This is a genomic window from Lachnoanaerobaculum sanguinis (genome assembly GCF_033242365.1).
Taxonomy (GTDB): Bacteria; Bacillota; Clostridia; order Lachnospirales; family Lachnospiraceae; genus Lachnoanaerobaculum; species Lachnoanaerobaculum sanguinis.
Window position 1 is genome coordinate 1 of record NZ_BTHK01000002.1, and the last position, 57,671, is coordinate 57,671.

The 57,671-nt window shown below is 36.6% G+C and carries 47 protein-coding genes, 1 tRNA gene and 2 pseudogenes (1 of these 50 running past the window's edge); 42 read left to right on the forward strand and 8 right to left on the reverse strand.

Features of this window, described 5'->3' with window-relative positions:
• The first annotated feature begins 327 nt into the window (after positions 1-327).
• The 3 genes from SBH76_RS01295 to SBH76_RS01305 are packed head-to-tail and all read left to right on the forward strand — an operon-like array spanning position 328 to position 5,149.
• Positions 328-1,011, forward strand: a complete 684-nt coding sequence (locus SBH76_RS01295) for a vitamin B12 dependent-methionine synthase activation domain-containing protein (protein ID WP_317976502.1) — start codon at positions 328-330, stop codon at positions 1,009-1,011.
• A complete protein-coding gene (locus SBH76_RS01300) occupies positions 1,004-3,370 on the forward strand; it encodes a homocysteine S-methyltransferase family protein (protein WP_317976503.1) in 2,367 nt (788 codons plus the stop codon). The genes SBH76_RS01295 and SBH76_RS01300 overlap by 8 nt, the downstream gene beginning before the upstream one ends.
• Positions 3,371-3,376: 6 nt before the next feature.
• On the forward strand, positions 3,377-5,149 hold the full coding sequence (locus SBH76_RS01305; protein ID WP_317976504.1) for a bifunctional homocysteine S-methyltransferase/methylenetetrahydrofolate reductase: 1,773 nt from the start codon (positions 3,377-3,379) through the stop codon (positions 5,147-5,149).
• A gap of 58 nt (positions 5,150-5,207) precedes the next feature.
• On the opposite strand, the gene SBH76_RS01310 is transcribed toward SBH76_RS01305, so the two are convergent.
• Positions 5,208-6,341, reverse strand: a complete 1,134-nt coding sequence (locus tag SBH76_RS01310; RefSeq protein WP_317976505.1) for a cysteine desulfurase family protein — start codon at positions 6,339-6,341, stop codon at positions 5,208-5,210.
• A 204-nt stretch (positions 6,342-6,545) separates the two neighbouring features.
• Here SBH76_RS01310 and SBH76_RS01315 point away from each other — a divergent pair, with 204 nt between their 5' ends.
• The 9 genes from SBH76_RS01315 (at position 6,546) to SBH76_RS01355 (ending at position 18,408) form a co-directional block, all read left to right on the forward strand.
• Entirely contained in the window at positions 6,546-7,580 is a 1,035-nt protein-coding gene (locus SBH76_RS01315; protein WP_317976506.1) for a hypothetical protein, read from the forward strand.
• Positions 7,565-8,044, forward strand: a complete 480-nt coding sequence (locus tag SBH76_RS01320; protein WP_317976507.1) for a hypothetical protein — start codon at positions 7,565-7,567, stop codon at positions 8,042-8,044. The genes SBH76_RS01315 and SBH76_RS01320 overlap by 16 nt, the downstream gene beginning before the upstream one ends.
• Before the next feature lie 69 nt (positions 8,045-8,113).
• A complete protein-coding gene (gene mnmA / locus SBH76_RS01325; RefSeq protein WP_317976508.1) occupies positions 8,114-9,205 on the forward strand; it encodes a tRNA 2-thiouridine(34) synthase MnmA in 1,092 nt (363 codons plus the stop codon).
• Positions 9,206-9,251: 46 nt separating this feature from the next.
• Positions 9,252-10,550: a DUF6688 domain-containing protein gene (locus tag SBH76_RS01330; protein ID WP_432706859.1), complete on the forward strand. Its 1,299-nt coding sequence runs from the start codon at positions 9,252-9,254 to the stop codon at positions 10,548-10,550.
• Positions 10,551-10,733: 183 nt separating this feature from the next.
• Positions 10,734-12,341, forward strand: a complete 1,608-nt coding sequence (locus tag SBH76_RS01335) for a class I SAM-dependent DNA methyltransferase (protein ID WP_317976510.1) — start codon at positions 10,734-10,736, stop codon at positions 12,339-12,341.
• Positions 12,328-13,464 carry a restriction endonuclease subunit S gene (locus SBH76_RS01340; RefSeq protein ID WP_317976511.1) on the forward strand — a complete coding sequence of 379 codons (1,137 nt, stop codon included), beginning with the start codon at positions 12,328-12,330 and terminating at the stop codon, positions 13,462-13,464. Before SBH76_RS01335 ends, SBH76_RS01340 begins: the two co-directional genes overlap by 14 nt.
• 3 nt (positions 13,465-13,467) lie before the next feature.
• On the forward strand, positions 13,468-16,896 hold the full coding sequence (locus tag SBH76_RS01345) for a type I restriction endonuclease subunit R (protein WP_317976512.1): 3,429 nt from the start codon (positions 13,468-13,470) through the stop codon (positions 16,894-16,896).
• 12 nt (positions 16,897-16,908) lie between these two features.
• Positions 16,909-17,838 (forward strand): Kiwa anti-phage protein KwaB-like domain-containing protein, encoded by a 930-nt coding sequence (locus tag SBH76_RS01350; protein ID WP_317976513.1) that lies wholly within the window; start codon positions 16,909-16,911, stop codon positions 17,836-17,838.
• A 12-nt stretch (positions 17,839-17,850) separates the two neighbouring features.
• The gene (locus SBH76_RS01355; RefSeq protein WP_317976514.1) at positions 17,851-18,408 is read left to right on the forward strand and encodes a KwaA family protein; all 558 of its coding nucleotides are present in this window, start codon (positions 17,851-17,853) and stop codon (positions 18,406-18,408) included.
• Positions 18,409-18,571: 163 nt separating this feature from the next.
• Here the strand turns inward: SBH76_RS01355 and SBH76_RS01360 are convergent.
• Positions 18,572-18,661 (reverse strand) — tRNA-Ser (locus SBH76_RS01360).
• A gap of 197 nt (positions 18,662-18,858) precedes the next feature.
• Here SBH76_RS01360 and SBH76_RS01365 point away from each other — a divergent pair.
• The gene (locus tag SBH76_RS01365; RefSeq protein WP_317976515.1) at positions 18,859-20,622 is read left to right on the forward strand and encodes a zinc ribbon domain-containing protein; all 1,764 of its coding nucleotides are present in this window, start codon (positions 18,859-18,861) and stop codon (positions 20,620-20,622) included.
• A gap of 72 nt (positions 20,623-20,694) precedes the next feature.
• Here the strand turns inward: SBH76_RS01365 and SBH76_RS01370 are convergent, their stop codons facing one another.
• Positions 20,695-21,114: a pyridoxamine 5'-phosphate oxidase family protein gene (locus tag SBH76_RS01370; protein ID WP_317976516.1), complete on the reverse strand. Its 420-nt coding sequence runs from the start codon at positions 21,112-21,114 to the stop codon at positions 20,695-20,697.
• A gap of 187 nt (positions 21,115-21,301) precedes the next feature.
• On the opposite strand from SBH76_RS01370, the gene serS reads away from it, so the two are divergent.
• The 8 genes from serS to SBH76_RS13800 all read left to right on the forward strand — a co-directional run bounded on the left by serS (position 21,302) and on the right by SBH76_RS13800 (position 33,763).
• A complete protein-coding gene (gene serS, locus SBH76_RS01375; RefSeq protein ID WP_317976517.1) occupies positions 21,302-22,585 on the forward strand; it encodes a serine--tRNA ligase in 1,284 nt (427 codons plus the stop codon).
• 55 nt (positions 22,586-22,640) lie between these two features.
• Positions 22,641-23,009: a VOC family protein gene (locus SBH76_RS01380; RefSeq protein WP_317976518.1), complete on the forward strand. Its 369-nt coding sequence runs from the start codon at positions 22,641-22,643 to the stop codon at positions 23,007-23,009.
• A gap of 24 nt (positions 23,010-23,033) precedes the next feature.
• Positions 23,034-24,233 (forward strand): NADP-dependent isocitrate dehydrogenase, encoded by a 1,200-nt coding sequence (locus SBH76_RS01385; RefSeq protein WP_317976519.1) that lies wholly within the window; start codon positions 23,034-23,036, stop codon positions 24,231-24,233.
• Positions 24,234-24,313: 80 nt separating this feature from the next.
• On the forward strand, positions 24,314-27,679 hold the full coding sequence (locus SBH76_RS01390) for a PD-(D/E)XK nuclease family protein (RefSeq protein ID WP_317976520.1): 3,366 nt from the start codon (positions 24,314-24,316) through the stop codon (positions 27,677-27,679).
• Positions 27,669-31,115, forward strand: a complete 3,447-nt coding sequence (addA, locus tag SBH76_RS01395) for a helicase-exonuclease AddAB subunit AddA (RefSeq protein ID WP_317976645.1) — start codon at positions 27,669-27,671, stop codon at positions 31,113-31,115. Before SBH76_RS01390 ends, addA begins: the two co-directional genes overlap by 11 nt.
• The gene (locus SBH76_RS01400) at positions 31,112-31,699 is read left to right on the forward strand and encodes a Maf family protein (RefSeq protein WP_317976521.1); all 588 of its coding nucleotides are present in this window, start codon (positions 31,112-31,114) and stop codon (positions 31,697-31,699) included. Before addA ends, SBH76_RS01400 begins: the two co-directional genes overlap by 4 nt.
• A 142-nt stretch (positions 31,700-31,841) precedes the next feature.
• Positions 31,842-33,482 (forward strand): DUF438 domain-containing protein, encoded by a 1,641-nt coding sequence (locus SBH76_RS01405; protein ID WP_317976522.1) that lies wholly within the window; start codon positions 31,842-31,844, stop codon positions 33,480-33,482.
• A complete protein-coding gene (locus tag SBH76_RS13800; protein WP_084761717.1) occupies positions 33,479-33,763 on the forward strand; it encodes a DUF4491 family protein in 285 nt (94 codons plus the stop codon). The genes SBH76_RS01405 and SBH76_RS13800 overlap by 4 nt, the downstream gene beginning before the upstream one ends.
• A 107-nt stretch (positions 33,764-33,870) precedes the next feature.
• On the opposite strand, the pseudogene SBH76_RS01415 reads toward SBH76_RS13800, so the two are convergent.
• A pseudogene (locus tag SBH76_RS01415) lies at positions 33,871-34,611 on the reverse strand (IS1634 family transposase); the annotation flags it as partial.
• A gap of 179 nt (positions 34,612-34,790) precedes the next feature.
• Here SBH76_RS01415 and SBH76_RS01420 point away from each other — a divergent pair.
• From SBH76_RS01420 to SBH76_RS01430, 3 genes are all read left to right on the forward strand, one after another.
• A complete protein-coding gene (locus SBH76_RS01420) occupies positions 34,791-35,369 on the forward strand; it encodes a TetR/AcrR family transcriptional regulator (RefSeq protein ID WP_317976524.1) in 579 nt (192 codons plus the stop codon).
• 328 nt (positions 35,370-35,697) lie between these two features.
• On the forward strand, positions 35,698-36,444 hold the full coding sequence (locus tag SBH76_RS01425; RefSeq protein WP_432706860.1) for an ABC transporter ATP-binding protein: 747 nt from the start codon (positions 35,698-35,700) through the stop codon (positions 36,442-36,444).
• A complete protein-coding gene (locus tag SBH76_RS01430) occupies positions 36,444-38,750 on the forward strand; it encodes an ABC transporter permease (protein WP_317976526.1) in 2,307 nt (768 codons plus the stop codon). The genes SBH76_RS01425 and SBH76_RS01430 overlap by 1 nt, the downstream gene beginning before the upstream one ends.
• Positions 38,751-39,227: 477 nt before the next feature.
• On the opposite strand, the gene SBH76_RS01435 is transcribed toward SBH76_RS01430, so the two are convergent.
• The 4 genes and pseudogenes from SBH76_RS01435 to SBH76_RS01445 all read right to left on the reverse strand — a co-directional run bounded on the left by SBH76_RS01435 (position 39,228) and on the right by SBH76_RS01445 (position 41,450).
• Positions 39,228-39,401, reverse strand: a complete 174-nt coding sequence (locus SBH76_RS01435; protein WP_317976527.1) for a hypothetical protein — start codon at positions 39,399-39,401, stop codon at positions 39,228-39,230.
• 31 nt (positions 39,402-39,432) lie between these two features.
• Positions 39,433-39,630, reverse strand: a pseudogene (locus tag SBH76_RS13885) (IS1634 family transposase); the annotation flags it as partial.
• Positions 39,631-39,712: 82 nt separating this feature from the next.
• Complete coding sequence (locus SBH76_RS01440; RefSeq protein ID WP_317976528.1) at positions 39,713-40,705, reverse strand: N-acetylmuramoyl-L-alanine amidase family protein; 993 nt, start codon at positions 40,703-40,705, stop codon at positions 39,713-39,715.
• A 70-nt stretch (positions 40,706-40,775) separates the two neighbouring features.
• On the reverse strand, positions 40,776-41,450 hold the full coding sequence (locus tag SBH76_RS01445; RefSeq protein ID WP_317976529.1) for an MgtC/SapB family protein: 675 nt from the start codon (positions 41,448-41,450) through the stop codon (positions 40,776-40,778).
• Positions 41,451-41,587: 137 nt separating this feature from the next.
• On the opposite strand from SBH76_RS01445, the gene nusB reads away from it, so the two are divergent.
• The 18 genes in view from nusB to SBH76_RS01535 are tightly spaced (at most 40 nt apart) and all read left to right on the forward strand, a layout consistent with a single transcriptional unit that may run on beyond the window.
• A complete protein-coding gene (gene nusB / locus SBH76_RS01450) occupies positions 41,588-42,025 on the forward strand; it encodes a transcription antitermination factor NusB (RefSeq protein WP_009664112.1) in 438 nt (145 codons plus the stop codon).
• 18 nt (positions 42,026-42,043) lie between these two features.
• Entirely contained in the window at positions 42,044-43,222 is a 1,179-nt protein-coding gene (gene xseA / locus SBH76_RS01455) for an exodeoxyribonuclease VII large subunit (protein WP_317976530.1), read from the forward strand.
• A 13-nt stretch (positions 43,223-43,235) separates the two neighbouring features.
• The gene (gene xseB / locus SBH76_RS01460; RefSeq protein ID WP_007592906.1) at positions 43,236-43,448 is read left to right on the forward strand and encodes an exodeoxyribonuclease VII small subunit; all 213 of its coding nucleotides are present in this window, start codon (positions 43,236-43,238) and stop codon (positions 43,446-43,448) included.
• Positions 43,441-44,331: a polyprenyl synthetase family protein gene (locus SBH76_RS01465; RefSeq protein ID WP_317976532.1), complete on the forward strand. Its 891-nt coding sequence runs from the start codon at positions 43,441-43,443 to the stop codon at positions 44,329-44,331. Before xseB ends, SBH76_RS01465 begins: the two co-directional genes overlap by 8 nt.
• 8 nt (positions 44,332-44,339) lie before the next feature.
• Entirely contained in the window at positions 44,340-46,217 is a 1,878-nt protein-coding gene (dxs, locus tag SBH76_RS01470) for a 1-deoxy-D-xylulose-5-phosphate synthase (RefSeq protein WP_317976533.1), read from the forward strand.
• Entirely contained in the window at positions 46,207-46,998 is a 792-nt protein-coding gene (locus SBH76_RS01475; RefSeq protein WP_315085624.1) for a TlyA family RNA methyltransferase, read from the forward strand. Before dxs ends, SBH76_RS01475 begins: the two co-directional genes overlap by 11 nt.
• A gap of 17 nt (positions 46,999-47,015) precedes the next feature.
• A complete protein-coding gene (locus SBH76_RS01480; RefSeq protein ID WP_317976534.1) occupies positions 47,016-47,840 on the forward strand; it encodes an NAD(+)/NADH kinase in 825 nt (274 codons plus the stop codon).
• A 1-nt stretch (position 47,841) separates the two neighbouring features.
• Positions 47,842-48,297: an arginine repressor gene (gene argR / locus SBH76_RS01485; protein ID WP_007592901.1), complete on the forward strand. Its 456-nt coding sequence runs from the start codon at positions 47,842-47,844 to the stop codon at positions 48,295-48,297.
• Positions 48,298-48,337: 40 nt separating this feature from the next.
• Entirely contained in the window at positions 48,338-49,987 is a 1,650-nt protein-coding gene (gene recN / locus SBH76_RS01490) for a DNA repair protein RecN (RefSeq protein ID WP_317976535.1), read from the forward strand.
• 13 nt (positions 49,988-50,000) lie between these two features.
• Positions 50,001-51,443: a glycogen synthase GlgA gene (gene glgA / locus SBH76_RS01495; protein WP_007592898.1), complete on the forward strand. Its 1,443-nt coding sequence runs from the start codon at positions 50,001-50,003 to the stop codon at positions 51,441-51,443.
• Positions 51,440-51,925: an HD domain-containing protein gene (locus SBH76_RS01500; protein ID WP_007592896.1), complete on the forward strand. Its 486-nt coding sequence runs from the start codon at positions 51,440-51,442 to the stop codon at positions 51,923-51,925. Before glgA ends, SBH76_RS01500 begins: the two co-directional genes overlap by 4 nt.
• A complete protein-coding gene (locus SBH76_RS01505) occupies positions 51,922-52,380 on the forward strand; it encodes a divergent PAP2 family protein (protein ID WP_007592894.1) in 459 nt (152 codons plus the stop codon). The genes SBH76_RS01500 and SBH76_RS01505 overlap by 4 nt, the downstream gene beginning before the upstream one ends.
• Positions 52,380-53,159 (forward strand): HAD family hydrolase, encoded by a 780-nt coding sequence (locus SBH76_RS01510; protein WP_317976536.1) that lies wholly within the window; start codon positions 52,380-52,382, stop codon positions 53,157-53,159. The genes SBH76_RS01505 and SBH76_RS01510 overlap by 1 nt, the downstream gene beginning before the upstream one ends.
• Before the next feature lie 9 nt (positions 53,160-53,168).
• Entirely contained in the window at positions 53,169-54,146 is a 978-nt protein-coding gene (locus SBH76_RS01515) for a hypothetical protein (RefSeq protein ID WP_317976537.1), read from the forward strand.
• Entirely contained in the window at positions 54,133-54,612 is a 480-nt protein-coding gene (locus SBH76_RS01520; RefSeq protein WP_317976538.1) for a DUF5721 family protein, read from the forward strand. Before SBH76_RS01515 ends, SBH76_RS01520 begins: the two co-directional genes overlap by 14 nt.
• 1 nt (position 54,613) lies before the next feature.
• A complete protein-coding gene (locus SBH76_RS01525) occupies positions 54,614-55,132 on the forward strand; it encodes a sigma-70 domain-containing protein (protein ID WP_317976539.1) in 519 nt (172 codons plus the stop codon).
• Positions 55,133-55,147: 15 nt separating this feature from the next.
• Positions 55,148-56,371, forward strand: coding sequence for a 6-phosphofructokinase (locus tag SBH76_RS01530; protein ID WP_317976540.1), 1,224 nt, complete (start codon positions 55,148-55,150; stop codon positions 56,369-56,371).
• 22 nt (positions 56,372-56,393) lie between these two features.
• Positions 56,394-57,671, forward strand: partial view of a phosphoribosylformylglycinamidine synthase gene (locus tag SBH76_RS01535; protein ID WP_317976541.1) — the start only. Its footprint extends 2,457 nt past the window's final position; the window shows 1,278 of its 3,735 coding nt (coding positions 1-1,278); the start codon lies at positions 56,394-56,396; the stop codon falls past the right edge of the window.

The window sequence follows — 57,671 nt, forward strand, 5'->3', positions numbered from 1 at the left end:
AAAAAACTGGTTGGTTTTAGTAACCTTGATGCCCTCTATTTAACCAAAGCTGAAGTCGACAATTTCTTTCAAAACTGCATGCTCTTGGATACCTAGAGTACTAGGTTTTGAGAGAAACGACGGAAGTCAGGTATGATATTCTAACATATATAAAGAAAAATGCCACTTAAAATTTTCTTACATCAAAGAGTATACACCATATATCATGCATAACAGGTTATAAGATATATGTATAATGTAAAACTTTACTTTTTTTATAAATTATCTTACTATAGTAAAACGAAACAAGTCGACAGACTTTTAATATATATGTTAGGAAGTAGAGAAATGTTTAATATAGATGTAAAACTTACACCGGATGATGAGTCGGAGGTACTTAGGTATCTTCAGCACAACGGTAAAGAAATAGATGAAAACCTGCATGCACAGGTGCTCGAGTGCATGGATAAAATAAATGCCATGGCAAAGCCGAACTTTGTTTTCAGAGAATGGGATCTTGAAAACAAGGGAGAATTTCCGGCGGAGCTTGATTTTTTTGTGGGAAACAGTATCAAAAAGCATATAAAAGATTGTCATAAGCTTATTTTGATGGCGGCAACAATAGGAGTCGGAGTTGACAATGCCATAAGAAAAGAAGAACTTAAGAATGTAGCAAATGCACTTATTATGGACTCATGCGGTTCGACACTTATAGAAGCTGTTTGTGACAGCATAGAAGCAGGCTTTAGAGAGCAGTATTTAAAGGAAAACAATTATCTGACATTCAGATTTTCACCGGGATATGGTGATCTGCCTATAACCATACAGAGACAGTTTGTAAATGTGGTCAATGCGACAAGAAGAATAGGAGTAAATGTCAGCGACAGCGGAATAATGTTACCGAGAAAGTCGGTAACCGCCATAATCGGAGTCAGCGATCAAAAACTGGAGACGCTTAAAAAGACCTGCGCAGGATGTAATCTTTTAAAATCCTGCAGATATAGAAAGATAGGAGTCAGATGTTATGCATAAATTATTGATACTTGACGGTGCAATGGGAACAATGCTTCAGGCTGCCGGAATGAAGGCCGGAGAACATCCTGAGGTTTTCGGGTTTGACAATCCGGATATAGTAAAAAATATACATTTAAAATATATAGAATCAGGAAGTAATGTAATATATACAAATACATTCGGAGCAAATGCACATAAGCTTGAAGGTTGCAAGATAGATGTGGATACGGCCGTAAAGACTGCAATTAAATCCGCAAAGGAAGCAATAGCGGAGAGTAAAAGGGATGTAAAGATAGCTCTTGATATCGGACCTATAGGTGAGCTTTTGGAGCCGCTTGGCGTATTGAGATTTGAGGACGCCTACGAAATTTATAAAGAAATGGTAGTTGCAGGTGAAAAATACGGGGCCGATGCTATCATATTTGAGACATTTACAGATCTTTATGATGTAAGAGCGGGTGTACTTGCGGCAAAAGAAAATACAAAGCTCCCTGTATGGGTCACAATGACATATGAAACCACAGGAAGAACTTTTACCGGAACAAAGATAGAATCTATGGCGGTAACACTTGAGGGACTTGGAGTGGATGCGATAGGTTTTAACTGCTCTCTTGGACCGAAGGAAATACTGCCGCTTGCAAAAAAGCTTAAAGAATGGACTAATCTGCCTATTATAATAAAGCCTAATGCAGGACTTCCAAATCCTTCAACAGGTGAATACGATCTGCTTGCAACCGATTTTGCAAAGCTGATGGCGGAATTTGGAGAAATAGGAATAGAGTACGCAGGAGGATGTTGCGGTACATCACCGGAATTTATCAGCGAGTTAAAAGCGGAGTTTGAAAACAGAGAGTTTTCCGAGATAAAGCCGGCAAAGGCAAAGACAGGTATATGCTCCGGAAATGAGATGGTGGAGCTGAACGGTGTAAGAGTTGTAGGTGAGAGATTAAACCCTACCGGAAAGAAAAGATTCCAGGAAGCACTCTTAAACCATGAGATGGAGTATATATGCAAGGTTGCAATAGAGGAAGAGGAATCGGGTGCTGATATACTTGATATAAATGTAGGTGTTCCGGGCGGTGATGAAGTTGCACTTATGATAGAGGCCGTAAAGGCGGTACAGTCTGTAGTTAATATTCCTTTGCAGATAGATTCATCAAATCCTGAGGCAATAGAAGCCGGACTTCGTGTATACAACGGTAGAGCTATAGTAAACTCTGTAAATGCCGAAGATGATAGACTTGATCTCATACTTCCTATCGTAAAAAAATACGGTGCGGCGGTTATAGGACTGGCTTTAAATGAGAACGGTATACCTACAACAGCACAGGAAAGATTTGACAATGCAAAGCATATACTTGATAAGGCACTTGAATACGGCTTAAAGAAAGAGGATGTTATTATTGATTGCCTTACACTTACAGTTTCGGCACAGCAGGATCAGGCAAAAGAGACGCTTGAGGCTGTAAGAAGAGTTACAAAGGAGCTTGGCTTACATACCACTCTTGGTGTCAGCAATATTTCTTTCGGACTTCCTGCAAGAAGTCATATCACAGAGAATTTCCTTATACAGGCAATGTATGCAGGACTTGATCTGCCCATAGTAAATCCGAATATTGAAGGCATTATGAATGCAATATATTCATTCAAGGTGCTTTCAGGCGAGGATAAGGATTCTGTAAAATATATTGAGAGATTTGCGACTGTAAAGGCTGAAACCAAGGTGGTAGCGGTATCGGACAATGGTGAAGTTACAAAAGAAGTTGTGCAGGATGCAATATTAAAAGGACTTAAGGAAGAGACTTATAATAATGCAAAGAAGCTTTTGGAGGATCACGGAGAGCTTGAAATAATAAATGAATACCTTATACCGGCACTTGATACGGTGGGAGATTTATATGAAAAGCAGGTGATATTCCTCCCACAGCTTATCAATGCCGCCAATGCTGCAAGCTCCGCCTTTGAGCTTATCAAAGAAAGAATAGCAAACAAGGGTGAGCACAATGTAAGCAAGGGTAAGATAGTTGTATGTACCGTAAAAGGCGATATACATGATATCGGAAAAAATATAGTTAAGGTAATCTTAGAGAACTACGGTTACAGAATGATTGACCTCGGAAGAGATGTGGATATTCAAAGGGTTGTGGACACAGTAATAAGAGAGGATGTAAAGCTTGTAGGACTTTCAGCTCTTATGACTACCACATTGCCTGCAATGAAAAAGACTATTGAAGAGATTAGAAAAGTATCAAATGATTGTAAAGTGTGGGTAGGTGGTGCCGTACTTACAAAAGAATATGCCGACGAGATGGGTGCGGACTTCTATGCACCTGATGCCAGAAGTTCGGTTGATATAGCAAAGACAGTTTTAGGATGATAATTTATGGAAAATATTAGAGATTATTTAAAGAATAATGTTTTGCTCTTTGACGGAGCAATGGGAACATACTATGATGAACTTACAGATGACGGTATCGGATGCGAACTTGCAAATATAAAAAATCCTGAGCTTATAAAGGGTATTCATAATGAATATATTGAAGCTGGAGCAAAGGCGATACTCACAAATACCTTTTCCACAGGTATAGATGCATTTTCAGGTGACAGAGAGCTGCAAAAAAAAGTAATAGTTGCAGGTATAGACATAGCGCTTGAGGTTGCAAAATCCAGAGCATATGTATTTGCGGATATGGCGTCAATAAATGCCGACAGCAACAGCGCGGCATTTGAGGAATACAAGATCATTGCGGATATTTTCCTTGAAAAAGGGATAAATAACTTTTACTTCGAGACAAGAAACAGCACCATCGGTTTGAAATCCATAGGTGAGTACATTAAGGAAAAATCACCGGAAGCTTTTATAATAGCATCATTTGCAGTAATGCCTGACGGTTATTCAAGTGAAGGGTATTATTATAAAACAATGTTTAAAGAAATCTCTGAGTCCGGTTTCTTTGACGGAGTGGGACTTAACTGTGTTTCCGGTGCAAATCATATGGCAAAACTTTTAAAGGATGTGGACACTGAAGGATTATACCTTGCAGCTATGCCGAATGCCGGATATCCTATAGTAAGAGACAATAAAATATACTACGGATCATTGGCAAATTATTTTGCGGCTCAGATAGAAGATATTCTTGATATGGGTGTAAACGTGGTCGGAGGATGTTGCGGAACAACTCCGAAACATATAGAGCTTCTAAAAAAGAGTATGAGCGGAATGCTTATAAAGCCGAGAAAATCCGTAAAGAAAGAAAAGAATATTTCACAGAAAATAAGATTAAACAGATTTGAACAAAAGCTTATATCCGGACAAAAGCCTATAGCCGTAGAGCTTGATTCGCCTATAGATACCAATATTGCCAAGTTTATTGACAATGCGGCAAAATTAAAGTCGGCAGGTGCGGATATAGTAACTATAGCGGATAATCCTATAGCAAGAGCAAGAATGGACAGTTGTTTGCTTGCTTGCAAAGTAAGAAATGAACTTGACTTTGATGTGCTTCCGCATATGACTTGCAGAGACAGAAATGTAAATGCTGCTAAGGGCCTATTGCTTGGTGCAAGTGCAATGGGAGTTGACAATGTACTTGTAATCACAGGAGATCCGATACCGAACGCCCAAAGAGATGAGATAAGATCGGTATTTGAGTTTAATTCGGTGAAGTTTGCAAACTTTATCAAATCTTTGAATGATGAAGTTTTTGAAAGTCCTATGAATATCTGCGGTGCATTAAATGTAAATGCCAAGAACTTCAGTGCAGAGCTTAGAAAAGCTAAAAGAAAACAGGAAAACGGTGTAAAGGTACTCTTTACTCAGCCGGTTTTGACACAGAGAGCCATTGATAATCTTAAAGAGGCCAGAGAAAATCTGGATGTTAAGATAATGGGCGGAATTATTCCTATAGTAAGTGAGAGAAATGCGAGATATATGCAAAGTGAAGTAAACGGCATATATATTACCGATGATATAGTGGAAAAGTATATCGGCAAGGAAAGAGAAGAAGCGGAAGAAATCGCACTTTCAATGTCAAAAGAGATAGCAAATGAAATCTATGATCTGGTGGACGGATATTATCTTATAACTGTTTTAAACAGGGTAAATTTAATGGAAAAACTTATAAAGACAGTAAAAGAGGTTTGCGAAAACAAATAATATTTTACAGTATAATCCTGTGAGTTGAGTTCAAATCACAGGATTATACATTTAAAATTTAGATCCTAAGCTTTTCTATACATTTTTTTAATATTTCAAAGGCTTTATTGACCTCATCTTCCGTATTGTACTTGCTTAATGTAAGTCGCAAGGAGGATGAGGCTCTTTTTTTATCATTTGAAATTGCCATAATTACATGAGAAGGGTCTATACTGCCGGTGGTACATGCTGAGCCAAGAGATGCACATACACCGTTTTGATTTAATAAAATCAAGAGCAGCTCACCGCTTATATTTTCAAAGTAGATATTTATATTGTTAAAAAGTCTGTTATTTATATCCCCATTTATATGAGAGCCTTCTATATTTTCAAGTATCAAAGAAAATAACTTATCTCTTAGAGATTTTACATATAAACTGTCTTTATCCAAAGTTTCATAGGAATTTTTCAAAGCATTTGCCATAGCGATTATACCGAATGTATTTTGTGTACCCGCTCTGCGATTTCTTTCCTGACTGCCGCCATGTATCAATGAAGTAAGCTTGATACCGCTTCGTATGTATAAGAAGCCTACTCCCTTGGGAGAGTGAAATTTATGTCCGCTTGCACTGAGTAAATCAATATTAAGCTCATTAACATCAATGGCAAGATGTCCTACAGCCTGTACCGCATCAGTGTGAAATAAAATACTATACTCACGGGCAATCTTTCCGATTTCTTTAACAGGTTGTATTGTACCTATTTCATTATTTGCAAACATTATGCTTATAAGGACTGTATCCTCTCGGATAGCAGATTTAAGCTCATTTATATCAATAAGCCCTGTTTCATCAGTACCTATATAAGTGACTTCATATCCTTTTTTTTCAAGATAAGAGAGTGTATGCAGTACAGAGTGATGTTCAATTTTTGAACTGATGATATGCTTTCCCTTATTTTCCATAAGTTCACAAGCCTTTAGTATTGCCCAGTTGTTTGCTTCACTGCCGCCTGAGGTAAAATAGATCTCATTATATCTTGCTCCGATCAAATCAGCTATCATTTCTCTGGCATCTTCCATATCAGCCTTTACATAATTTGCCATAGAATAGCTTGATGAAGGATTTGCATAGTTTTCAAATAAATATTTTTTCGCTATATCAAAAGCCTCTTTATCTACAACAGTGGTAGAGGCATTGTCCATATATATCATAGTACTCCATTCTTTTTACAAAAGTATGGCACGCAATCCTTTATAAAAAAGGTTATATCCGCATCATACAATATAAATAGTATCAACAATAAAATAGTAAATGATTGAATTTGAATTGACAAGTATAATATGAGTATTGTATAAAAATCCTATAGTTAAAAAGAGGTGATATACCGATTCTAGAGCAATGATATAGAGGTGATTATGAGATTTGAAGGTAGAATACTGGGGAAAGCCGGTGTTAATAAGTTGCAGACAACATATATATTGGGCCATATCCTTATGGATATGGGCTATAGCATGAGATTTTCTTTTGATAAATATGTGTACAGTATATCATATATGAAAGAGGAAAATGATATTTTGTTCTTTAATGATGCGGAGCATATGATAGAGGTGTACAGTTATGAAAGGAATCTTGAAATACCGACCGAAAGAGCAAAGGAACTGGGGCTTGAGACATATTATCGTTTTTCAAATATATATGGAAAAGAACTGATTATTCTTGAATTGTTGCACAGATATTTAGAGGAGAATCCAAATGATATATTTTATGTGGACAATGGAAGATATTATAATAAAGCAATGATAGACAGTATTTATAAGGGAAAGCCTGATAAGAATTGGATTTACAAATCACCATACAGCGTAGGAAGTATGGATTATTATATAAATATATGTCTTACGACAATCGGGGCTTTTACTAAAGGTATGCTAAAGACATTGTACTCTAAAAATATTACAGAAGGTGTCGAACTTAGATATGAGGGAAGAATAATCGGAAAAAGACTTCAATCAAAGCAGGGTATTCCTTACAGAATGGCACAAATATTGAGGAAAATGAATAGAAGAAATACTGTTACTGTTAAAAGAGAAAGTTATAATATATTATATACAAAATTTAATAGAGACGATTATTTTTATTATGACGATGACAGGGTGATTGAAATATACTGTAACACTCAGATGACAGATATCCCTACAGATGAAATAATGCAGATGAGCTTTGAAACGTATTTTAGGATTACCGATCTTATCGGAAAAGAGATGCAGGTGCTTGAAATAGTACATAACTATTTAAATAAGTTTCCGGAGGATATTTTCTATATTGATAACGGCTGTTTCTTTACAAAAGCACAGATTGATGAAATATTTAATAATAAAGATAAAAATGAAAAATGGATATTTAAAGAAAGAGAGAGGAGCAATTTTAAGTCGGTAGAATGGCAGGAGATGTAGGAATATTAAGAAGAAAAGGTGATAATTGTTGTAGAGATATAAAAGATATTGTAAACATACTGATGTCGCGAGGATTTACCAATGAATTTTTGAGTGATTATGGTGATTATTATACGTTTTCCATAAATAAACCCGGTTACGATGATGATGGAAGATGGTATTTGGATGACGCTTCTTCATGGGCAGTTATGTATGTACATATAATAAAAGATGGATTTTCAAATTATACAGTAGAAGATGCTTCAGGACAAAAGACGGATTACTACAGATACATATATATTGAAGGTTACGGAGACAGAGCTTTTATGTATTTGAATTTTTTACATGAATATTTTAAACTGTTTCCCGATGATATTTTCTCCGGCGCAGCAGATCACTTATATACAAAAGAAGATATTGACAGGATATATGAAAAAGAAATATGGTCAGAGATTTGGCATTGTCTTGATCCGAAAACTTTATAGTATATTAATACAAATCAATTAAGTATATGATATACTGTCTGTCATGGAATTTAAAAAATCGGAGAATATATGGAAAAGAAAAAAGTAGTGGTAGGTATGTCCGGTGGAGTAGACTCCTCAGTGGCAGCCTATCTTTTAAAAGAAGCCGGATATGATGTCACAGGTGTGACCATGCAGATATGGCAAAGTGAAGATGAAGAGGATATGTCAGGAAGCGGAGGTTGTTGCGGACTTTCAGCTGTGGATGATGCCAGAAGAGTGGCAAGAGATATCGGCATACCATATTATGTGATGAACTTCAGAGATGAATTCAAAGATAAGGTAATAGATTATTTTGTGAATGAATATGTACAGGCAAGGACACCCAATCCATGTATTGCCTGCAACAGATATGTAAAATGGGAATCTCTTTTAGAGAGAAGTATGATGCTTGGAGCTGATTATATTGCCACAGGTCATTATGCCAGAATAGAAAAGCTGGAAAATGGAAGATATGCACTCAGAATGTCCAAAACAAGTGCCAAGGATCAGACCTATGCACTTTATAATCTTACTCAGGATCAGCTCTCAAAGACATTGATGCCTGTAGGAGATTATGAAAAAGATGAAATAAGAGAGATTGCAAAAAAGTTTAATCTTAGAGTGGCAAATAAGCCTGACAGTCAGGAGATATGCTTTGTTTCAGATAATGACTACGCCTCATTTGTAGAAAATGAAATAGGCAAAAAAATGCCTGAGGGAAATTTTGTAACTGCGGACGGAGAGATACTTGGGAAGCATAAGGGAATACTGCATTATACCATCGGGCAGAGAAAAGGACTTGGTATAGCGCTGGGGCATCCCATATTTGTTACCGAGATAAGACCTGAAACAAATGAAGTTGTAATAGGTGAAAATGATGATGTTTTCGGATACAGTCTGGAGGCAAATAATCTTAATGCAATGGCGGTGGAAAGCTTTTTTGACGGCATGAGAGCTATAGGAAAAATAAGATATTCACATAAGGGCGAACACTGTACAGTCAAGGTGCTTGGAGAAGACAGGATAAGAATAGACTTTGATGAAAAGGTAAGAGCTATCACACCCGGGCAGGCGGTAGTCTTATATGATGAGAGCGGACTTGTGCTTGGTGGAGGAACAATTATAGGAAGATGCGATTAATTACAAGGTACTATATAAGCTGTAATAACAGAAAGGTTGTAGATAGATGAAAAAATATCTTTTTAGAATTTCGTTAATATCAAGCATGGGTATAAGTTACATAATCGCAATGATACTTTTTGTAATGTATCAGTTGGCGGAGTCTTTAAGATCATATGTCTATGGTTTAAATAGGCTTAGTTTACAGGAATTTATACCGGGCTTAATTATGTGGAGTTTCTTTGTATCTATAATATTGGTGTACCCGATAGTTTTGACGGGGTATCATATTATACTTTTATATCTGGAGGCAAATAAGCATCTTTTAAAACCTTTTATCAGATTTGATCAGGTGGCTATATGGTATGGCTTGATATTGGAATTCTTGTACCTTACAGAAGGAAAATATGTCACAGATTCTGACTGGAGTGTACAGCTAAAGAATCTGGAAATGCATACACCGATTTTTTCAGAAGCGGCCCCCACAATTACTTTTATTTTTATAATAGGTATTGCGGGGTACTTGTATCTGAGAGTTAGGCCATTAAAGAAAATACCACCTTTGATGGCGATTATTTCAATGTCTGCAATGTATCTTTGGGTAATTGAAGTTATTGTTTTTACAGTACAGGTTTTTAAAGGTGATTTATCGGGTGACAATTTGCTTGATTTGTATCTGCTTGTTTACCCTATTTGTATTATCTGCATTGTTGCAAGAACAGTGATTTCAAAGGTTCATGAATGGCAGGAATATGAAATGGAGAGAACAAAAATACAATGCAATCCGCTTTTAAATTTTGCAGATAAAATACTGTCAAACTCAAAACTTTGGCCTATATATGCAATTATCTTTATGTTTCCTTTACTTGGAATAATAATAGGAATACTGCTGCTTTTCGGTCAGGCACCTGATTCTGTTATAAAAGCATGGACCGAAACTGCAGATTGGACATTGTCACTAAAGGAAGCACCTCAAAATATCGAATATGATGAGCATTACCTTTGCACCGTAGCGGCAGGAGGGCATAAAAAGATTGTAAAGCCTGTAAGAAAAGGAATCCGTCATGGTCATGAGGTTATAGTAAACAGACAACTCTGTATAGCCAATGCCTTTGAACAGATTTTAGAGGAGAAAACTCCATGCTTCCACAAACTTGTAAGAGGAATATATGATCGCTACGGCTTCCCTATTGCAAGGCTTATAAAGAGTAAATGGATTGCAGATATTATATATATCATGATGAAGCCCTTAGAATGGATATTCTTAGCGGTAATATATATGAGCGATGTACATCCGGAAAACAGAATAGCGACCCAGTATATGGGGAAAAATAATATATGGAGATTTAACTTGATAAAGCTCTGATTTATATGATTTTAAATATTAGTAATTTGGCATAATATACATAATATTGTATGTTATGCCGTTTTTTCTTTGTTGAAGTGAATATCAAATACATAAAAAAGTTTCAAAAGATGAAGATATAACAAATTATAAATTATGCTATAATTATTTTATGTCACTGATATTGAAAGGATAAGTAAAACAATGGCTAAAAAGAAAACTGATGAGAAAACGTTAAATATAGATAATATTCTATTTAATTGTAGAGATTATTTGCGTGCTGCACGTAATTCAGGTTCGTTTTTTGAAAAGAGAGACATGATGCTCACTCTTGTATTCTTGAGATTTATCGGAGAAAAATATGAAGATGGTATAGAAGCTCTTCGTAAAACTCTGATTGAGCAAGGACTTGACCCGGATGATGAAAATATCAGGGCTGCATTTTTTGATGATGCTACTTTTGCAGATGGAACATATAACATTCCCTTGGAAGCGAGATGGTCAACAATCATCAATACCCCTGCACCAAAACTTAATGTTGCACTGGATACGGCGCTGGCAAGGCTTGAAGAGGAAGATACTCAGCTTAAAGGCTGCTTTATCAAGGGTACATTTACTACCAGAAATTTAGCGCCTAATGATATTAAAAAGATTGTTGATGAGGTAAATAAAATCAGTCATAAGGCATTTGGAGCTGAAAAGGATTTGATTGGATACGTATACGAATATTTCCTTAAGGAGTTTGCAGTAAATGCAACGAAGGAAGAAGGTGAGTTCTATACCCCTCATGACGTAGTTCAACTTATAGCAGCTATGATTGAGCCTTTTGAAGGTACTCTTTATGACCCTGCTTGCGGTTCCGGTGGTATGTTCATTCAGAGTGCAGAACTGGTAAAATCAAAACAAGGAAACCTTAACAGCATTAATATCTATGGACAGGAAAAGGAACCTGCAACATATCGTCTTGCTAAAATGAATCTGGCACTACGTGGTATCAGTCATAATCTTGGTGGAGAAAGTGACTCATCCTTTACGCATGATTTACATAAAGGATTGTCTTTCAATTACATCATGGCAAATCCGCCTTTCAACCTGAAGGGCTGGTATGATGAAAATTTAAAGACTGATCAGAGATGGGCAGATTATGTTACACCTCCGGAAAGCAATGCAAACTATGCTTGGATTTTGCATATTCTCTCTCACTTAAAGACTTCCGATGGTGTGGCAGGTTTTCTGCTTGCGAATGGCGCATTGAATGATAGCGATACATTGGAAATTCGTAAAAGATTGATACAGAATGATAAGATTGAAGCTATTGTCGTTCTTCCCAGAGAATTATTTATAACTACAGACATCAGTGTAACACTTTGGATTTTGAATCAGAACAAAAAAGGCGGAAAATATCACGGTAGAAATCTCCGTAATCGTGAGCATGAAATCCTGTTTATGGATTTACGCCAGTGGAGTGAAAATGCTGTTAAGGGGGAGAATAAAAAGAAGGTTCGCTTGGTTAGTGAACAAATCGAGCGTGCAGCTGATATCTATCATACCTGGCAGTGTGAAGGTACAAATGGTACAAAATACGAAGAGCCTGAACTTTACCGCAGTGTTGGAATCAGTGAGATTGAAGAAAAAGGATGGGCACTTACACCAAGTAAATATATTGAGTTCATTGACCATGATTTAGAGATTGATTACGAGAAGGAAATGATGCGCATTCAAGCAGAGATGAAAGAAATAATGAAGCAAGAAAAGCAATCGCAGCAGATGCTGGAAGATGCATTTAGGGGAATTGGTTATGGGATTGACTAAATATAAACTTGGAATATTTTTAGAACTGCGCTCAAATATAAACACAGATCTATTATTTGGAATGGATGATGTTAGAGGTGTTAACAATCAAAAGCAGATGATGCCAACAAAGGCAGATCTAAATGGTCGAGATTTAAGTAAATTTCAAATTGTTTATCCGGGAGATTTTGTTTTTAATCATAGAACTTCAAGAAATGGATCTAAATTTAGTATTGCATATAACGATGGAGAACAACCGGTTATATGCACAGAAGACTATGTTGTGTTTTGCGTTCGTGATGAATGTAAAAATGCATTAAGCTCCAGATGGCTATATATGTTTTTTAATCGACCTGAGTTTGATAGATTTGTCATAACCAATTCGTGGGGAAGTTCTACGGAATTCTTTAACTGGGAAGACATACAATTAGTAGATTTTACATTACCGGATATTGAAACACAGCAAAAATATGTTGATGTCTACAATGCCATGCTATCAAATCAACAAAGCTATGAGCGTGGATTGGAAGATTTGAAACTTGTATGTGATGCTTATATAGAGGATTTGAGAAGAGAGATGATTAGTGAGGCAATTGGAAATTACATTATACAAAAGAATGAACGGAACAATAATAAGACTATTGATTTTGTTATGGGCTTAAGTACTAAAAAAGAGTTTCGTGAACCACAAAGCCGTGTAAACAGAGATGAATTGGGTAATTATAAAATAGTTAATCATGGAGATTTTTCATTTGTACCTACAACTGATACGTGGAAAGTGTTGGCGTTTGCATTAAATACGTTTAAACAAGATTTAGTCGTATCACCAATTTATGAAGTATTTAGTGTAGATAGAAGAAGACTGTTACCAGAGTATTTAGCAATGTGGTTATCGAGACAGGAGTTCGATAGATATGCAAGGTTTCACTCATGGGGATCAGCGAGAGAGAATTTTTCTTTTGAAGATATGAAAAATGTAAAAATACCAATACCATCTTTAACAACTCAAAAAGCGATAGTAGATATTTATAAAGTTTATAAAGAAAGAAAAGAAATCAACGCAAAGCTTAAAGCGCAAATAAAAGATATTTGTCCTATTTTAATTAAGGGATCTATTGAAGAAGGAAGGAAAACAAAGGTGTAGTCTATGGCAAAGCTAAAGGAGTATAACGGTCACTACTGTGAGTCTGAATATGAGTATGCCTTTATAGGATTTTTGGAAGTGGAAGGTTGGGAGTATATCTCAGGCAATAATATACAACGTATAAATAAAAGAGATGTATTGATTGCTGACGATTTCCAAAAGTTTATCTCTGATACAAATCCTGAACTTACAAAGGATGAGGTTATAAAGATTTTTGATAATGTTCGTCTTGTTGGTGCAGAGAGTGATTTTGCTACATTACATAAGGTTTATGGATGGATGGTTGACGGTATTCAGTTTACATTGCAAGACGGTACGGCAAAAATGGTATCACTTATAGATTTTGAGAATCCCGCTAATAATATCTTTAGAGTAGTTAATCAGTTTACGGTTGAGTATACAAATAACAGACAAAAGGAGAATCGCAGACCGGATGTGCTGTTGTTTGTAAATGGGATGCCGTTGTGTGTCATAGAACTGAAAAATCCTGCCGATGCTCATGCAACAGTTTACGATGCTTGGGAGCAGATTACTATTCGTTATTGGAGGGATATTCCGCATTTATTACACTACTGCCCATTGGCTTGTATCTCAGACGGAGTTAAAACAAGACTTGGAACGGTGCGTACACCTTATGAGCATTTTTATGCTTGGAGGCGTGTGAATGACGGTGACCAAGTTTCGACCTTGCCATTTGCAGAGACAGAAACAATGATTAAGGGTGTGTATTCACCGGAGAGATTTTTAGAAATTTTTAGAGATTATATTTATTTTCAAGACAGCATTTATGACAGTGCGGAAGTGGAAATAGTATGTAGATATCCCCAGTTTTTTGCGTCCAAGCTTTTGAAACAGAGCATAGCCAATTCTGTCGTTACTAAAAGTGGTAAAGGTGGAACATATTTTGGTGCAACAGGATGCGGTAAAACATATACCATGGCTTTCCTTGCCCGACAGCTTGCTCTTAGATGCTCTAACATTCCGGAAATCGGTTCACCCACAATTATTCTGATTGTAGATCGAGAGGAATTACAAAAACAAGGGGCAAAGCTATTCACCAAGAGTAAAGATTTTTTAAATCTTGGGGAAGTGTCTGTCGTAAAAAATCGAGCACAGTTAAGGCAGGAAATTGGTGCAAGACAGAGCGGCGGATTTTATATTTGTACTATTCAGAAGTTCTGTGACAGAGAAGAGGATAAAATCGGTCTGATTAATGATCGTAAGAATATTATATGTTTCTCTGATGAAGCACACAGAACACAACTTGAACATTCTAAAAAGATACAGTTTAGCAAGGATACAGATGAAAACATGAAAGCAATGGTATCAAAACCATATGCAAAGGTACTGAAAGAAGCATTTCCACATGCAACTTTTGTAGGCTTCACAGGAACACCTATTGCTGAAACTTATCAGACCTTCGGTGATGAAATTGATAGATATACAATGGATCAAGCAGTTGCAGACGGTCTTACCGTTTCTATTAAGTATCATCCTCGCATTGCAAAGGTATTGTTGGATACGAAAAAAGCTAAGGAAATTGAAGATTACTATAAACTATGTGCTGATGATGGAGCAACATATGATGATATTGAAGCAAGTAAACGGGCTATGAGTTCTATTGAAGTAATACTCGCAGAACCGTCAAGATTGGAAAGACTTGCTGCTGATATTCATGACCATTATACGGCATCTTGTGATGCTGATCCGGATAGAGTTCAAAAAGCAATGATTGTATGCTCAAGTAGAAAGATTGCGTATTCCCTTCTTTTGAAATTCAAGGAAAAATATCCTGAATGGCTTCAAGAAAAGAAATCGCCGGAGGGAGTTAAGGTAACAGATGAGGAATTGAAAGCATTAAAACCTATGCCGTTTATTGCTATGGTGTCCAGTGTAGGTAGCAATGATGAATCCGAGATGTATAACTATCTTGGAGGAGTGAAAAATGACAAACGTTCTGAAGAATTAGATATATCTTTTAAGAAGGAAAAATCTAACTTTCGTATTGTGATTGTAGTGGATATGTGGATTACAGGGTTTGATGTTCCGTCACTTACCTATTTATACAATGATAAACCTTTAAAGAAACACTTGCTGATTCAGACAATTAGCCGCGTGAATAGAAAATACCCCGGCAAGGATTATGGCATGATTATCGACTACATAGGTATTCGTAATAATATGCGTGAAGCCATGAAGATTTATGGTGGAGATACTTCTGTTGCACCGACATCAGATGATGTTGAGCAAGCTACCTCTGTCTTTAGAGAAGAACTAGAAGTACTTAAATCGTTGTTTAGTGATTATAATTTGGCTCCCTTCTTGAACCCTGATTGTAATCCGTTTGAAAGATATAAATTACTTTCCAAAGCGGCTGAGTATGTTTTTGCTTCCACGGAGATTTTGCATATGGAAGGAGCTGTAAAAAATAATCAGGTTTCTTTTATGACATATTTTTTAAAAACGGTTAAGAGAATGAGAGGTGCCTATGATATTTGTCAACCTTCAGGTAATCTGGGAGAAGAAGAATCTGCTCTCGCTCAGTGTTTTATGGCTATTGCCGGCTTTGTACGTAAAATGAGTGGAACAAGTGATGTCGATGCGGATACCATGAACCGTGTGGTTTCAAAAATGGTTGAAGAAGCGTTGAAATACAATCAGGTAGAAAGTGTTCTTGAAAGCGGTGAGGAAGAAGATATCTTCTCTCCGGAATATTTTGAGAAGTTATCTGATGTGAAAATGCCGGCAACAAAGCTGGAATTGCTTATCAAAATGCTTCGAAAGCAGATTAAAGAGTATAGTAAAGTTAATCAGTTAGCTGCAAAGTCTTTTCAAGAAATGCTGGAAAAGACCATTGCTGAATATCATGAAAGAAGAAAGCACCTTACTGCCGAAGAGGCAGGAGTAACTCAGGAAACAGCGTCAGAAGATATTATCAAGGCTGCAACTAAGCAAGCCTTAGAAATCCTTCGTCAAATGAATGAAGATAGAGAAAGTTTCCGTAAGATAGGATTAACTTTTGAAGAAAAGGCATTCTATGATATTCTGATTGCTCTTCGTGACCAACATAATTTTGAATATGGTGAAGACAAAGAGGTTGATGGAGTTTTGATTAATGATAAATGTAAATCTCTTGCCAAAAAAGTTAAGGAAATTATAGATACGAAGTCCTCATTTGCAGACTGGCTTAATAACCAGAATGTTCGTAATCAATTAAAGCTTGATATAAAGATTTGTCTGATTAAGAATGGCTATCCGCCACAGTATAGCCCGGAAGTTTTTAATAAGGTAATGGAGCAGGTAGAAAACTTTGAGGAGCATTCAGAGGCTAAATCTGAAAATAGTGTTATTCATTTTACCTATTCTGTTTCTACAAAAGGAACTAAACAGGTTGCGGATGATAACATTCCATATGGAAATAAAAATAATTAATCAGAGGTTTGTATGTCAATAAGTAAAATAAAAAGTGTATTTGAAAATTTAGATTCCCGTGATGACTGGTCACTACAGCTTCTACAAATAAAAAATTCAAGAAGAAATGGAACGTCATATTGTGGACGAGAGGTTACATTATCTCCAAAGGGTACACTTATGAATTTTTTAACTGAGATTAATGCTAGATATTGTTCTCAAGAAAAAGGGTTAGAAAATATGTTTGAGAATGTGACTGATTATGATGGATCAACAATAGATAAAACTATTTACAAATTAGAAAAAGATAGTGAACTTATTTCAAATGAATATCAGCTATTTATTGAAGCTATTGGAAATCCGGATTCTGAGCTTAATCCACTTGAGTTTCAAGCACAAGCATATGTAATTAAAGGTGTGATTTCTATTAGTGGAGAAGATGTGGCTGTTAAGCTCATTTCAATGCAGAACCCTATCACATCATTAAGTAATAAATATTGGTTTTCAAATGGAACATTCAAAGAAATTTCAGACAAAGTAATTTCGCTAAGAAAAACGATAGATGTTGTTATTATAGATAATATAGTTTATATGTTAACACTTGCCGGAGAAAACTTATTTAATATGGAAAGAGCATATAAATCCATTTGTGAAAAGAAAATTACAAATATTATAGATTTAAATATATTCAATGAAGCTGAGATATTTAGAAGTGTTGCAAGTCGTGGACATAATCCGAGAAAGTTTTTATCATTTAATGAATCATATTTGCAAAAACTAACAGATGCTAATATCAGAGCGATAGTAAGCAATAAATTCAATATTCCACTTTTTGGAGATAAGTTTGATATGAGTAAGCCGGGAGCTGCCGATAAGATAGTTAAGATATTATGTAGCAGGGGAATGGTTGATCCATTTGATCAAAATCCTATGGAAGTTTCAAGTTCTAAAAAATGGGAATAAGGAGGATAATAAGTGTCAAAAATTGTATCAAGCTGTCTTTATTTTACTTCTTTTCTCCCTTTGTGGATTTCAATAATATTCATAGATATTAAAAGTATGTTTGAGAATACTGAGAATCTATGGACAGAAATAATAAGTGTTTTTATTATTGTACTGGTAGGTATTGTATCCATAATAGTAGTATTATTTGTATTTGCTACAAATTCAGAAGACGGATTAGATAAGCGTATGATAAAGGAGGTTACAGAAGATAAGGCAATAACTTCTGAATATTTATTGTCATATATTCTTCCATTATTTGCTTTCGATTTTACAAAATGGGATCAGGTAATTCTATTTCTTGTGTTTTTTGTAACACTTGGTTTTTTATGTATTAGCCATAATCACTTTAGTGTCAATGTATTGTTAGAACTATTTAACTTTAAGATATTTACCTGTGAACTTGAGAATGAAGATAAAGTTATTATACAAAGTAAGATAATTAGTAATAGACTGTTGAATGCACATAAAGGTGAAGATATATATTTAAAATCATTGAACAATGAAATTAAGTTGGATATAAAAAAATAAATATAACAGCAATTTCGTATACCATTTTGATATTGGAGCAAAAAAACGACCATACAGAAGTATTTTTACTTTTGTATGGTCATTTTTGCTTTGTACATGATTGAAGCTCTTACTTAAATTGTTTCACAATATTGAAGTAAGAGCTACCAATATGAGACTTTCACGGAGGCGAAGAGATTCGAACTCTCGTGCCACGAAAAAGTGACAACCTGATTTCGAGTCAGGCTCGTTATGACCACTTCGATACACCTCCATGCTCTAGTATACAAAAAAATACGAATTAAATCAACCTTAATAATGATTAAGAAAAACACAATAATTACATTTAATATAGAAGAAACTCACATTTAGATAAATATTTTATTGTCATATAGCAATAAAATAGATTGAAAAATAATACAATTTATGTTAAGGTATTGGCAACAATAAAATATCTCGGGAGGGTTAGGCATGCAGTGTAAAAAATGTGGTTCTATGAACATCGACGGAGCAAAGGTTTGTGAGAGTTGTGGAGTTACCATGGAGGACGTGAACATGAAGCAGAATCAAAATGATACCGGAACAAAGATATCTAATACCGGTAGTACCCCCGGCAGTCAAAAAAAGTTACCGAAAAATCTTATATTCGGTATAGCAGGTGCTATGGCTGCGTTTCTTATTATTCTGATAGCTGTTTTGGCTATGAATTCAAGTAAAGTTATTGATTTGAACAAATATATCACTTTTGAGTCTAGCGGATATGACGGTTATGGACAGGCAAGTATAAATATTGACTGGGAAAAGCTTGAAAAGGATTATGGTAAAAAGATAAAGTACAGCAGCAAGGGTAAAAAAGAGTACGGTGTTTTGACCTATGCTTTTGAGCCTGTGTATGTACTTCATGATGCCGTATCGGGAGTAGAACTTGAAAAGACTGAAAAGTTAAGCAATGGCGAAAAGGTTAAGTATACCTGGACGGTGGATGATGAAAAAGCCAAGGGTATAAATTATAAGTTAAAGTATAAGAATGGAGAATATTCAATATCAAACTTATATGAACTTGGGAAGTTTGATCCTTTCAAAGATATAAAGGTGGAGTTTTCAGGGATTGCACCGGAGGGAGAAGCTAAGTTTACTTATAGTGGTGACGATATAATACATAAAGGCAAGTTTAAAATTGATAAGCATGATAACCTGAAAAACGATGATGTAGTGACAATAAGTCTTGATCTTAATGAAGATGAAATCAGCTTCTTGGCAACAAGATATGGAAGAGTACCTGAGAAAATGAGCGAAAGTTACACCGTATCGGGACTTGAAACTTATGTAACAAAATACAGTGAGTTTCCGGAAGATTTTATAAAAGAAGCAAATGATAAAGCAACAGAGGCTATAAAAGAATATACAGACAGTGCGTATGGTGAGGGTACTACACTTTCAGACTTGAAGTATGAAGGCTATCTTTTCAAAACAAATGTGGACGGATACAATGTATTATACATCATTTACAGCAGAGTACTTACAAGTGTGGAACATAAATATGTGACTACAAAGATGTACTATCCTGTGGCATTTAGGACACTAATGCTTAGTGATAAGGTAAGCTATAAGACAGGTCCGGAGTTGGTCGGCAAATCCTATGGAGTCGGAGATAACAGTGATACAAAGGGATTTAAGTTCCCAAGTGAGCTTTATAACAGCAACTATAAGAATACAGTCATAGAAGCCGGAGACGGTTTTGAAAAGTTCAAGGAGCAGTCATATGTACACAAACTTGAAGATATGACCGACGAATACAGAAAAGCATTGCAGGATGAGGCAAGAGTAACTTTGGACGCATATATTGCAAAAGATTATAAGCCGAACATGCAGGTAAGCGATATTGAATTTGCCGGAGAGTATTTACAGTATACCTCAGATGACAAGCGTCAGTTTAACGGTACAAATGTATACTTTGTAGTGTTTAAGGCTAATTTGTCGGACGCAAACGGTAAATTTCCTACTACCACAATTTATTATCCGGTAGAATATACCTATATAATGAAATTAAGTGATAATGATTTTACCGCAGCCAATAATACAAGTGTTTTCCTTAACTACACAACTCTTCCAAATACCTACGATACGACAAGAGGTTTTATAGACGGCAATGAGATGTACAATAAAATAATAAGCAACCGTACAAAGTTATACGAGTACCAAGTCAGCGACAGTTTGAAGCAATTTGGAGAGTAATAATAAATATTTTATGCTTATATAAGTAAATATGTAGAATAGTAAAAAAGGGGCTGACAGTCAGCCCCTCTTTTATAACGTAATCGTTTGAATATTGGATAAATCTAAAGTAACAGTAGCTGTTTTAAAGTGTATTTCATATAATAACAATAAATTTCCTGCATGTTCTATCGTGTTTTTGTAATCGGGTATCTTGTTACAAAAGCAATCTGCCAAATCAAAAACAGTTTGCTTGCTTCTTACGGCAATTCCTCTTGCCTTTATATGTTCATTGCCGTTTGTGGGGATTGTTGTAAAAGCTACATTTCGATTTTGATCTATTTCTTGTACTTTTTTATTATCTTTAAAGGTTGCAAAGTATATGATATTATTTTTAGGATTAAAATAATAGTTGACTATTCTGACATTTGGATTACCGTCTGTTCCGACGGTTGACAAAGCAAGGTCAGTCTGTGTAGTCATGATTCTTTGGAATTCTTTTAGTGTATCCATGAAAACCTCCGTTTATTTATAATAAATGAATAATACAATACCGAAAAAGGTTTATCAAGCCGATATTGCGTGTAACTCAATACCAACTTGGAATAGACATAAAAGCTCATTTGATGTATACTTTTCTCTATGTAAGATATCAAAAGATATCGTCTAAATATTTAGATATAGAGAAAAAGGGGAAGCCATGATTGATATTAAATTTTTAAGAGAAAATCCGGATATTGTAAGACAGAATATAAAAAACAAATTTCAGGATTTTAAACTTCCGATGGTTGACGAAGTTATAGAACTTGACGAAAAGCTTAGAAAGACAAAGGCTGAGGCTGATGAACTCAGATCAAAGAGAAACAAGATCTCAAAAGAGATCGGTGCTTTGATGGCGCAGGGCAAAAAGGAAGAAGCAGAGCAGGTAAAGGCATCTGTAGCAAGTATCGGTGAGACATTGGCAGGTTTGGAGCCGTTTGAGGCTGAACTTGAAGAAAAAGTAAAGAAAATCATGATGACCATTCCAAATATCATTGATCCTAGTGTACCGATAGGTAAGGATGACAGTGAGAACGTGGAAATCGAGAAATTCGGAGAGCCTTTTGTACCTGAGTTTGAAATACCTTATCATACAGATATCATGGAAAAACTTAACGGTATCGATCTTGACAGCGCAAGAAAGGTTGCAGGAAACGGATTCTACTATCTTATGGGAGATATTGCCAGACTTCATTCAGCTGTAATATCTTATGCAAGAGATTTTATGATTGAGAGAGGATTTACATACTGTGTACCTCCTTTCATGATCAGATCCGAAGTGGTTACAGGTGTAATGAGCTTTGCCGAGATGGATGCAATGATGTACAAGATTGAGGGAGAAGACCTTTATCTTATCGGTACAAGTGAGCACTCTATGATCGGAAAATTTATTGATACATTAAATGATGAGGCTAAGTTGCCATATACACTTACATCTTATTCACCATGTTTCAGAAAAGAAAAGGGAGCACATGGTATTGAGGAGAGAGGTGTTTATCGTATACACCAGTTTGAGAAGCAGGAAATGATAGTTGTCTGCAAGCCTGAAGAGTCAAAGATGTGGTATGAGAAATTATGGCAGAATACTGTTGATCTTTTCAGATCTCTTGATGTACCTGTAAGAACACTTGAGTGTTGTTCGGGAGATCTTGCAGATCTTAAGGTGAAATCATGTGACGTAGAGGCATGGTCACCAAGACAGAAGAAGTACTTTGAGGTGGGAAGCTGCTCAAATCTTGGAGATGCACAGAGTAGAAGACTTAGAATCAGAGTAAAAGACGAAAACGGAAATAAATATTTTGCACACACACTTAATAATACAGTGGTTGCACCACCTCGTATGCTTATCGCATTCCTTGAGAACAATCTCAATGAAGACGGAAGCATAAGAATACCGGTAGCACTCAGACCTTATATGGGTGGAAAAGAAGTTATAAAAGGTTAAAAATATTACACCCTGTAGAATATACAGGGTGTATATTGTAATGAAAGGGATAAAAATGAAATTTTCATTTGCACATTTTAATTTTAATGTACTTGATTTAGAGAGAAGTTTGAAGTTTTATAAGAAAGCGCTTGGTCTTGAGCCTGTAAGAACAAAGGAAGCAGCAGACGGATCATTCACTTTGGTTTATCTTGGAGATAAGGAAACAGGATTTCAGCTTGAACTTACATATTTGAGAGACAGAAAAGAGCCATATAATTTAGGAGAGCTTGAATATCATCTTGCACTTGAAACAGATGATATGGAAGCGGCTCATGCATTACATGAAAAGCTTGGCGTAATATGCTATGAGAATCCGGGTATGGGAATATATTTTATAAGTGATCCGGACGGATATTGGATAGAGATAGTACCTAAAAAATAAAAGTTTATAGAATCAGAGGTAAATATGGCGAAGATACAGATGATTACTCCACTTGTTGAGATGGATGGAGATGAGATGACAAGGATTCTGTGGAAGATGATTAAGGATGAGCTTATTCTTCCATTTGTAGATTTGAAGAGTGAATATTATGACTTGGGATTAAAGCACAGAGATGAAACGGACGATAAGGTAACTGTGGAGTCGGCCAATGCTACAAAAAGACTTGGAGTAGCTGTAAAATGTGCTACCATCACCCCGAATGCCGCAAGAGTTAAGGAATATGACTTAAAGGAGATGTGGAAATCTCCAAACGGTACTATCAGAGCTATTTTAGACGGAACAGTGTTTAGAAAGCCTATATTGGTAAAGGGTATTGAGCCTAATGTCAGAACATGGAAAAAGCCTATTACCATTGCACGTCATGCATATGGTGATGTATACAAAAATACTGAGATGATTATTGACGGACCGGGCAAGGTGGAGCTGGTATATACAGACAGCAATGGTAATGAAAAGAGAAGTCTTGTACATGAATTTAAAGCTGCCGGTATTGCACAGGGAGTTCACAATCTGGATGCTTCTATTGAAAGCTTTGCAAGAGCCTGTTTTGAATATGCTTTGAGTCAGAAAGAGGATCTTTGGTTTGCTACAAAGGATACCATATCAAAGCAGTATGATCATACCTTTAAGGATATCTTTGAGGAGATATATGAAAAGGAATATAAGCAGAAGTTTGAAGAGGCCAATATCACATACTTCTACACTCTTATAGATGATGCGGTTGCCAGAGTTATGAAATCCGAGGGCGGATTTATCTGGGCATGTAAAAACTATGACGGAGATGTAATGAGCGATATGCTCTCATCCGCATTCGGATCTCTTGCAATGATGACCTCTGTACTTGTTTCACCTGACGGATGTTATGAGTATGAGGCGGCACATGGTACGGTTCAAAGACATTATTATAAATATTTGAAGGGTGAGAGTACTTCTTCAAATTCGGTGGCTACCATCTTTGCTTGGAGCGGTGCGCTAAGAAAGAGGGGAGAGCTTGATAATCTTCCTGATTTGGTGAATTTTGCAAACAGACTTGAAAAGGCAACTCTTGACACCATAGAGTCAGGTAAGATGACAGGTGATCTCGGTGCGATTTCAAGCTTAGAGAATATACAAGTTTTAAACAGTGAAGAATTTATACATGAGATTGCAAAGAAGTTGCAATAATGTGGTATTGACTGAGGGTTTACCTCATACATAACAATGGATGGCAGTTTCCTATGGAAGCTGCCATTTTTAGGAGAAATATGGGATACAGATTTTATTTTGGAGCATCGGGTGCAGGAAAAACCTATAGAGCTTTTAGCGATATTATAAATGAGTCTATAAAGAACAGGGAAAAAAGATATTTTATTATTGTACCTGAGCAGTTCACAATGCAGACTCAAAAAGATATAGTGCAGATGCATCCAAGTCATGCAAGCAATAATATAGATGTATTAAGCTTTAACAGACTTGCATACAGAATTTTTGAAGAACTGGATATAGAAAATCCTAAGCTTTTAGATGAGCTTGATAAGGCACTTATACTTAGAAAGATAGCAAATCAGGTAGAGTTAAAGGCATGGAAGAAGCAGTTTCAAAAAGCAGGCTTTATAGACAATATCAAATCACTTATATCAGAGTTTATGCAATATGATATAAGCGATAAATTTATAAAAGAGCAGCAGGAAAATAATGAAGTAAACTCCTTATTAAAAATAAAACTTGAAGATATTTATAAGCTGAAAAAGGGTTTTGGAGAATATATAGCAGGGAAATATTTTACCAATGAACAGGTACTTGATATACTAAATCAAAATATTGAAAACAGTGAATTGCTAAAGGATGCGGTTATACTATTTGACGGTTATACCGGATTTACTCCGATACAAAACCGCATAGTTGAAAATCTGATGAAGGTTGCAAAAGAAGTGAGATTTTCAATAACTTTGGGAAAGAACATAAATCCTGATATAAAGTCATCTGAAAGTGATTTGTTTTTTATAAGTACAAAGATGATTTCTCAAATCAATGATATGGCTAAAAGATGTGATATCAAAAGACTGCCTGATATAAATTTAAATACAGGTGAAGTACACAGGTTTAAAAATTCAAAGGATCTTTACTTTTTTGAAGAGCATTTTTTAAGATATGACGGTAAGAGAGCAAAAGAGGTTTCAGATATCGAGATAAATCACCTGCTAAATCCGCTTGATGAGATAGATTATGTGGCAAATAAGATATTAAAACTTGTAAAGGATGAGGGCTACAGATACAGAGATATTGCGATAATATACGGAGATTTGGAAGGTGTATCAAACTCGCTTGCCAACAGATTCCATCAGCTTGAAATCCCGTACTATCTTGATGAGAAGATGGATATAAACAATAATGAACTGGTGGAACTTATAAATGCTTTTATTGCTCTGATAAGCGATAACTTTTCATATGATGCGGTCAACAGGTTTTTAAGACTCGGTCTTTTGGACTTTGACTACAGAATGGTATCATTACTTGATAATTATCTGCTTGAAACCGGGATAAGAGGATATAAAAGGCTGCATACAGATTTTACATATTTGCCGAAGAGTTTTTCAGAGACTGAGCTTGAAGAGATAAATGAGTTTAAAAATACGGCGCTTGAAAAGATTTCTCCTCTTTATAAGGCGATGAGTAAGAGTAAAATAAATATAAAGGATGTATGTGATGCCTTCAGAAAAATATTTGATGAGCTGGGGATAGAGGAAAAGCTTGAGAATGTAAAAAATGAGCTTGAATTTTGTAATGATATAAAAAGAGCCAGAGAATATGAGGGTGTACTTGATGAGGTGCTAAGTCTTTTTGAAAGGCTTGAGCTGATACTTGAAGGTGAGAGTATAACAAAAAAGGAGCTTTCAGATCTTTTGCATACAGGCTTTGAAGAGATAAAGCTCGGTATGATACCTGACAGAGTTGACAGGGTTGTTATAGGTGATTTAAAAAGAACGAGACTTGGCAGTATAAAGGCATTATTTGTATGTGGAGCAAATGACGGTTCCCTGCCCACAGTAAAGGATGCGGGCGGACTTATAAATGACAGGGAAAAAAGAGAACTTAAATCTATCGGATTTAATCTTTCGGATACTGTCAGAGAAGATTTGTATACAGGAAGATTTTATTTATATCAGGTGCTTACAAAGCCTTCAAACAAGCTCTTTGTAAGTCTTACAGGTATGGATTTTGACGGTAAGAGTTGCAGGCCGTCAATACTTATAAATATGATAAAGAATATTTTCCCGAATATTGAAATAAAGAATCAAAAAGAGACTGAAATATACTCAAGATTTGAAGCCGAGGAATATTTGACCGACAATCTTAGAAAACTGAGAGCGAAGGAGAATGTTGACGAGGACTTTTTAAGGTATGTAGCTACATTTTTTGATAAGGAATTTATCAGAAAGCTTACAACTTTCGCTATGTACATATACCGTGACTCGGGTATTGGAGAAAGTGCCGCAAGGGAATTGTTCGGTGAGGAGCTTCGTGTAAGTGTAACAAGGCTTGAAAACTATAACGGCTGTCCTTTTGAGCATTTTATCAGCTACGGTTTGGGAGTGGAAGAAAGACAGGTACATTCATTCAAGGCTTCCGATATAGGTACTTTGGTACATGAGATGCTTGAAAGATGCTTCAGATATGCCAAAGCAAGAAAGAAAACTGTTGCAAATATGGACGAGACAGAACTTTACTCTCTTGTGGATGAAGCTGTAAAGGAAAGCATGGCATCAGAGAAAAGTAATATCTTTGAAGAGAGCAAAAAGTCAAAGTTTCAGCTTGAAAAGATAGTAAGAATGACAAAGCTTACAATGCTTGTACTGGCAAAGCAACTTGCTGCCGGAAACTTTAAGCCGTTTGATTTTGAAAGAGTTTTTGTAGAAAAGGACAATATTGAAGCCCTAAATATTGACTTGAAAAACGGTGCAAAAATGTATCTGAGAGGAAAGATCGACAGGGTGGATACCTGTGATACGGACGGAAAGACACTTGTTAAGATAATAGATTATAAGACCGGAAATACGAAATGGGAAACAGATATGCCATATTATGGAAGAGCATTGCAGCTGGTTATATACCTTGATGCTGTAATGGAGCAGCTCTCAAGATCGGGTAAAGAGATATTACCTGCAGCATTTTTCTATTATCATATAGATACACCTTTCCTTACCAGAGATGAGGCAAAAAATGAGAATGCCGTTTTAAATAAGCTTAAGCCGAGCGGAATAGTAAATACGGATCTTGATATAATAAAAAATCTGGACAGAAGTTTTGTAACCGAGAGTGATGTAATACCCGTTTCCACCAAAAAGGACGGAAGCTTTGCAAAATCTGCAAGTGTAGCAAGTACAAAAAGAATAAATTTCCTTAGGGAGTATGTAAGACAAAAGGCGAAGGATACGGCTGAAAATATCTTAAGCGGTGAGATAAGTATAAAACCGTCATTAAGGAGAGGCTTGGCAAAATGCGATTACTGTCCATATACCGCCATATGCGGTTTTGATGAGGGAATAGAAGGATTCTCATACAACAGCTTGACACCTATAAAAGATGATGAAATTTGGAAAAAGATGGAGAGTGAAAAAAATGTGGACTGAGGCACAACAGGCGGCAATAGATATAAAAAAGGGCAGTATATTGGTATCTGCAGCGGCCGGAAGCGGAAAGACCGCAGTACTGGTCGAAAGAATTATAAAAAAGATTACAGACAGTGAAAACCCCATAGATGTGGATTCTCTTTTGGTGATGACATTTACCAGAGCCGCAGCCGCTTCCATGAAGGAGAAAATTTATAATGCGCTTTTAAAGGAAATGGAAAAGCATGATAATGATTCCAAAGAATTTAAAAGACTTAAGGAACAGTCAATACTTCTATCATCAGCAAAGATAATGACCACCGACAGCTTTTGCCTTTCAATACTGAAGGAAAATATAGACAAAATAGATATAGATCCGGCATTCAGTGTGGCTGATGAGAGTGAAATATCACTTTTAAGAGCCGACACGATGGAGGAGCTTTTGGAAAGTGAGTATGATGCGGGGAGTGAAGACTTTATTGAACTTTCAGATGCCTTTGCAAATACCAAGGGAGATAGAAGCATATCGGAGTTTATCGAAAAGCTGTATCGCTTTGCAATCAGTAAGCCATGGCCGGAAGAATGGCTGGATTCATTGAATGAAAAGGGAGATGAGTGGCAGGAGTATATTTTTAATGAGATAAGCAGAAGTATTGATTCCATTTTGTCCGACATAAAGGAAATAATAGAGATTTGTAATGAGGATGAAGGTCCTGTGCAATATCTTGATAATATTTTAGAAGAGCAATCAAGTATCGGCAATATAAAAAATGCCGGTGATATATTTGAATTGTCCGAAAGACTGAATAATGTAGGTTTCGGCAGACTAAAGTCCGTAAAGGGTGGCAATGAAGAATTAAAGGAAAAGGCCAAGGGACTTAGAGATGCATATAAGAAAGCCATATCAAAACTTTCAGAGGAGTATTGTTTTGACAAAAAAAGGCTTTTGGAAGAGGAAACAAAGGAAAAGCCGAAGATCAGAGCAATTGTAGATTTGACAAAGAAATATATTGCGCTTTTTAACGAAAAGAAGAGGGATAAAAATATTGTAGACTTTTCGGATATAGAGCATATGGCACTTGGAATACTCTTGGATGAAAATAAAAACCCTACAGAGATTGCAAAGCGTTATAGAAAAGAGTTCAGTGAAATATATATTGACGAATATCAGGATTCAAACTACTTACAGGAAGCCATTGTGACGGCTATTGAAAAGAACAATATATTTATGGTAGGTGATGTAAAGCAGTCTATATACGGTTTTCGTCAGGCTTCACCACAGCTTTTTATGGATAAGTACAAGAGTTTTACACACTTTGAAAAGGCCGATTTTGATGATGAAATACAAAAGAAGGTAATTCTCAGTAAGAACTTCAGAAGCCGCAGTAATGTGCTCAGTAGTGCAAATGCTATTTTCAAAAAGATTATGAAAGAAAACACAGGTGGAATTGAGTATGATGATGATGCGGCACTTTATCTCGGTGCGGATTTTAAAGAGGGAAAAGAATATATCAGTGAAATAATGCTTACACAGACCTCGGATATAGAAGATGATACAAATGCCATAGAACTTGAGGCAAGAGCTATTGCAAAAAGAATAAAGGAGCTTAAGACGGAGCTTAAAGTAGGCGAAGGCAGGGATTTAAAGTACAGCGATATTGTAATCCTTGTGCGAAGCAATATAGGTGAGAGCATTGCGAAGGTGTTAAATGATGAAAATATTCCGGCATATGCCGAAAGTAATAAAGGATATTTTAAGACTTTTGAGGTAAGAAAGATACTTGCTATACTTGCTGCAATTGACAATCCTTATTCAGATGTGGACCTTACGGCATTTCTTAACTCAAACCTTGTTGGAATAACAGATCTGGAACTTGCAAATATTGTTTCTGCGTACAGGAAATCAAAGAATATAGAAAAGTCGGCAAAGATTAGAATGATGGATGCTATTTTGTATGAGGGAAGTGAAAGCAATATTGAGCTTGAAACAAGAGAAAAAATAAAAAATGCTCTGGAATTCTTAAATAAATACAGAAGAAAATCCGCATATATGAATATTGCGGCCCTTTTGCAGGATATTTATAATGAGACCGACTTTTTAAACCTGATAGCGGCTATGCCGGGAGGACAGGTCAGAAGAGCAAATCTGATGTTGCTTATAAATAAGGCAAAGACATTCAGTAATTCGGGATATAGCGGGCTTTATAATTTTATCAGATATATTGCCAAGTTAAAGGACTTTGACAATGACTTCGGTGAGGCAGGTATACTATCTGAAAATGATGATATAGTAAGAATCATGACTATACATAAGTCAAAGGGACTGGAATTTCCGGTATGTTTCCTTGCATGTGCACATAAAAAATTCAATAAAACGGATTTAAGGCAGGGTATGGTAATAGATACCGACTTCGGATTGGGTGTACAGTATATTGACAGTGAAAAAAATATAAAAGACAGCTCTATAAAGCAGAATGTAATAAAACATAAGCTGAATGTGGATCTTATGGGCGAGGAGCTGAGAGTATTGTATGTGGCGCTTACCAGAGCTATGGAAAAGATGATCATTTCGGGAAGCTGCAGTGATGCCCAAAAGGAACTTGAAAAAATGAAAGATTCCCCGAGTTTTCTTGATATAAGATCCTGCAATTCATACCTGGATATGATACTTTTGGGACGTGACAATGTACATTTTGATATTAAAACATATGATTATAATATGCTCTTAAAAGAAGAGGTAGAAACTCAAAAAGAGGTAAGAGATCTTCATAAGGTGTTTGAAGAGTTGAGTGAGAATGAGTATGATAATTTAAAAAACAGGCTCGAATACAGCTATCCATATGCTGAAAATATCGATTTAAAGACAAAATTCTCGGTATCCGAGATAAAGAGAATGTCACAGAGTGAAGAGTTTGAAGTGAAGGAAAATAAAAAGCCGAGTATAAATGCCGGAAATGCAAGCGAGAGGGGAAATGCATATCATAAGTTGATGCAAAAGATTCACTATGAAAATATTGATAATTTCAGCAGTAGAGAGGACTTTGTAAAAGAAGAAATTTCACTTTTAAATAATCCTGTATACAGAGAACTTATCAACCCTCTTGATATAGTAAAGTTTTTAGACAGTAAACTTGGAGCTGACTTTATAAAGTATAATGAGAACTTGAAAAGAGAAAATCAATTTATTATGGGAATCTCAGCTAAGGAAGCAGGTATGGGTGAGAGCGATGAGACAATACTTATACAGGGAATTATAGACGCATATATTGAAAAAGATGACAATATAATTTTGGTGGATTATAAGACCGATAATGTAAGAGATGCAGAAACACTTATAAAGAGATATAAAACCCAGCTCCTGCTTTATAAAAAATCACTGGAAATGAGTACAGGTAAAATAGTAAATGATATTTTCATATATTCATTTGCACTTGATAAGGAGATAAGAATAGAATGAAAGATATAAAAATAATTCTTGCTTCGGCATCGCCCAGAAGAAAGGAATTATTAAGTCAGATCGGACTTGATTTTGAGATAATGGTTTCGGATAAGGAAACCGAGATAGACAGTAAAGACCCGAGGGAGGCCTGTGAAAAGCAGGCCTGCCAAAAGGCGATAGATATTGTAGAGCAGGCGACACTAAAATACAAGGAAAATGATTTTATCGTAATAGCTGCGGACACCATAGTGGCATTTGAAGGTAAAATACTTGGGAAACCGAAATCAAGAGAAGATGCAAAACGGATGATTGAAGCCATTTCCGGCAGAAAGCATAGAGTATATACGGCGGTATGTGTTTATAATTCTATTAAGAAAAGCTATGAGAGTTTTGTAGATGATACTCCGGTGGAAGTAGCCAAACTTTCAGATGAGGAAACAGAAGATTATTTAGATAAAAAAGAACCCTATGATAAAGCCGGAGCCTACGCAATACAGGGATATTTTTCAAGATATATAGTCGGAATAGAAGGTGATTATTACAATGTAATGGGATTACCGATAGGTAGACTTTATAGGGAACATTTGAGAAATTACATTTAGGATTGGAAATTTCATTGTTTTTCTTTCTTTTTTTTTGCTATAATATTATAAGTTAGATTATTCTAACCAACTATGCAATACTATATTTTCCTTTCTAATCTAATTGGATAGCAGATAGGAATATCCCCTGAAGGAGAAAACTATGAGAGAAAATTTTCAAAATATTGATGGTAAGAAGTTAGAAATTGTCCATGAAATAAAATCCGCCTATGATGAGGGAAAGATTTCTTTGGAAGAAGCAAGAAAAGCCCTTAAAGATAGAGTACAGCACCTTGCCCCCTATGAAATTGCCATTATCGAGCAGGAAATGGTGGAGGAGACAGAAGATGAGTGCATTAAGGAAGATATTCAAGCTATGCTGGAGGTCTTCCAGGATGTTTTGGTCACAAAGGATCAAGAGCTTCCGGAAAATCATCCCATCTCCTGTTACCGTAGGGAAAATGCCAAAATGAAGGAACTACTGCTTTCCGTTGAGGATTTGGTGCAGTACCCTCTCATTAAAAACCAATGGCTGGAGCTTTATGAAGACTTGTTGAAATTCAAGATTCATTTGTCCAGAAAGCAAAATCAATTATACCCGGTTTTGGAAAAGAAAGGCTTTACCCGCCCTACCACCACCATGTGGACTTTGGATGACTTTATCCGGGATGAGATTTCAGAGTGCTACAATCTTCTTTTAGAGGATAAGGAAGAGGAATTTATCGGAAAGCAGGCAGAACTTGTGGCTGATGTTCGGGATTTGATGGACAAGGAAGAAAATATCCTCTACCCTACCTCCTTGGAAATGATCAATGAAGAAGAGTTCCGTTATATGGCTGAGGGAGACCGGGAAATCGGTTTTGCCTATATTAGCGTGCAGGCAGATAAGTCCGGCAATTCAGCTTCGGCTTCATCTTCTGCCTCAGCTTCTACATCCGGTGCTCCCCTATCCGGACTTTCTTCCGCTCCCGGTTTTGCGGAAGAGCTTGCCGGTCTTCTGGGAAAATACGGCTTTAACAATAAAGAAGAAAAGTTGAATGTTACTACCGGTCAACTTACCTTGGAACAGATTAATCTGATTTATCAGCATATGCCTGTGGATCTTTCCTATGTAGATGAAAATGAACTGGTTTGCTTCTACACCGACACCAAGCACAGAGTTTTCCCCAGAAGTAAAAATGTCATCGGAAGAGATGTGAAAAACTGTCATCCAAAGGCTTCGGTACATATCGTTGAGGAAATCATTAAGAAGTTCCGTTCCGGAGAACAGGATAAGGCGGAGTTTTGGATCAACAAGCCGGACCTCTTTATTTACATCATTTACTATGCGGTTCGAGATGAAAAGGGAAAGTTCCGCGGTGTGCTGGAAATGATGCAGGACTGCACCCATATCCGTTCCCTACAGGGCTCTCAAACTCTTCTGACCTGGGAGCAGCAGGAAAAGGGAGAAGGCAAAGAGACTGCTGAAGACGAAGACAAGAGAGAAGACTCAGAGACTTCTGAAGATGTAGGCAATAAAGAAAACGCAGGGACTTTGGGAGACGAAGAAAATAGAGAAAGTACAGAGTCTTTGACAGCCGGCAAGCTGACAGAAATCACCGAAGACACTCTGTTAAAAGATATTTTGGAAGCAGATCCCAATGTAAAGACTCTCCTTTTCCGATTAAGCGATCGCTTTAAGGCCTTAAACACTCCTCTTGCTCGTATTATGTTGCCGAAAGCCACGGTAAAGATTATGAGTGAACGGGCAGAGGTGGATCTTAACACTCTGCTTCGAGAGCTTAGGGAGTATTTTAAACTATGAGTTTTCAAGGTTTACTCTTAGGATTGGTTTGCTTTCTCTGCATAGGGATATTTCATCCCATAGTGGTGTATGCGGAGTATTACTTTAGTAAAAAAATAGCCTGGCTTTTTTTCTTAATAGGTCTATCCGCTTGTATAGCCAGCATTTTTCTCCCTTCTCTTTTCCTCTCCGGAAGTTTGGCCATCTTTGGCATTTCCTGCTTTTGGAGTATCCATGAATTATATGAGCAGGAAAAAAGAGTGGAAAAAGGATGGTACCCGAAAAATCCAAAGAGAAAATAGTTCAATACAACGAAAATAAAGCTATAGATGCTGTAAAGATAGAAAGCTCTCTTTAGGCAACAACTCATGAAAAGAGTTTCAAGCTTCTATTTTTACAGCCACTTTTTTTAATTTTCTATTTTATTCACTAATACATATAAAAAATTATTTTTCATTCTCCCTATACTTCTAAAATCACCCTCATATTCTTCATTATGCTTTTTTCTAATAAGAAAGGAGAAGGTGACAACGAGATGTTGCTCCAGACCGTCTTCGTTAATCCATCGGTCTTTATAGAAAGTCTTCTCGTAGTTCTCAATCTCATCTAATTCACTGAGCTTATACTCTGTTTTATCTCCGATAAGGTGCCATCCATCTTCATCAAGACAGTAATCATTGAGATGTCCTTTCAGCTTTTTGATTGGTTGCGTTGTAACAAATTTTCGGTTCGGCGTGTTGTTGAAAACACGGTTTGAAGTTGATGATAGTCCTGCATCTGTACAAACAATAAATTTCGTCATTCCAAAGTCAGAAAGAATCTTTTTCTCCAATGGTTTCATCGAAGGTTGTTCATTCTCATTTCCGTTAAAGAGGGAGAAGGTGAGAGGAATCCCATCTGCATTCATAAACAGCCCCATCTGTACAATCGGATTCGGACGGTTTTCTTTGGAATGACCATATTTTCTGAAGTCATCCGCTTCCTCAATCTCGAAGTAATAGTTAGTGCAGTCATAGTAAAGAACTCTTTTATGTCGATTCAGTACCATTTCGGAATTCTTGTAAAGTTGAGACTGGAAAAAAACATTCTCCTTTGCAAGGATTTCCAGTGCACAGTAAACGTGATGGAGCTTGCAGTCAGGCTTTTCAAGGCCTGAGGAGATTTTGGAACTATTTAACTGTCAAACTACCGAGCTGAATAATGGGAACGTGTCTACTTATATTGACTGCTACAGGTTGGAAATCCGGGAATCTAGGTTGACAAAACAATCAAAAAATATTATAATAAAAGCTGACTGAAGTCAGTCAATATATATGAGGTAGAATTTATATGGCAAAAACTAAAGAAGAAAGACGCAATGAAATCATTGAGACAGCTGGAAAGCTGTTTGAGGAGAAGGGATATGAGCAGACACAAGTACAGGATATTGTCAATGAAATTGGAGTAGCAAAGGGACTTTTCTATTATTACTTCAAGTCAAAAGATGAAGTAATGGAGGAGTTGGCAGATAGATATGCAGACGCGATAATAGATGCTGTCAATAATTTGATAGATAAGGATATAACCACCTTTGACAAAATCAATCGTATTTTTCAAATTTTTATTGATTCGGCAGAAAAAAAGTTTGGCATATTTATGGGAATCCTAAATGTGAAAAAAGGTATAACACACGAGAGGATTTTTTTCAATGTTGGGAAAAAAATGGTTCCTCTTGTAACAGAACTTATACTTTCTGGAAATGATAATGGAGAATGCAACTGCAGCGATCCAAAGTTTATCACTGAGTTTTTGGTTTCAGGATTGTTTAATATCATGAATCAAATTTCTCCAGATGAGAAGATCGATTATTTGAAGGAAAAACTACCAACAATCAAGACAATGATTCTTAAACTATATAATTTTGCTTAACAGAAGGAGAGCAAATGAGTAGAAATAACGTATACACAGAATTAACAAATGCCATTGAACAGGCGATGCTAGTAGGCGGTCTTTAGTCAGAAAGTACGCAAATATCTCATTTCATTGCTGAGCATGGTGAACGTTTCCATTTTAATCCCGAAAAAGGACGATATTTTATTAATAGTTTTTATCCGTCTTTTCCTGGTAAAGCATGGGAAAGATTTGTTCAAGGTGGCTATAAGATGGTGTCACAAAATACACGAATACCTATTCAAGCAGATATCGAAAGTACTAATCTATGCTGCCGAAAATACACAATGGCAACATGCTCTAATTTATGTTAAGTGGTAGATTGTATTCTTTACATAGCGAGGTGAATATATTGAAAGTAGTTACATTTGAGAATGTATCAAAGACATATAATGTTGGTGACAGCGAAGTAACGGCACTTGATCATGTTAGCTTCAGCATTGAAGACGAAAGTGTCACTGTGATTTTAGGACCGAGCGGATCTGGAAAGAGTACGATGCTCAATCTTATAGGTGGCATGGATAGAGCCTCATCTGGGTGCATACGAGTGTCAGATACCGATATTTCAAAGCTCAATGAATTTGAACTAACCGAATACAGAAGGAAAAAGATAGGATTTGTTTTCCAGTTTTACAATCTGATACCATCACTTAATGCGCTAGAGAATGTCAGTATTGTGGCTAAGATGTCGTCACATTCGTTTGACGCAAAGGAAATGATCCGTAGTGTCGGGCTGGAGGATAGATGTCAGCATTTTCCTGATGAACTTTCAGGCGGAGAAATGCAGCGCTTGTCTATCGCGCGTGCCATATGTAAAAATCCTGACATTCTTCTCTGTGATGAGCCAACAGGGGCTCTGGACAGCGCTACAGGAAGGAGTGTACTTCAACTTCTTACGGATATGGCCAGGAAATATAACAAAACCGTAATCATAGTGACGCATAATGCTTCTATTGCGCTATGCGCTAATGAAGTGATACACCTAAAGGACGGTAGGATCGAATTTTCTGAGAAAAATGAAAAACCTTTGAAGGTTGACGAGGTAAACTGGTAATGGGTACACTGTTTCGTAAAATGCTTCGTGACATCTGGCGATTGAAATCTCAGTTCCTGTCGATATTTATCATGTGCGCTCTTGGAATGCTGATATACTCAGGTATCGAGGGAGTATGGAACGGTATGGAGCAGGAAGAGACTGCCTATTTTAAGGATTCAAATCTGGCAGATATCTGGATCAGCGGTCTCGGATTTGACAATGATGATATTGGACAGATCAAAGAGCTTGATGGGATAAACGAAACCCAGCTTTCTGCTGTAGAAAGCGCATATCTGGATAGCGATTCCAATGTCAATATCTGTCTTATATCCAATAAAGACAATAAAATATCAAAGCCTTTATGTATTAACGGAAATGAATATAAGCCAACAGAAGACGGCATCTGGCTGGATAAAGATTATGCAGACAATAAGAAAATCCATGTTGGTGACCAGATTCAGATATACTACGGTGAAAAAAGTCAAAAGTTAGAAGTTAAGGGATTGGTCTACAGCCCTGAGTATATCTGCTATACAGGTTCATCTACATCCATGGTGCCAGATCATTCGAAATATACCTATGGATTCATATCAGCAGATACTCTTTCTCAGATAGTCCCTAATGCAGCCTATAATCAGATAAAAATTACTACAGATAATATAACTGACGTGGATTCACTGCGCTCAGATCTGAAAACTATTCTCAATGATAAATATATGATGTGTTATGACAGAACGGAATACACACCTGTATCTTCATACATAAATAAGATCGGGCAGATAAAAAAGATGTCTGTCATGTTTTCACTCGTATTTTTTCTTCTGGCACTCCTTACCATTTACACAACTATGACAAGAATTGTCAGGAAGCAGCGTACACAGATCGGAATATTAAAGGCGCTTGGTTTTCATCCTCTTCAGATCCAGCTACATTATGCTGTTTACGGACTTGTCATCAGCATTCCGGCAGCATTACTGGGCTACGAGCTTGCACCATATACAGTAACCCCTGTCCTTCTTTCTCTGCAGAAAAAGTTTTACAGCATGCCTGAATGGCTGGTGCGTAATTCGTATTATTCAGTAATCCTTATTGTACTGCTTATCACTATCTGTACATTATCTGCCTGGATTTCATGCAGATCTATCGTAGTTGAGACACCGACTGATTTGCTCCGTGATTCTGGCAGGCAGAGTCAGAAAAAGGTCTTTGCTGAACATTTTAAAGTTCTGTGGAACAGACTGAGCTTTGACTGGAGGTGGATCATCCGAGATGCAGGACAGAACAAAATTCGTACAGCAATAGGAATTGTAGGCGTTTTAGGGAGCATGATACTTCTGATGGCAAGCTTCGGATTAAAAGACACTATCAACATTGTAAACAGTGAGATTTATGGCAGGCAATACACTTATTATGAAAAGTTAAATCTCAGTATGTCTCCAACAGAGGATGAAGTCAAAAAAATAGAATCTCTTCTGTCAGGCGACTGTCAGTGGGTAAGCGAACAGTCATGTGAGGCAAGAAGTTCAATGTCTGTTCATTCTGAAAGGCTGTTTATTATTGGTCAGGGTTATTTTTTCACGACATATGATACTGATGGAAATGTGCTGGGACTACCTGTAGATGGAATAATTCTATCCAGTTCTTCAGCCAGAGATCTGAATGTGAAAGAAAACGGATTTATCAGCGTACTTATAGCGGGAAAGAGAAATTATCTGAAGGTCTCCCAGATAGCAGATATAAACAGCCCTCAGGGAATATTTATGTCGCAGTCATACTGGGAATCGCTTGGCAATACATTTACAGCTAGCGCATTATTGGCAGATGACAACATGAATCTGGACGATGTGAAGCAGATGTCTGTTATCAAAGATTCAGTCAAATTGAAGAAACAATACAGTGAGTCCGAGGAATTGCTGGACAGCGTTCAGGGAGTAATCATACTTCTGATTGCTGCAGCCATTCTTCTAAGTGTTGTGATCCAGTATAATCTCGGATTATTGAACTTTACAGAAAAATACAGAGAATATGCCACACTTCGTGTTCTCGGTAGCTACAATACAGATATAAAGAGTCTTATCTTTAAAAGCAGCCTGATTCCCATGGTGACAGGGTGGATAATTGGCTCGATTGCTGGATGGTATTTTCTTGGACTATATGTCAGAACAGTCTCAACAACCATGATTTCATATTCACCTCATTTACGATTGATATCATATATAATTGTTTCATTAATCGTCGTAGGCTGCTCTCTTTTAATCCAGCTTATGGTATGCAGGTTAACAGCACATATAGATATGGTCGAATCGTTGAAGTCGGTCGAATAAAATGTTGTCTTAAGAAAAAATAACCGCCGTCTGCGGATATTTAAAATCCGGTGCAAGATTACCGCACCGGGTTAACTGCATAAATCTTTTGTCTCCTGGTTCCCTGCGTTTGGGCAGAATAAATTCTTTCCAATCCCATGTCACTTAGCTGTATTTCGTAATGTAAGTGGAAAGTGGAGTCAATAAAAACCTTCCAATTAATCAATCTGTCATCTTATTCCATCACTACATCTCCTGAAGCAGTAAGATCCGCCTCGCTGATATCAAGTTCTGAAATCACTTCTTTACGGGAAGACGTGGAAGAAGAGTCTTTTTTTGAAAACTTAAATATCGGAGAAATAGAAAGAATGAATAAAACGGAATACTTATTCTTAAAAACAATAAGCAATACTATGTGTATTACATAGTAAATATGATACTCCCGTCTTTGACAGTTGCGAAAGAGTCAAGAGCCCATAAACAGCGTAATTGCGCCATTTATGAGCTCTTGTTTTCTTTAATACTTATAATCGTTGCCACGTCATCTTCCAGGTTTGTGCATACGGCATAGAAACCGTCACAACGTTCCTCTTCCGTGGCAACATCTTCATATATCGAAGGGATCATTTTATCTGCAATCTCGCCGTCAGAAGTACAGTGATTCTGACGCATAAAACGCTTGGGATCGTTCGGACGTTTTTCTGATGTCCTTCAGAAAGAGGTAGCCTACGTTTACGCTACGGCAGCTTTCTTTCTTAATCAAGGTCGAAGAGGAATACTTAAGTATAATGTCTTTTTTTGAAGCTTTTTCTTCTGCGGAGCGTTTGGTAGCGTACTGCTTTGCCCACTCCAGCGGAGTAAGATCTCCGCAAACCTTCAGAAGTTCATCTTCCGATAAAATCAAATAACAGCTTTTAAATTTTACAATTCTAAGTATATTAAAAAGGATTGTAAAATAAAAGCTGTTATAAATTAAATATATTTTAGTTTCCTTCAGGGTTTAGGCATTTGCCTTCTTTATCAAATTGATAGCTGACACCCTTTATATCAATGGAGCGGTCTCTGGCCATCTTGCCGTCAAGAAGCATATAGTACCAGCTGCCATCATCATTAGGTACCCATTCATTGGTAGCCATAGTACCGTTTGAATGCACATAGTAAGTATTGTTTCCGTCTTTTATCCACTTACGCATAGCCATCTTACCGTTGTAATTGAAATAATACCACTCGTTGTTGTCAGGATTTTGGGCCCACTCACCTTGTGCCATAGTACCGTTTGAGTGGAAATAGTAGTAACCGTCTTTTATCTTCTGCCAACCGGTAAGCATTGAACCGTTATTGCTTAAATAATACCAGTTGCCGTCTATTACCTTCCAACCTGTGGTTTTTTTGCCGTTGGCATCATAATAATACCAATATCCGTCCTTTTCTTCCCAATTTGTTTTCTCAACGACATTCACATGGATAGATTTGGTTATATCTCTGTATGTAACATTGATATTGGTCTCACCGACCTTTTTAGCATGTACCTCACCTTGATAAACATCTGCAATATCGGGGTCCTCCGAACTCCATACAGCAAATTGGCTTACATTGGTATAAATACCGCCTTCTAAAAATATTGCACTTGTATCAACGTCAAACAATAATTCCATATCCATCTCTGTGGGAGCGACAATAAGATGCTTAGTCAATCCGTCAGCGGAATCCGTACCGGCATTTGCCATTGCAAGGCCTGTCATTTTCTTTTCAATGGAATCCACATCATATTCATTTTCATAGTCGACACCGATACTGTTATAAACATCTCCGATATCTGTAGAACTGATTAATTCCCTTACGACACCTGTCTTAACCGAATTGTCTACGGCTGTAAGGCTGCCCTCTTCACCGGAAGACTTATTTTCGCAGCCTGTTATTAAAAAACTACTACCTATACCTAATGATAGTAATAAGAACGGTATAATCCTCTTCATATTCCTCCAAACTCTAAAACATTTACTTAGGGTATTATAGCTATTTAAAAATAGCATTTCAACATATATTTTAATATAATTCCATGAAAAAAATAATTCCCTGAGTATTTTTTACAAGACTTAATATAATATCTCGGCTGTTCTTTTGCTTACCCTGTATTGTAATTGTGGCCGCACCGCAGGTATCGGGTATCAAATTATTTTTTGTCAATTCAAGCTCGACTATATCCAAGTCATTTTGCCTGATATTGCTTAAGAAAATACTTAAAGGTATTTTTCTGTCGTATTCTATATATAATTCGACAGAGGTTGAGTCTTTTCTTAAAAATCCGTCCAAATTTTGAAGCAATGCCATTACAATAAAAATAGCCACTCCGCCTGCTATAGCGCCTTCATAAAACCCTATTCCTATAGTCAGACCGCAGCAGGCGGCAGCCCATATACCTGCAGCTGTGGTAATACCTTTGACTTGATTACGACCGGTAAGTATTATTGTTCCTGCACCCAAAAAACCTACACCGCTTACAACTTGAGCACCGAGTCTTACAGGATCGCCGTTTTTAAACACTTGGAATACATATTGATTTGTCATCATAACAAGGGTTGAACCAAGACAAACCAATATATATGTTCTAAAGCCTGCCGGCCTGTTTTTTCTTTCACGATCAAAGCCCAATATTCCGCCTATCAAAACGGACAGTATAATGCGAATTATCATAGAATAAAAATTTAATTCCCTTGGCATACACACTCCTTAAAATATTTAATGTGCCTATTATATATTTAATATCTGATAAGGTAAATATCAATATAAATTAATTTGCTTTTAACCTTTGTATAAGCTATAATTATAGGATTAATGTAGACAATATGGAGGATCATATGACAAGGCATTTGCTAAGAGAACATTGTTTTAAAATATTATTTGTTTTAGATTTTTATCCGGAAGAAGAGGTGGAGATCCAAATAGATAATTATTTTGAATCACCGTCTTTAGAAGATGAAGAAGATACACTTATTCATGATGCAAATTACAGTGATGGGGATATAGAATATATAAAGTCAAAGGCAATGCTTGTAATTGAAAGACGTCCTGAGATTGACAAAATAATAAGCGATTTGTCACAGGGCTGGAAGCTTGAGAGAATAGGACGAGTTGAAAGAAATATTTTGAGACTTGCCATAGCTGAAATGAAATACGACAGTGATATACCTGTAAGCGTAGCGATAAATGAGGCGGTAGAGCTTGCAAAGACATTCGGTAGAGATGAGTCTTATTCATTTGTAAATGCTATATTGTCAAAGGTGGAAGTAGAGTAGTAAAGACCCGGAGGATATATGGTTTATTCCGTATCAAAAGTGAATGCATATATAAAAAACATGTTTATGCAGGACTTTGTACTAAATAAGATATCAGTAGAAGGAGAAGTAAGCAATTGCACATATGCTAACTCTAATCATATATATTTTACCATAAAGGATGAAGGAGGGACCTTATCTGCGGTTATGTTTGCCGGTCAGAGAGGAGGTCTCTCTTTTGATATGAAAAGAGGGCAAAAGGTTGTCGTTACAGGTACTATATCCTGCTATGAAAAAGAGGGCAGATATCAGCTCTATGCAAATAAGATAGAGGAAGCCGGAAAAGGTGATTTATATGAAAAATATCTTCAGCTTAAAGAAAAGCTTGAAGATATGGGGATGTTTGATCAAAGATATAAAAAAGAAATACCTAAGTTTGTACAGAGTATAGGTGTGGCAACAGCTCAGACCGGAGCCGTAATAAATGATATACAAAATGTAAGTTACAGAAGAAATCCCTATGTCAGAATAGTTTTGGCACCATGCCTTGTACAGGGTGATTCCGCACCGAAAAGCATCATTTCCGCTATAAAAAAACTTGATAAAATGAATCTGGATGTTTTGATAGTGGGAAGGGGTGGAGGCTCTATAGAGGATTTGTACTGCTTTAATGATGAAGAACTTGCAAAAACTATTTTTAATGCCAAAACACCTATAATAAGTGCCGTTGGACATGAAACCGATTTTACAATAGCAGACTTTGTGGCGGATTTGAGAGCTCCTACACCAAGTGCGGCGGCGGAGATTGCAAACTTTATCTATAACGACTATATGTATACATTGGACGTCTATAATAGAAAGCTTACAGAGCAAGTTGAAAGAAAGATAGATTATGCAAAAAGAGATTTGGACATGCTTCTTATAAAGCTGAATACTCTAAGTCCGCAGATACGTATAAGAGAACAAAAGCAAAGACTGGAAAACTTTGCAAAGATATTACAAAATACTTTTAAAAACAATTTGGAAAATAAAAAGATAGAACTGGCAAACTTAAGTAAGAGGCTTGATACAGTATCACCTCTGAAAAGATTGTCGGGCGGTTATGCATATATAAGTGATAATAAAAACAATAAAGTTTTAAGTGCCAAAAGCGTAAAGCCTGAAGATGAATTAAATATATATTTTTCCGATGGCAAGGTAAGAGCAAAGGTTTTATAATAGAGGGAGAAATATGCCGAAAAAAGAAGAAAAAAAGCTTGGTATAGAGGAAAATCTGGTAAACATAGAAAATGTAATAGCAAAACTTGAAGAGCCGCAGACTACACTTGAAGAGGCATTTGTACTTTATGAAGAGGGTATAAAGCTGGTAAAACAGGCTAGTGAGGGAATAGCTCATGTAGAGAGACAGATGGAGATACTGTCGGGGGATACAAAAGATGAATAAGGACAATTTAAAGAAAATAGAAGATATAATAGAGTCATTTTTTTTCAGCGAAGATGATTTAAATAAAAAGGTAATCACGGCCTCAAATGAAGCAATCAAAAACGGTGGTAAGAGACTTAGACCTCTTATAATGTTTGAAACTTATAAGGCCGTTGCGGGGGCGGAATGTGATGAAGGAGTGATTGCACCTTTCTTGGCTGCAATAGAGATGATTCACACATTTTCTTTGATTCATGATGACCTTCCGGCAATGGATAATGACAAATTAAGAAGAGGTAAGCCTACTACATGGGTAAGCCATGGTGAGGATATGGCAATACTTGCAGGAGATATGCTCTGTGTACAGGCGTTTGAAATCATATCAGAGAAAATGCAGGATGTTGAAGATATTATTATGTTAAGAAGAATGTCAAAAGCATTGTACACATTGGCAAAAGCCACCGGAGGTTTCGGCATGATAGGCGGACAATGTGTGGATGTGGAATACTGCGGTAAAAAGATGAGTGAAGATGTTATGAGATATACTTACTCATTAAAGACAGGAGCATTATTACAGGCATCCTTTGTTATCGGAGGCATACTTGCAGGAGCAAATGATGAAGAAATCAAAATGCTTGAAAAAGCCGGAAGCTATATAGGTGAAGCGTTCCAGATAAGAGATGATTATCTTGATATAGTAGCTGATGAAAAGGAGCTTGGAAAACCTACACATTCTGATGAAAAAAATGAAAAGACAACATATGTAAATATAGTCGGTATTGATGAAAGCTTAAGAAGAGTTGAATCACTTAGTGCTGATGCTAAGAAATGCTTGAAAGAAGTAAGGGGAAATATGAACTCTATTTTTGAAATCATTGATATGATGGTAAATAGAACTTCATAAGAAGAAATATGATACTTGAAAATATTGAAAAGCCAAGTGATATAAAGAAATTAAAGAAAAAAGATTTAGATATATTAGCAAGAGAGATAAGAGATTTTCTTATTGAAAAAATAAGTATAACAGGCGGACATTTGGCAAGCAATCTTGGAGTTGTGGAGCTCACCATGGCTATGCATATTGCATTTGATCTGCCTAAAGACAAGATAATATGGGATGTAGGACATCAGTCTTATACTCATAAAATACTTAGCGGAAGAAAAAATGCCTTTGATAATCTGAGAAAATTCGGAGGAATAGCAGGATTTCCAAAGACCAGTGAGTCAAAATTTGATGTCTTTAATACCGGACATTCTTCAACAAGCCTGTCTGCGGGACTTGGAATGGCATTCGGAAGAGATATAAAGGGAGAAAACTACAGAGTTATATCAGTAATAGGAGACGGTGCTCTTACAGGCGGTATGGCTTATGAAGCTCTAAATAATGCGGCTCAGATAAAGAAAAACTTTATCATGGTCTTAAATGACAATGAGATGTCCATTTCAAAAAATGTCGGAGGTATGAATGATTACCTCAACAATATCAGAACCGGTGACGGATACAATAATCTAAAAAAGAGAGTTGTAAATTCACTGGAACGTTTGCCATATATCGGAAAGCCTATGATAGACAGCCTTAGACAAACAAAAAACGGCATAAAGCAGATATTGATACCGGGAATGTTGTTTGAAAATATGGGTGTTACTTATCTGGGACCTGTAGACGGACATAATATTACCGCACTTTTAAAAGTCTTTGAAGAGGCAAAAAAGGTGGAAGGACCTGTACTTGTACATGTACTTACCAAAAAGGGAAAGGGATATTCACCGGCGGAAAATCATCCTGAAAATTTCCACGGAATAGGTGCATTTGATATTGCAAGCGGTAATGCAAAGTCCGGAAGCAAAAAGCCAACATATACGGATGTTTTTTCTAAAAAAATAGTGGAGCTTGCAAGTGAGAATAAAGATATTGTTGCAATAACCGCCGCAATGCCGGAAGGCTGTGGACTTTTGGATTTTAAAAATAAATTTCCGAAAAGATTTATTGATGTGGGTATAGCTGAGCAGCATGCCATAACATCTGCGGCAGGACTTGCAGCATCAGGACTTATACCTGTTGTTTGTGTATATTCCTCATTTTTGCAAAGAGGATTTGATCAGATAGTGCATGATGTATGCTTACAAAATCTTCATGTGGTATTTGCAATCGACAGAGCGGGACTCGTAGGCGCTGACGGAGAAACACATCAGGGAATATTTGACGTGTCATTCCTTAGCTGTATTCCGAATATGACTTTACTTGCACCAAAGAACGCAGGAGAGTTGGAAGCATGTCTTGAGTTTGCGATAAATTATAACGGACCCGTAGCTATAAGGTACCCGAGAGGTATCGCATATGACAGTTTAAATGAGTTTGAAACGCCTATAGAGTTTGGAAAGGGTGAGATGCTTTTTGAAGAAAGCGATATAGCCCTGCTTGCAATAGGAAGCATGGTAAGTACTGCAAAAAATCTCAGGGAAAAGCTGAAGGCAAATGATTTGAATGTATCCATTGCAAATGCCAGATTCTTTAAGCCAATAGATTTCGATTTGGTGGATAAATTATGTAAAGACCATAAACTTATCGTTACCATGGAAGAGAATGTGATAAACGGTTCAATGGGTGAAAAAGTGAAAGCATATATTCATGAAAATCATAGGAATGTGGAAGTTTTAAATATTGCACTGCCTGACGGATATGTGGAGCATGGAGATGTGAGTCTTTTAAGAGAAAAACTTGAGATAGATTCAGATTCCATACTGAAAAAAGTTTTAGACAAATATGAGATGATGAAAAATGAAAGATAGATTGGATATACTTTTGGTAAAGCGTGGTCTTGCCGAAAGCAGAGAAAAAGCAAAGGCCATAATAATGTCGGGCATTGTATATGTTGACGGACAAAAGGAAGATAAAGCCGGACAGACATTTGCCGAGGAAGTAAATATTGAAGTGCGAGGCAGTACATTAAAATATGTGAGCCGCGGCGGACTGAAACTTGAAAAGGCTATGGAGTGCTTTGATGTAAGTGTGGAAAATAAAGTCTGTATGGACATAGGAGCATCAAGCGGAGGCTTTACCGACTGCATGCTTCAAAACGGCGCAACAAAGGTATATGCCGTGGATGTAGGACATGGACAGCTTGCATGGAAACTTAGAAATGACGAAAGAGTAGTAGTCATGGAAAAGACGAATATAAGATATGTAAAACCTGAGGATATAGGTGAGGAGATAGATTTTGCAAGTATAGATGTATCTTTTATCTCATTGTCAAAAGTTTTACCGGCAGCTTACAATCTTTTGAAAGAAAACGGTGAGATTGTCGCACTTATAAAGCCACAGTTTGAGGCCGGAAGAGAAAAGGTGGGTAAAAAAGGTGTGGTCAGAGAAAAGTCCACACATATAGAAGTCATAGAAAATTGTTTTCAGTATGCAAGAGAAAATAATTTCTCTGTGGAAGAACTTGAATTTTCACCTGTAAAGGGTCCTGAGGGAAATATTGAGTACCTTTATCATCTCGTAAAGAATAAAAAAGAAGAGAGTAATATAGATATAGAGGCGGTAGTAAATACCGCTCATGAGAGCTTATAAGAGAACGTGGAGGAAGCATGAAAAGTTTTTTTCTTGTTGGAAACAGTGAGAAGGACGGAATAAAAAGAGCACTGTCCAATCTGGAAAATGAAATAAAGTCAAAGGGCGGAGTATGCTATAAATCCTATGGCTATATTGATACAAAAGACTTCCCGAAAGTTGACTGTGTTATTACTCTGGGTGGTGACGGTACTCTTATAAGGGCTGCAAGAGATATATCACATCTTGGGATACCTATAATAGGCATAAATATGGGACATATGGGTTATCTTACAAGTATCAATAAAGCGGGTGATGTCAAGAATATGGTGGATATACTCATCAATGATGAATATTTCATAGAAAAAAGAATGATGATATCCGCCACCGTTATAAGAGAAGGAAAAGAAATATGTACTTTGAATGCTCTTAATGAAGCCGTTATTACCAGGCTTGAAAGATTAAAAACTATAAGATGTAATGTTTATATTGACGGGGATTTCTTGAATGAATATTCATCTGATGGTATAATTGTAGCAACGCCTACAGGCTCAACCGCATACAATTTGAGTGCGGGAGGACCTATCATAGAGCCGAGCTCCAAGATGATGCTGATAACGGCAATTTGTCCTCATGCCCTAAGTCAAAGAAGCATAGTACTTTCATCCTCAAAAGTAATACGTGTTTCATTTAATGACAATTTAAAGTCCAACAGAGAACTTGTAGTGGACGGCGATGAGAGTGTGATCCTGGAAAATAAGGACGTGATTGAATTAAGAGAGTCGGAAATATATGCCGGACTGATAAAATTAAAGAAGGGGAGTTTTCTGGACAACATCAGAAATAAGATGAATAGGATTTGATATGAAAACAAAAAGACATTCAAAGATTGTGGAACTCATTAACTCGTATGATATCGAGACACAGGAGGAACTTGCACAAAAGCTGGAAGAGGGCGGCTTTGTAGTAACTCAGGCTACAGTTTCAAGAGATATCAGAGATTTAAAGCTTTCAAAAGTGGTAACGGCTAACGGAAAGCAAAAATATTCTCTGATGCCTAAGCAGGACGGGATCTCTGAAAAATATGTAAGAATACTTGGAGAAGCCTTTGTATCAATGGATATGGCACAAAATATTCTTGTAGTAAAGACCGTGTCGGGTATGGCCATGGCGGCTGCGGCGGCTCTTGACTCCATGCAGATGAGTGAGATAGTAGGTTGTATTGCGGGTGATGATACAATTATGGCCGCCATAAGAAGTGTAGATGATACTGTGGTTGTCATGGAAAGAATAAGAAAACTTGTTTATAAGAATGAATAAGTATAACGATGTATCAGGGTAGTATCTAAAAAGGAGAATTATGCTGATAGAATTACATATAAAAAATCTTGCATTAATAAAAAAAGCGGATATTTACTTTAAAGAGGGACTTAGTGTACTTAGCGGTGAGACAGGTGCGGGAAAATCTATTTTGATAGATTCAATAAATCTTGCTTTGGGTGCAAAGACGAGTAAAGACATTATAAGAACAGGTGAAAATGAGGGTATTGTAGAACTTATTTTCACATTGGATGAGAAGCGAAAAGAAAAACTGAAAACATTGGATATATCTTTTGAAGACGATTTACTGATAATAACCAGGAAAATAAGCTCCACAAGAAGTGTGTGCAGAATCAATGATGAAACCGTAACTCTTGCCAAGTTAAGAGAGATTACAGACACATTGATTGATATTCACGGACAGCATGAACATCAATCACTTCTAAGTGCAGGTAACAATCTGATACTGTTGGATTCTTTTTGTCCTGAAAAGCTTATGGAGATAAAGAAGAATTTATCAAAAAATTACGGTGAGTTAAAAAAGATAAATCAAAGAATTCAGGAAGGAATAGATGAAAGGCTCAGGAAAAGAGAAATCGATATACTTGATTTTGAAATCTCCGAAATAAAAAAAGCAAATATAAAGCCTAATGAAGAAGAGGAACTTGAGCAGGTATTTAAAAAGGGAAAGAGTATATCAAAGATAAATGATGTGCTTTCAGATTTACTTGAAGAGCTTGAAAACGAAGATATAGGAAGCAATATCAAGTCGGTTTCAGAGATTGCCTTATTGGACGACAGTCTGGACATTGTATTGTCAAATTTAAATACAATTGAAGATTTGATAGCCGAAACAATGCATTATACAAGCAGATATCTCGATAATCTTGAATATGACGAGGAAGAACATGACAGGGTAATAGAGAGACTGGATACAATAAGACATATAAAATCAAAGTATTCAAGTGATTATAATAAAATCAAAGAGCTATTAAAAGAAAAAGAAAAGAGACTTGAATTTTTAAAAGACTTTGAGGATGAAGTACTTGTACTGAAGGAAAATGCGATAAAACTTGAAGAGAGTATTATAAAAGACTGTACCAAAATCAGCGAAATAAGAAAAGATGTTGCAGTTACATTGGCCAAAAGAATAAAGGAAGAACTTGAAGATTTAAACTTCCTCGGAGTGGAATTTGAAATCAAATTTACAAAGAGAGAGAAGATTTCAAGAGACGGATTTGATGCGGTGGAATTTTTGATAAGTACAAATCCGGGGCAACCTCTAAAACCTTTACATATGGTTGCAAGCGGCGGTGAGCTGTCCAGAATAATGCTTGCATTAAAGACTGTTTTTGCAAATAATGATGATATACAGACTTTGATATTTGATGAGATAGATACGGGAATAAGCGGAAACACGGCTGTAAAAGTCGGTGAAAAACTTAGCCATATATCAAAAACCCATCAGGTACTTTGTATTTCACATTTGCCGCAGATAGCTGTAATGGCGGATCAAAATTTGTTCATATCAAAGTCTACAGACGGAAAGTCTACACAAACGAATATTGATTTACTGGATAAGGATGGTAAAATAAAAGAGATAGCCAGATTGATCGGCGGAAATAATTTGACTGAAGTTGTACTTAAAACCGCAAGGGAAATGATACAGGAAGCGGACTCAAGGAAATAAGGAGGGAACACCTATGAAGAAGATATTATTTGTTGCATCGGAAGCGGTACCGTTTATTAAAACAGGCGGTTTGGCGGATGTGGTCGGCTCTTTACCGAAGTATTTGGATAAGAGATATTTTGATGCCAGAGTTATTTTGCCGAAGTATATGTGTATGAAGGAAGAAATAAGAAACTCTCTGGAATATATAGGTGATTTCTATATTGATTATGCCGGCTCAAGTAAGTATGTCGGAGTGTTAAAGAAGGAAGTTGAAGGAGTAACATTTTATTTTATAGATAATGAAGAGTACTTCGGAGGTCCAAAGCCTTATGGAGACTGGCTTTATGATATTGAAAAGTTTATTTTCTTCTCACAGGCCGCTCTATGTGCACTGCCTTTTGTAGACTTCAGACCGGATCTTATTCACTGTCATGACTGGCAGACCGGATTGGTTCCCGTATATTTGAAGGACAGATTTGCAGGCGGAGATTTCTTTAGAGGAATAAAGTCCGTATTTACAATACATAATCTTAAATTCCAGGGTACTTGGGATGTTAAGACAATACAGTATTTTTCAGGCTTAAGTGATTATTATTTCACACCTGATAAGTTGGAGGCTTTTAAGGATGCCAACCTCTTAAAGGGTGGACTTGTATATGCTGATGCTATAACAACAGTATCAAAGACATATGCGAATGAAATTCAAAATCCTTTCTACGGTGAAGGATTGGACGGGCTTTTAAGAGCCAGACAAAATGATCTGAGAGGTATTGTAAACGGTATTGATTATAATGAGTTTGACCCTGAAACAGACAAGCTTATTTATAAAAATTATAACAGCAAGAACTTCAGAAAAGAAAAAATTAAAAATAAGAGAGCTTTGCAAAAAGAGCTTGGACTGCCTGTAGATGACAATAAGTTTATGCTTGCGGTTATTTCAAGACTTACGGATCAAAAGGGATTTGATTTGGTGGAATATATGATGGATCAAATCTGTGAGGAGAATGTACAGCTTGTGGTACTGGGAACCGGAGATGACAGATATGAAAACATGTTCAGACATTATGCATGGAAGTATCCTGACAGAGTGTCTGCAAATATCTATTACTCCGAGGAGATGTCACATAAGATATATGCCGCTGCGGACGCCTTCCTTATGCCTTCGTTGTTTGAACCGTGCGGTCTCAGCCAGCTGATGTCTTTAAGATACGGAACTCTTCCTATAGTTCGTGAGACAGGCGGACTTTGTGATACCGTAGAGAGCTATAATGAATTTGAGTCAAAGGGTACAGGTTTCTCATTTGCAAACTATAATGCACATGAGATGCTTGACAGAATAAATTTTGCAAAGCATATTTATTATGATAAAAAAAGAGAATGGAATAAGATGATTGACAGAGCGATGGCTGTGGACTTCTCGTGGAAGCAGTCTGCACTTGAGTATCAGGCTCTGTATGATTGGTTAATAGGATGAAAGAATATTTAAATAATATAGAGTATATGGAATGCGTTAAAGATATACTTAACAGTGAAATTTTTCAAAAACTTGACGGCTTTGTTCAGCATGGATGTACATCCACAATGGAGCACAGTATAGACGTTTCATATACAACATATTTAGTGTGCAAAAAACTTGGTTTAAATTATAAATCTGCTGCAAGAGCGGCGCTTTTACATGATTTTTACCTTTATGACTGGCATAGACCGACAAAGGAAACGGGAGCATTTTTACATGGCTTTACACATCCTTATAAAGCGGCAAAAAATGCCAAAAAGTATTTTAATATAACAAATAAGGAAGCAAGTATGATTAAAACTCATATGTTTCCTTTAACACCGATTCCTCCTCTTTCAAGGGAGGGATGGGTGCTCACAATGGCTGACAAGTCAACTTCTGTAAATGAAATAATTGCAAATATGAAAAATGTTCACAGAGCAGGGGAGGGGACTGTATGAGTATTTTAGATGATATTGTTTCAAATCAGGTGCTCATCAGTGCGGCTCTTGGATGGCTGGTCGCTCAGCTTTTAAAGACAATGATTGATATATGGTATAATAAATCATTTTCACCCGACAGACTCTGGGGAAGCGGCGGAATGCCAAGTTCACATTCAGCTACGGTATGTGCTCTGGCAACCTCAAGTGCATTAAAACACGGGTTTGCAGGCTTTGAGTTTGCCGTTACATTTATTTTTGCTTTGGTTGTTATGTATGATGCAATGGGAGTAAGAAGAGAGACGGGAAAGCAGGCAAAACTTCTTAATATGATTCTGGAAAATAATATTTTTGAAGATAATTTTGAACATTTTGAAGAGAGATTGAAAGAATTCGTAGGACATACTCCGCTTCAGGTATTTATGGGTGCGATTTTAGGTATTGTTATAGCATTTGTAATTGGAGGAATATATTAATGATAAAACTTATTGCCTCGGATGTGGACGGAACTTTGGTAAGTGACGGCGGCGGCAAGCTTGACAAAAGAATAGTTGATATGATAAAGGCTGTTCATGACAAAGGAATTCATTTTGCCGTTGCCTCCGGAAGGCAGTGGGTGAGTATAGAAAATGTCTTTGAAGAAGTAAAGGACAAGATATTTTATATATCAGATAACGGAGCTTATATCGGGGTAAACGGTAGAAGTCTGTTTGTAAATGAAATGGATGATAAGATTTCAAAGGAATTGATTCTTGATTTAAGAAAAAACAAGGATTTGATTGCTGTGGTTGCCGATGAATCATCATACTATATTGAGGAAAACAATGAATTTCTTATAGACTGGATAAGAGGAGGATACAGGGGCAGAATAGAACTTGTAGACGACCTTACCAAGGTGGAAAATATAATAAAAATTTCCGCATATTCGGAGAATGTATACGGTAAGGCCGATGATATTATAGAAAAATATTCGGATAAACTTTTGATAAATTATGCAGGTGAGATGTGGCTTGACTGTACCGCAAAGGGAGTGAGCAAGGGAAATGCTCTAAAGAAGCTTCAGGAAGCTTTTGATATAAAGGAAAACGAGACAATGGTTTTCGGTGATCAGGCCAATGATGTTGAAATGTTTAAGGCGGCTTACTATTCATTTGCAGTAGAAAATGCGGCTCCTGTAGCAAAGGAAGCGGCAAGATTTATGGCAGACAGCAATGAAAACCTTGGAGTTTTGAAGATATTAAACTATCTGCTTTAGGAGACGGAATTGAAGAGAAAATTTTTAGTCGGATTCATAACGGCTCTTTTTATTTCAGGTTGTGGAATAAAAACGTCCGGCATAAGTGAAAATATAAAGATAAATTTATCAGAAAACAAACTTGGATATAATTACAGTCAGATGCTTATTCCCGCATTGTCGGAGAGTCAAATTATTACCGATACATATACAGATGCAATATGGGACAGCTATGTTGACAAGGACACAAAATTTACATTCAGAGATAATTTTTATAATGATTTAAAAAATTATTATAAAGAACTTGTTGTACTTAAAAGAATTGCGGAAAACGAAAATATTACATTATCGGAGCAGGATAAAACAAAAGCATTAAAGCTTTCAAAGATATTTTACGATGAAAATGTGGCAAACAGTGAAAGCTTTCCGGGACTTACACAGGAAGACTGTGATACGGTTTTCATGGATTATGTTCTGGTGGATAAAACAAAAAAAGAATTGATTGAAAAGAATGTAAAAGAAGTCAGTGAAAGTGAAGCCAGAATAATGGATTTTCATGTGATTGAGGTTTCTGATTATGAACTTGCAAATACTCTTTTAGACAGATTAAATAATGGTGAGAATTGTGTGAAACTGGCAACTCAATTTTCTGAAAGCGACAGTATTTCAAGAAGTATAGCGATAAATAACGAAACTGAAGATGTAAAGAACACTTTGGGAGTAATGGAAGACGGAAGTGTAAGTCCCATAGTTACAAACAAGGGTAAATATGTGCTTTATAAATGTGTAAAGAGCTATAATGCGGAAGCCACAAAAAAGAATAAGCAAAGAATAAAAGAGGAAAGAGAATCGGCATATCTGTTGAATTTATATAATGAGTTTGTAAAAGAAAATCCTATAGATATAAACGAAAGCGAGTTCGATAAGGTTTGCAAAAATTCAGGGTCTCATCTTTCGGGAAGAGATTTCTTTACACTGTGGTCGGAGGAAGCAAATGCAGGTCTTTGAGATTTTGGAAGTTAAGGAATTTACAAAATTACTCTTTATGACAGATATATTTGATAAATTTACTGTTGTGGAAGCCAAGTTTCATACATTTGTAAAATATGATATCAACTGTAGGCTTAATAAGCCTTATTTTGACGAAGAAGAAAACAGAGATTTTTGCACCTGGGGTGAGATAAGGCCTATTTGCTTTGGAATAATAAAGGGAAAGAGAAGACCTACTTTTTTCAAGCTGATTTTTAAGTTTTCAGAAGAATTTAAAAGAGGTTGGATTAAAAGCAATACAACAAAAGATATAGATGGGGATTTGTATTTGAATATAAGATATTCAAATAAAGAAATGAATTTAATATCTTCATTTTCACCGAAAACTTTTTTACCTGACAGAAAAATTTCAGATGCATTTGATTTATATGTAAAAAATATGTTTGGAAGAATAAATATTACAGTGGAAGAAACGGGAGAATAAAGTGAAAGATAAGAGCATTCTTGAGATGTATCTGGAGGATATGAAGGAAATAAAACCTCTTGAAGAATCGGAACTTGATACATTAAAAAAAGCACTCTTAAGTGGGGATAACAGTGCAAAAAACAGGATTATCGAAGGTCATATGATGTATGCTACAGAGCTTATACAACCCTTTGTAGGTTGCGGTCAGGAAATAACGGATTTGATAAGTGAGAGTCATCTGGCGCTTACAATGGCTGTGGCTGAATATAAATCGGGAGATTTAAAAGCTCAGATAAGAACAGCGGTGGAAAAAAGGCTCAATGAGATAATTGATGAGGAAACAAAGGTAAAGAATGCTTCAAATATGCTGGCGGAGAGATTGAACGACTTGATGGAAGCATCAAGGATTTTGGCACAGGAGTATGGCAGAGAAGCAAGCGTAGAGGAACTTTCAGACAGACTTACGGTTCCGAAAGATGAAGTGGAAGAACTTTTAAAAATAAGTTTGAACGCAATGGATCCGGAAAAAAATATTTAGAATATGGAGAAGCTTATGGAAGAGAGAAAAAATTTGATTGTAGGTCAGTCTGGAGGGCCTACAGCGGCTATTAATGCATCTTTGGCGGGGGTGTATTGCGGAGCAAAGCATTTCGGATTTGAAAAGGTGTATGGAATGAGATTCGGAATCGAGGGATTCTTAAATGAAAAAATAGTAGACCTTGATGAAACACTTAATTCAGAGCTAAATATTGAACTGTTAAAAAGAACACCGAGTTCATATCTGGGTTCTTGCAGATACAAACTGCCAAAGCCCGAAGCAGGCAATGAAGTTTATCAAAAGGCATTTGAGCTTCTTGAAAAGTACAGTATAGATGTTTTTATCTATATAGGCGGAAACGATTCTATGGATACAATACTGAAAATGTCGGAGTATGCAAAAATCATAGGAAGCCCGATAAAGTTTGTCGGAGTTCCGAAGACTATTGATAATGATTTACCTGTTACAGATCATACACCGGGATACGGAAGTGCGGCAAAGTATATAGCTACATGTATTTCGGAAGTTGTAAGAGACTCAAATGTATATGATTTAAAGAGTGTGACATTTGTTGAGATAATGGGAAGAAATGCAGGTTGGCTTACAGCAGCTGCAGCTCTGGCTAAGAACAGTTTCAATGACGGAGCGGATTTCATTCTCTTACCTGAAATAGGTTTAAATTTAAAAGAATTTATAAATATACTCGGAAACAGACTCAATGAAAAGAACAATATTGTTGTGGCGGTATCCGAGGGTATAAAAGATCAAAACGGAAATTATATAAGCGAGGATGAGGGAAATGTGGATGCATTCGGACATAAGATGCTCTCAGGAACTGCAGCTTACCTTGCTAAAAAAATAAAAAGTGAACTTGGCGTAAAAACAAGAGCCGTGGAAATAAATACATTGCAAAGAGCGGCGGCTCATCTTCAAAGTAAAACCGATATAGATGAGGCTTTCAATATCGGATTTTTAGGTGTAAAGGCCGGAATTGAAGGTGAAACCGGAGTTATGATGTATTTTGACAGGGTAAATGACGCCCCATATTTGTCTATTGTAAGAAAATGTGATATAAATTTAGTTGCAAACATAGAAAAAGAAATCCCTAGAGGCTGGATAAGCGAGGATGGATTTGGAGTAAATGAAAAATTCATTGAATATGCGAAACCGCTTATTACGGGTGAGCTTTCAAATATTGTTTGCGAAGGAATACAAAGTCATATAATTAGTCTTAAGTAGTGGTTTCCGAGGAGGAAAAAAGATGGGCGTTAGAAGGATTTATGTAGAAAAAAAGCCGGATTTTGCTATCAGAGCAAAGGAACTTTCGGGTGAGCTTAGGAGCTATTTGGGCTTGAAAAACCTTGATGATGTCAGGGTTTTGGTCAGATACGATATTGAAAACATATCGGATGAAGACTATAAAAAAAGCTTGGGCACTATATTTTGTGAGCCGCCGCTGGATATCTGCTTTGAGAGTAAGTTTTCACATCTTGAAAGTGATTTTTACTTTACTGTAGAGTATTTGCCGGGACAGTTTGATCAAAGGGCTGACTCCGCCATACAATGTGTGAAGCTGCTTGGAAGTGAAGATGATATAAATATCCGCTCCGCAACAACTTATATTTTCTCAGGGCGGTTTAGTGAAGCCGACAAGGAGAGGATAAGAGATTACTGTATAAATCCTGTAGACTCAAGGATTGCCGATGAGTCTATACCCGAAACTTTAAAAACAGACTTTGAAATGCCTAAGGATGTAGAGTCTATAGAAGGCTTTATAACTATGGATGAAAAAGCCTTGAAAGATTGTTATGAGAGTCTTTCTTTGGCTATGACATTTGATGACTTTAAATTTATACAAGATTATTTAAAAAATGATGAAAACAGGAATCCCTCTGTCACTGAGATAAGAGTATTGGATACATATTGGTCAGACCACTGTAGACATACCACTTTTTCAACTCAGCTAAAAGACGTAAGCTTTGAGGAGGGATTTTTTGGCGTTCCCGCAAAAGAATCATATGAAAGATATTTAAATGACAGAAAGATCCTTTATAAGGACAAAAAAGATAAAAAAATCTGCCTGATGGATATTGCACTTTTGGCTATGAAGAAGCTTAAGGCCGACAATATTCTTACCGATGTAGAGGAAAGTGATGAGATAAACGCCTGTTCAATCGTTGTACCTATTTTAGTAGACGGTAAAAAAGAGGAGTGGCTTATCAATTTTAAGAATGAAACTCATAACCACCCTACGGAAATAGAGCCTTTCGGTGGTGCGGCAACCTGCCTTGGAGGTGCTATAAGAGATCCTCTCTCAGGAAGAACTTATGTGTATCAGGCTATGAGAATTACAGGTGCCGCAGATCCTACATTGCCAATTGAAAAGACAATGCAGGGCAAACTTCCTCAAAGAAAGATAGTAACAGGAGCCGCACACGGATATTCATCATATGGCAATCAGATAGGACTGGCTACCGGCTATGTAAAAGAAATTTATCATCCTGACTACGTCGCAAAGAGAATGGAAATCGGAGCGGTA

Bases quoted from the DNA above. Each gene is read 5' to 3' on its own strand.
- addA (WP_317976645.1), top strand. From the start codon at position 27,669: ATGTGGACTGAGGCACAACAGGCGGCAATAGATATAAAAAAGGGCAGT.
- SBH76_RS01400 (WP_317976521.1), top strand. From the start codon at position 31,112: ATGAAAGATATAAAAATAATTCTTGCTTCGGCATCGCCCAGAAGAAAG.
- SBH76_RS01420 (WP_317976524.1), top strand. From the start codon at position 34,791: ATGGCAAAAACTAAAGAAGAAAGACGCAATGAAATCATTGAGACAGCT.
- SBH76_RS01445 (WP_317976529.1), bottom strand. From the start codon at position 41,450: ATGCCAAGGGAATTAAATTTTTATTCTATGATAATTCGCATTATACTG.
- SBH76_RS01390 (WP_317976520.1), top strand. From the start codon at position 24,314: ATGGGATACAGATTTTATTTTGGAGCATCGGGTGCAGGAAAAACCTAT.
- glgA (WP_007592898.1), top strand. From the start codon at position 50,001: ATGAAGAAGATATTATTTGTTGCATCGGAAGCGGTACCGTTTATTAAA.
- SBH76_RS01365 (WP_317976515.1), top strand. From the start codon at position 18,859: ATGCAGTGTAAAAAATGTGGTTCTATGAACATCGACGGAGCAAAGGTT.
- recN (WP_317976535.1), top strand. From the start codon at position 48,338: ATGCTGATAGAATTACATATAAAAAATCTTGCATTAATAAAAAAAGCG.
- SBH76_RS01335 (WP_317976510.1), top strand. From the start codon at position 10,734: ATGGCTAAAAAGAAAACTGATGAGAAAACGTTAAATATAGATAATATT.
- SBH76_RS01380 (WP_317976518.1), top strand. From the start codon at position 22,641: ATGAAATTTTCATTTGCACATTTTAATTTTAATGTACTTGATTTAGAG.
- argR (WP_007592901.1), top strand. From the start codon at position 47,842: ATGAAAACAAAAAGACATTCAAAGATTGTGGAACTCATTAACTCGTAT.
- SBH76_RS01350 (WP_317976513.1), top strand. From the start codon at position 16,909: ATGTCAATAAGTAAAATAAAAAGTGTATTTGAAAATTTAGATTCCCGT.
- xseA (WP_317976530.1), top strand. From the start codon at position 42,044: ATGGTTTATTCCGTATCAAAAGTGAATGCATATATAAAAAACATGTTT.
- dxs (WP_317976533.1), top strand. From the start codon at position 44,340: ATGATACTTGAAAATATTGAAAAGCCAAGTGATATAAAGAAATTAAAG.
- xseB (WP_007592906.1), top strand. From the start codon at position 43,236: ATGCCGAAAAAAGAAGAAAAAAAGCTTGGTATAGAGGAAAATCTGGTA.
- SBH76_RS01520 (WP_317976538.1), top strand. From the start codon at position 54,133: ATGCAGGTCTTTGAGATTTTGGAAGTTAAGGAATTTACAAAATTACTC.
- SBH76_RS01310 (WP_317976505.1), bottom strand. From the start codon at position 6,341: ATGATATATATGGACAATGCCTCTACCACTGTTGTAGATAAAGAGGCT.
- SBH76_RS01505 (WP_007592894.1), top strand. From the start codon at position 51,922: ATGAGTATTTTAGATGATATTGTTTCAAATCAGGTGCTCATCAGTGCG.
- SBH76_RS01315 (WP_317976506.1), top strand. From the start codon at position 6,546: ATGAGATTTGAAGGTAGAATACTGGGGAAAGCCGGTGTTAATAAGTTG.
- SBH76_RS01340 (WP_317976511.1), top strand. From the start codon at position 12,328: ATGGGATTGACTAAATATAAACTTGGAATATTTTTAGAACTGCGCTCA.
- SBH76_RS01295 (WP_317976502.1), top strand. From the start codon at position 328: ATGTTTAATATAGATGTAAAACTTACACCGGATGATGAGTCGGAGGTA.
- SBH76_RS01305 (WP_317976504.1), top strand. From the start codon at position 3,377: ATGGAAAATATTAGAGATTATTTAAAGAATAATGTTTTGCTCTTTGAC.
- SBH76_RS01430 (WP_317976526.1), top strand. From the start codon at position 36,444: ATGGGTACACTGTTTCGTAAAATGCTTCGTGACATCTGGCGATTGAAA.
- SBH76_RS01530 (WP_317976540.1), top strand. From the start codon at position 55,148: ATGGAAGAGAGAAAAAATTTGATTGTAGGTCAGTCTGGAGGGCCTACA.
- SBH76_RS01440 (WP_317976528.1), bottom strand. From the start codon at position 40,705: ATGAAGAGGATTATACCGTTCTTATTACTATCATTAGGTATAGGTAGT.
- SBH76_RS01510 (WP_317976536.1), top strand. From the start codon at position 52,380: ATGATAAAACTTATTGCCTCGGATGTGGACGGAACTTTGGTAAGTGAC.
- mnmA (WP_317976508.1), top strand. From the start codon at position 8,114: ATGGAAAAGAAAAAAGTAGTGGTAGGTATGTCCGGTGGAGTAGACTCC.
- serS (WP_317976517.1), top strand. From the start codon at position 21,302: ATGATTGATATTAAATTTTTAAGAGAAAATCCGGATATTGTAAGACAG.
- SBH76_RS01465 (WP_317976532.1), top strand. From the start codon at position 43,441: ATGAATAAGGACAATTTAAAGAAAATAGAAGATATAATAGAGTCATTT.
- SBH76_RS01405 (WP_317976522.1), top strand. From the start codon at position 31,842: ATGAGAGAAAATTTTCAAAATATTGATGGTAAGAAGTTAGAAATTGTC.
- SBH76_RS01370 (WP_317976516.1), bottom strand. From the start codon at position 21,114: ATGGATACACTAAAAGAATTCCAAAGAATCATGACTACACAGACTGAC.
- SBH76_RS01475 (WP_315085624.1), top strand. From the start codon at position 46,207: ATGAAAGATAGATTGGATATACTTTTGGTAAAGCGTGGTCTTGCCGAA.
- SBH76_RS01300 (WP_317976503.1), top strand. From the start codon at position 1,004: ATGCATAAATTATTGATACTTGACGGTGCAATGGGAACAATGCTTCAG.
- SBH76_RS01500 (WP_007592896.1), top strand. From the start codon at position 51,440: ATGAAAGAATATTTAAATAATATAGAGTATATGGAATGCGTTAAAGAT.
- SBH76_RS01425 (WP_432706860.1), top strand. From the start codon at position 35,698: ATGTTAAGTGGTAGATTGTATTCTTTACATAGCGAGGTGAATATATTG.
- nusB (WP_009664112.1), top strand. From the start codon at position 41,588: ATGACAAGGCATTTGCTAAGAGAACATTGTTTTAAAATATTATTTGTT.
- SBH76_RS01345 (WP_317976512.1), top strand. From the start codon at position 13,468: ATGGCAAAGCTAAAGGAGTATAACGGTCACTACTGTGAGTCTGAATAT.
- SBH76_RS01480 (WP_317976534.1), top strand. From the start codon at position 47,016: ATGAAAAGTTTTTTTCTTGTTGGAAACAGTGAGAAGGACGGAATAAAA.
- SBH76_RS01330 (WP_432706859.1), top strand. From the start codon at position 9,252: ATGAAAAAATATCTTTTTAGAATTTCGTTAATATCAAGCATGGGTATA.
- SBH76_RS01320 (WP_317976507.1), top strand. From the start codon at position 7,565: ATGGCAGGAGATGTAGGAATATTAAGAAGAAAAGGTGATAATTGTTGT.
- SBH76_RS01385 (WP_317976519.1), top strand. From the start codon at position 23,034: ATGGCGAAGATACAGATGATTACTCCACTTGTTGAGATGGATGGAGAT.
- SBH76_RS13800 (WP_084761717.1), top strand. From the start codon at position 33,479: ATGAGTTTTCAAGGTTTACTCTTAGGATTGGTTTGCTTTCTCTGCATA.
- SBH76_RS01435 (WP_317976527.1), bottom strand. From the start codon at position 39,401: ATGCGTCAGAATCACTGTACTTCTGACGGCGAGATTGCAGATAAAATG.